We start from the raw sequence: 55792 nt of genomic DNA, 5'->3' as shown, positions 1-55792 counted from the left end.
AAGCACATGATGAACGCGAAAAAAGCCGCATCGGACGCGCCGCGCGGTGGACCGGCCGTGTCGATGTCATCGCCTTCGATGACCCGGCCTGAACCGTACCGCCCATTTCCTCACCTTTTGGATTCCGGGAAGCAGTGCACGCCCGCTTCCTCACCCGCCGCCGCCCTATGTCTCACGCGACTCCGCCCGTTTCTTCACGCGACTCCGCCCAAAAGCTCACCTAACTCGCCCCTTCCCTCACAATTCGAGCCGGAACATATTGATCTACCGTGCAAATCCGGGCGCTGAATCTGAATCCTTGAATCTAGAATTAAGAGAATGGTCCGGCTAACGCGTGGTGAGGCCAAACATAAGGCTCGCTGGTCGCTCGCAATTGATGGAGTGACCGCGAATGCGGTCACAAGCATTGGCCCCCTCACCCTACGCTCGCGCAAGCGCTCGCTTCGCCGCTCCTCATAACAATGGAATCCGCTAATGCGGATAACCCATGTAAGGATGAGAGCCGAGATTGCATCGCTCACTCACAACCCATGGCGCAACGGAGAGGCTGAAAAGGGGCTTGGCGGGTTGGCGCATGTGGAACCAACCATCAGGCCGCCCGAGATTGGCCTCGTGGATGGACCGCAGACCCCAATAGGGCCGCGTCTGATACGGCTGAAGCCGGCCGTCCGCTACCCTCCCCCCCTCTCACCGGAAACGCATGGACGTCACGATATAGGCGGCGACTCTTTAATGCGCATCGCGACGCCGCCCAATTTCTCACCTTTGCAACGTAAGCTTGACGCTGCCGCGCCGGATCGCCACGCTTTTACCCGTGAACGACGACCCCGTTCTCATCGCCTACGCCGTCAAACGCTCTGCCCGCAGCAAGAAAGCGGCCTGGACGCGGATTGGCCGCGCCTATCCGCACGAGACTGGCGTGGGCCTGACTGTCATTCTCGATGCCGTTCCGGCCGACGGACGCATCATTCTCCTTGAGCGCGACGAGGCCGATGATGATCGCCTCCGGCGCGAGGCAATCCGCCGCCAAAAGTGAGGCGCCGCCCATTTTCTCACCTGAGCGACCTTGGATAAGCGGTTGATCTGCTAGGGTGAGTCTGTTGTGCTCATGCCTCACCAAAAACCAGCCTGCCCGGTTTTAGTCGCTTCGTTGCGTCGGGCCTGGACGCGCGCGGCCCTCGTCTCTGCCGGGCCAGCTTTGACCGCGGGATCTTGGCGCATCCGTATAAGGGCCCGCGACGTGCAGCTCCGAAAACCAGAACAGATCACCACACATTAATGCAAATACGCATCTGCCTATTTGCATGTTGGCTCAATTGCGCATTTCTACAAATCTGCAAGTCCACAAACCGGTAATTCATGCTTTGCGCAAAGCATCACATGCGCAACACCGGAAATCAGCACTTGTCGAATTGAACGAATACGCCATCATTCAAATATCGTTTTGGCTTTTTGCCCAAATCCACATTTGCACAAATTCATATTTGAGGTTTTGCATGATCCTGACATTCGCGTCCTCCAAAGGCGGCGTTGGAAAATCCACCACCTGCGCCGCTGTCGCCGCAGCGTTAGCACTCGAAGGCGCCCGCGTACTGATTATCGATCTCGACCAGAACCGCACGCTCGCCCGCTGGTCGAGAAGGGGGGTCATAGAAGGCCTCACCGTCGCGGCGGTCGAAACCCAGAAATTCGGAGGATTCTTCCGCGACAGCGAGGCCTCCGGCGCATACGATCACATTTGCATCGATCTGCCGGGCACGCGGGAAGTCACTTTGTTCAAGGCGCTCGCCCGGTCAGACCTTGTCATAATACCCGCACAAGCTTCCGAACCTGATTTGCGCGAAGCCTTGGTCGTGGTCGGAGACATCCGCGATGTGAGCGATACGACCGGCCGGCAGATTCCGTACCGGTTGCTTCTCACCAAAATTTTTCCACTGCGCAGCCGCGTTACCGACTTCGCTTACGCCGAGCTGGCCCGCAACGGCTTGCCGCTTTTCCGTACGGCTTTGGTCGAACGCTCGGCCTACCGCGAAATGTTTTTGAATGGCCAGCCGCCAACGGTCACGGAACCAGAGAAGGGGGCTGGCGCCGAGATCACCGCGCTCATCGCCGAAATGCGGGCAATCGTGAACGGGCCCGCCGAATTGTTGAAGGCAGGTTGAGCATGAAGCCAGAACGCAAAGCCTTCCAGCCCTTGAACGCCGACGATCTCGACACCAAAATCGAAACCCTGGCACGGGAGAAGGGGGTTGGCGCTATGGTCAAGCCTGCCAAGGGTGAGCAGGGGCCGAGCGTCCCAAACCCACTCCCCTCAGATGACCCGCCGCAGGCCGCTCAATCCCCGATCCGTAGTGCCCGGAAGGCCCTCAGTCTGGACGTGCCCGGCTATGTGTGGACCGAGCTCAAGATTCGGGCCGCGCACCGCCAGACGAGCGTCAGGCACATTGTTTTGACGGCCTTAAAGGCCGAGGGTTTCCACGTTGCCGAATCGGACATGATCGAAGATGGACGCCGGGCGCGGGGCAAAAACGCCCTACCCTCACAAAAAAACTAGCCAGCCATGGACATTATATGGTACATGTACAATATATAGGGCGTCATGGCGAATGACGGGCCACGCAAGATCCCGGTCGTGTTCTATCGCACGCGGGGCGGAAGCGAAATTGTCCGCAACTGGCTGCGTGATTTGGACGAGGGGGATCGCAACGCGCTAGGGCTCGACTTGATGCGCGTTCAATACCGCTGGCCCGTCGGCATGCCGTTGTGCCGCTCGCTTGGAGACGGGTTGTGGGAGGTTCGCACCGCCCTGCCGAGCAACCGGATTGCCCGCGTCTTGTTCAGCGTGCATCAAGACCGGATCGTGGTGTTACACGGGTTTATCAAGAAGACCCAGAAAACACCCAATGAGGAACTGGCGCTGGCGCGGAGACGTAAACGTGAATTTGAAAGTTGAAGGAGGCTGTCATGGCCAAAAAAACAAAGAGACCGCGTACCACAGGCAAGCTGAGCACTCTTGACGACTTTCTCGTCGCGGACGGCAAGCGAGAAGAGTTCGAAGCCGTGGCCATAAAAGAAGTGCTCGCCTGGCAGATTGCCGAGGCGATGAAGAAGAGCAATCTGTCCCAAGCGGGGTTGGCCGTGCGCATGAATACAAGCCGTAGTCAGGTCAGTCGCTTGCTTGATCCGAAGGACGGCAATGTGACCCTAAGGACTCTTCAGCGAGCCGCACGCATAGTCGGGCGGTCGCTGCGTCTGGAACTGGTCTAGGGTCTGTTTGGTAGTTCGGGAGAATAGATTTTTATGGCGCGACTGACAGAGCAGGAACAGCAGGACATCATCCGTTTTGTCGAAGCCGACAAACCGTTGCCGGAAAAATATCGTTTCCTGCTTTTCGAGGATAAGCGCGAGGTCGAGCTGGTCTGGAATGGTAAAACAAACGAGGTCTGCAACGTCGTACTGCCCTTTCAGACCATCGAACAGGTGGACGAGCCGCGCGCCGAAAAGCCGGAAGATACGGCCGCGCAGCAGGACTTGTTTTCGACCGATAGTCGCGGGCGACAACTCAAAGGCTGGACTAACAAACTTATATGGGGCGACAACAAACTCATTCTGTCATCTTTAAAAAACGGACCGTTGCGCCAGGAAATTGAACGTCAGGGCGGGATCAAGCTCATCTATATCGATCCACCGTTTGACGTTGGTGCCGATTTTTCTATGGACATCGAGATCGGTGGCGACACTTTCACAAAGAAGCCGAACATTCTGGAAGAGATTGCATATCGTGACACCTGGGGCAAAGGCGCCGATTCATTTATTTCGATGATCTATGAACGACTTCTGCTGAGTCGTGACTTACTAACCGATGATGGGAATATTTTTGTTCATTGTGACTGGCGCGTTTCTGGGTATATGCGAAGCGCATTGGACGAAGTTTTCGGAACGGAAAATTTTCGCAACGAAATTATTTGGAAACGTCGAGTAGGAATGAGCAGTGCGGTCCATGAGTCCAATCAATTCGGCGTCTGCACAGACACAATATTGTTCTATGCTAAATCTGATCGTTCTGTTTTTTTTCCTCAGTACAATAAGGATTCTCCCGAGTACCAAGAATACATAAGGACCCGTTTCACCAATATCGACAAGGACGGGAGGCTCTATCAGCCGACAAGCCTGGTAAATCCCGCATATCGTCCAAATTTAATTTATGACTACAAAGGATATAAGTCCCCACCCAACGGCTGGATGATTACCAAAGATAAAATGGAACTGTGGGACAAAGAAGGGAAGCTGCATTTTCCAGAGAATGCCGAGAGCAGAATTCGTCGAAAGAGTTTTGCTGACGAACTAAAAGGAATGCCCGTCCAAAATTTGTGGACCGATATCTATGAGATAAATTCACAGGCCGAAGAGCGGATCGACTACCCTACCCAAAAGCCAGAAGCTCTGATCGAGCGAGTAATCAGGTCATGCTCAGCCGAGGGAGATCTCGTCGCGGATTTCTTTGTCGGTTCGGGCACGACATCTGCCATAGCCGAAAAGCTTGGTCGCAAATGGATTGTCAGCGACCTTGGAAAATTTGCGGTCCACACGACGCGCAAGCGCATGATTGGCGTGCAACGCGGGTTAAAGGCCGAGGGCAAGAACTACCGCGCCTTTGAAATCCTCAATCTCGGTAGATACGAACGTCAGCACTATGTTGGCGTGAATCCGAATTTGCGCGAGGGACAACGTCAAAAGCAGCTTGAAGAAAAGGAAGCGGCATTCCTGGACCTCATCTTGCGAGCCTACCGCGCCGAGCGGACGGACGGCTTTGCCAGCTTTCACGGCAAGAAGGCCGGGCGTCTAGTGGCGATCGGCCCCGTGAACATGCCGGTGTCTAGATTATTCGTCGAAGAAATCATTCTCGAATGCCGCAAGAAGCACATCACTAAGGTGGACATTCTCGGCTTCGAATTTGAAATGGGACTGTTTCCAAACGTGCTGGACGAGGCCCGGGCCAAGGGCATCGACATCGCCCCCAAGTATATTCCGGCCGATGTTTTCGACAAACGAGCCGTCGAGAAGAACCAAGTCGTATTCCATGACGTGTCCTTCATCGAAATAAAGCCACACGTCAAACGAGACAGCGTAGCAGTCGAGTTGACCGATTTTTCCGTTTTCTACTCTCAGGATTCCATTGCCAACGCGGAAGCTACCTTGAAGGACAAGGGCAGCAAGATCGTCGTCGAGAAGGGCCAGATCGTCAAAGTCACTAAGGATAAGAACGGCATTGTCACCCGAGAACCGCTGACGCAGAGCTGGACCGACTGGATTGATTATTGGTCCGTGGACTTCGATTTTGAAAACAAGCGGGAGATCATCCGCACTCAGAATCCCGATACCGGAGAATGGGAAGAATCATGGACCGGCGACTATATTTTCGAGAACGAATGGCAATCCTTCCGTACCAAGAAGAACCGTAAGCTTGAGCTGACCAGTGTCTTCCACGAATGCCCCCCAGGGCGGCGCAAGGTCGCCGTCAAGGTCGTAGATATCTTCGGCAACGACACCATGACGATCGCGGAAGTGACTGTAGGCGGGAAAAAATAATGGCACTTCATCCAGACTTTCCCAGCGATCCACACGCCATTCTCAATCCGGCAATCCGATGGTTCCCTGCTGATGAGGCTATGCGCGAAACCAGCATGGACAAACTCATGCCGCCACTTGTGGCGGCATTGCGCCAAAAGGTGCAGGATTTTCGCAACGGCGGCTATGTTGGTGCGTCTGGCACGAGCCGGAGCTTGCTGAATTGGTGGTTCAACACTCCCCACCTGATCACGCAAGCGGGCGGCAGCATGGCTGAATTTCAGTATTACTTCGCTCAGAGGGAAGCGCTCGAAACCATTGTCTATCTTTATGACGTTGTCGGCGTGAAGGACAAATTTGACCTCATGCGCTTCGACAGCAGCGGCGCAGTGTCCGCCGGCATGTTCGACGAAACTTGGCGGCGTTTCGTAGTCAAGATGGCGACCGGCGCAGGCAAGACCAAGGTTCTAAGTCTGGCGCTGGCCTGGAGCTTCTACCACAAACTCTATGAGCCGGATTCCCAGCTCGCCCGCAACTTTCTCGTCATTGCGCCTAACATCATCGTGCTGGACCGTATTTACAAAGATTTTCGGGGACTTCGCCTCTTTTTCAATGACCCGGTAATTCCAGAAAATGGCTTTGACGGTCGAAACTGGAGGGACGATTTTCAACTGACGCTTCATCTACAGGACGAAGTGAAAATCACGCAGCCGACCGGCAACATTTTTCTCACCAACATCCATCGGATCTATGCGGGTGAAAATATCCCGTCATCGCCAGACGACGATAACACGATGGATTATTTTTTGGGTGCTCGGCCCACCGGCGCGACCACGGACTCCAAGGTTGACCTTGGCATGATAGTCCGCGACATCGATGAGTTGATGGTTCTAAACGACGAGGCCCATCATATTCATGACGCACGGCTAGCGTGGTTCAAATCGATTGAGGACATTCACAACCGGCTCTTGCAGAAAGGCACCGGTCTTTCGCTGCAAATCGACGTGACGGCGACGCCAAAGCATAATAACGGAGCGATTTTCGTTCAGACCGTCGCTGACTACCCTCTGGTCGAGGCAATTTCGCAAAATGTCGTCAAGCACCCAGTGCTGCCCGACGCCCCCAGTCGGGCTAAGCTTTCTGAGCGTCAGAGCGCGAAATACACCGAGAAATACATCGACTATATCGACCTCGGCGTAATCGAGTGGCGCAAGGCCTCCATCGAGCACAACAAGCTTGGCAAAAAGGCCATTCTGTTCGTCATGACGGATGACACTCGCAACTGTGATGATGTGGCGGAGTATCTTGAGGGCCACTACCCCGACCTCAAGGGCGCAGTGCTGGTCATCCATACCAAAGCCAACGGTGAAATCTCCGAAGCAGCGTCGGGCAAGGCGAAAGAAGAACTCGAACTCCTCCGTAAACAGGCAAACGAGATCGACGACCCGACCAGCCCTTTTAAGGCGATCGTTTCGGTCATGATGCTCAAAGAAGGATGGGATGTACGCAACGTAACGACAATTGTCGGCCTTCGGGCGTATTCAGCTAAAAGTAACATCCTTCCAGAGCAGACTTTGGGCCGTGGGCTTCGAAAGATGTATCCGGGCGACATCGAGGAATATGTCAGCGTCGTCGGCACTGATGCTTTCATGGAATTTGTTGAGTCTATTCAGGCCGAGGGCGTCGAGCTAGAGCGCAAGGCAATGGGCGAAGGCACCAGGCCGAAGACACCGCTCGTGATCGAGGTTGATAACGAAAACGACAAGAAGGACATCGACGCTCTCGATATCGAAATCCCTGTGATGACACCGCGGATCTACCGCGAGTATAAGAGTCTAGCGGACCTGGACATTTTCACTTTCGGTCATCGACGCGTTACCTACAGGCAATTCAGCGAACAGGAACAGCGCGAGATCGTCTTCAAGGACATTACGACCGGCGAAGTGACCCACACCACGATTCTTGATACGGCCGGGATCGCCGATTATCGGAGCGTGCTGGGATACTTCACCCAAACCATCATGAAGGATTTGCGGCTTGTCAGCGGCTACGACGTTCTCTATGGCAAGGTTAAAGCCTTTGTGCAGTCCGAATTGTTTGAAAGGGAGGTTGAACTCGACAGTCCGAACACCCTGCGGAATCTCTCAGAACTTGCCGCGACCAAAACGCTGATTGAGAATTTCAAGAAGGCCATCAACGCCTTGACCGTCAGAGACAGGGGCGACGCCGAGATCCGCGATACAATCAAGCTCAGGCAAACGCGCCCCTTCGTGGCCAAGGACCAAGGCTATCTTGTTCCGAAGAAAAGCATTTTCAACCGGATTATTGGCGACAGTCACCTCGAATTGGTATTCGCGGGATTCCTCGACAACTGCTATGACGTTGTGTCCTATGCAAAGAACTATTTCGCGGTGAATTTTAAGCTCGATTACGTCAATGCAGAGGGCAACATATCGAACTACTATCCAGATTTTTTGATCAAGCTGGCTGACAAGCGTATCGTAATTGCCGAAACCAAGGGGCTCGAAGACTTAGACGTGCCGTTGAAGATAGAGCGCCTACGGCAATGGTGCGAGGACATCAACCGGGTTCAGTCCGATGTTATTTACGACTTCGTCTATGTTGATGAGCAGAGCTTTGGGAAGTACAGCCCAAAATCGTTCAAGCAGCTCATGGACGGATTTAGAGAATACAAACTATAAACCGGAACGAGCGTTTTTTTGAACAGACCCCCGGTGAAGAATGAATGCTAGCCAACGCTCATGCCGGGACTGTATGAGCCGCCCCGCTTTCCGTCGAAGTCGAATTCGTACACGGTGCAGGGGCCGAGTGCGGGCTGGTTTTGGCCAAGGAAAAAAGAAAACCCATTTGGTGCTGCGATAAAGAGATGCAGTGCGCCCTGGCGGGGTGCTTCGGTGCCGGCCATACGGATCTTTGCGACGATGGCCTCGGCAAGCATGGTGGCATGACGCCCACCATGGACGCTGCTTTGCGAGGCGCCGCCCGCGGGGCTGGCATACAGAAGCCTACCGATGGCGGCATTGGATTTCAGATACGTCTTTACCTGCGGGCCAATATCGTGGGTCAGCCCAATTGCAATCGCTATCTCTTCGCCATTGCCGACAACCTCCTCCTCGAAAGTGATCTGCGGCCACGCGGAATCGGCGGGCATATCGTCGGCGCTCCAAAAGCGCCGGCCACCGGTGCGTTGCTCGATCGCAATGCGCTTGCCGGATTTGACGTTAAGGATTGCTCCTACGCCAAAGGCCAGAGAGGCGTGCGCATCGAGGATGAGCCGGATCTCATCTGTTTCGCGCGCGGCATCAATTACGAATGACCGCAGTTCCGGCAGCAGCCGATTATTCCAGTCGGCTTCATCCTTGATGTATCGGCCATCGAAATGCGGCACCAGATTAAGGGCCAGATCGCAGCGCGCCTCGATACTGTCGATGGGGTGCATGAAGGAGCGGACGCCAACGGTGACCGGATTGCGTTCGCGGTCCTTGTCGAAGAGACGTTCGGTCTCGCAGAGTTCGCGAAAGGATACGCGATCAAACTCCTTGCGCCCTTGCGCGTGCAGCTTAGCAATCAGGTCATCATAGAAGAAGCCGGCCTCATCGCTCGTGACCTTGATCAGACCGACCGCAGCGAAACGGTCATTGAGCCGTTCGCGCAACTCTTCGCCGGATTCGAGGCGCAGGGTGATGCCGAGCGTCCGCATTACCAATGCAAGCGCCTGCTCGTCCAGCCCTAAATGCTTGCGCCACGCCCTGCGCAGCTTGCCCATCGCACTGGCGTCAGTGGTCCCATCAAATAGTTTATCGAGATCAAGCGCATGCGTTTGTGCCTGCACCAGCTTGATCAGGGGGTCCTTGATATTGACGCGCCAGTTGGTGACCAGCTTAAAGCGCGCGCCTTCCCCTTCGGGCGCGTGACGCTGTTGCGCCTCGTGGGCGCGCTGCAAGAATGACACGGCCGACGCATTGATGAAGGCCGGATCGACGAGATCGGCGTAGCCGAACTCGCCGCCGCGAACGTGCCATTTGCTCTGGAGGTGATCGCGCAGAATCGGCCGGCCGCGGTGATCCTGCGGTGCCCGGGCAGCGTCATACTCAATCAGCACGTCATCGAAGGCCTTCGGCCCAGTTTCGTAGCCGACACGTTTCACCGCCCCGTTGGGGACGAGAAGGGAGGCCGCGTGCAACCAGAAAAGCCGCGCCTGAAAATCGTCACCCTGCTTGCGTGCAGCGACAGCGTTGGTCATTCGTTCATCCTAAGAAGTTGGAAAGTACCGGCCCATGATCTTCTTCCACAACGCCAGAGCTTCACCAGTTTTGCCTTCTTTCTCCAGTCTCATGGCCAGAGCAGCTTGCGTTTCCGCGGCGCGCAAGGCCGTCACCGCCTTGCTGATCAGCTCGGGAGTCATCTGGTCCGACACTGGCGGCCCGTATCCCGCCGGATCCGGCCACGCCCTCGTTATCCCATCGAGCGCGGCTGCGAAGAACCGCCGCACCTCGCTCGGATAGGTCGTGAACGGCGCATCGACAAGACCATGCGCCATCACCTCGATCAGAAACGCCGGCTTGATCGGCTTGTCGGCGGAACGATTCCATCGCTTCACCATCTTCACGAGGGGCACCCATTTCCCATCGAGTGCCTTGTTCTTGTCGGTCGATTGCTGCTTGTGCACCTCAGGATCGGTCTTGATCCACTTGCCGAGATGCCGGTCGGGAATCTCGTAGCAATCGTCCAGCTCGACAGCCGGGACGGTGTCGATTGAAAGCACCTTGCCCTCTTCGTCCTTGGTGTTCTTGTCGAACTCCACGGTGGCGCAGCGGCGGCCGGGATCGACCGCATCGTTGCCGTACTTATCGGCAAGGCAGTTCTGGAAGGCGTCGAGAATCTCGCTTGGCGCCTTGTCGCGCCATTTCTTTTTTTCGTTGTCGCTCAACACGAAGAATATATCGACATCCTTGAGCGGTTTGGTTTTCGTGTGCCGGGCATACGAACCGGTAAGGAAATCGCGCTTGATGTCGAATTTCGCTTTGATGCAATCCCGCACCTCGTTGTGCCGGCGGATCGTATCGGTGCGCTCGGTCTCGCTCAGCTCGAGGCGCTGGCGGTATTTATCGAAGGCTTCCTGGACTGTCATCATCGGTAATACTTCATCGAAGCCATGATGTCGGGAGTCGCAATCACGGTGCCGGCTTCACGGGCGACCATGCCATTCAGCGAAAGAAAGCTTACGCTGCTGATGCCCGGCAAGGTCTTTGCGGTGGCGCTCGGCAGTAACAAGACGCGGTATGTGCAATTGCCCGGTGGCGGTGCGGCCTTTGCGAATGAATCCTGGAAGAAATCGCGATCGACCCACATTTGATCGATATCCGTGCCGTCGTAACGGATAGGGAAATCCCACCGCGCCGAGGCGTGCGTGTCGCCGGGCCGGTAAAACTCGATGATCACGGCGTCGAGGTCGCCGTCCTCCATCCAGGCACGGGCGGCCACATCAACCCAGCTCGACCAGGCGTCAACCAGTTTCTGGGGATCCAGGCCGTGATGACGGATAAGCACCTTGAGCAGGTTGCGCATTTTGTCGGCCACAAAGGTGGCGGTGTGCGCGCGGGCATAAGCATGTACTGATACGGTCATGGACGGTCCAATGCTCCCCAGTCGATCTTCAACGCAGCGCTCTGGGCGCCCGCTTCCTCATCACTGTCATCAGGCTGGTTGGCCACGTCATGCACGGTGATCCGCGGCGCGCGCTCCTTGAGCGTCTTGTTCATCCATGAAACGTCCTCGGGGTCACACGGCGCTGTCATCGCCCAATCGCCCGCAGTCGGCACCCAGTTAAGCTTATCGATGTCTTTGCCCGCCGACATGGCCTCCTCGTTGTACAGGCAGTAGATAACGAGGCGCGGCCCGCTACCCTTCACAACGATCGGGACCGTGGCGGCATGCTCGTCCGCGATAAGCGACTCCATGACACTCGCCGCCGCTTTCAGCGTGCCGGCATCGACCGAACCGGCGCCGACAATCAGATCAGTGACCGCTTGCCACGTCTCGGCGGAGGTGCGGACGGGGATCGAGGCAATCTCGCGACGAACCTTCATGCCGCTTTCTCCGTGGCCGCGGCCTGACCAACGGCGTGTTTGAGGGTCTTGACGATCTGCTCCGGGCGAAGCGTGTTAAGATCCTTGGCGGTCTCTATCGACGAGGCCGCCGCCGTGATGATGGCCTTGCGCAACCGGCGGCCGTCCAATCCATCCGAAGCATGGACGTACGCCGCCATCTGGGTTTTCAGCGCATCGACCTTGGGCCATTCCATGGCCAACTGCTTCAGCACGTCAGCGATGATTTCCTTTCGCGCTTCCGCATTTGGCAAACCGATGTCCTCGATGAGGTCGGCACGCGAGAGCAGCGCGCGGTCAACAGCCTTGATGTAGTTGGTGGTCGCGAAGAGCAACGTGTTGCGGTGCTTCCGGCACAAAAGATCGATGCCGGCGAGCGCGGCGTCAGTAGCCCGGTGAACGTCAATGGGATTGGCTTCGAGGCTCATTCGCTGGCGGTCGGCCGCAAGGGTCTCGACCTCGTCAAGGAGAACAATCGTGGGCCCGCCAGCCGCGAATTCCGGTATGGTTTGCTGGAATAGCTTGGTTACTTCCTTCTGGCTCTTGCCGAGAGAGGAACTGCCCAGAGCATGCGGATCAATCTGGATGAATTTGACCTTCGAGCCGCCGAGCGCGCGCGAAACTTCGTTGGCCAGGCCACGGGCAAGCGTGGTTTTGCCGGTGCCGGGCGGCCCCGCCATAACGATAAGGCCATGCACGGGCATGACCTCGAAGCTGAATTTCTGCCGGAGCTGAAGGGAGAGAAGGGACTGAGCGACCAGCCGGTTCTTGACCTCAGGCGAGATTTTGATCGCATCCCAGGCCGCCGCGAAGTCCTTATGCGGCAACTGGTATTGATCGCTTATGGCCTCCATGAACTCCACTCCCTTGTTCGGTAAAAACCACCCGGCGAGCATGCCCAACGCGGTATCGATTCTAGTTCCATGTGGTGTCGCCCGGGTTCCCTTACAAGGGATCGCGCTCCTCCGCCTGTTTCGATCCCAAATCTAGTGTTATTTCAAATAACACCACAAAAAGTATCGCTACTCCGAACGAACCTATTGATGACCTTTTACGTTGTCAAGGATGAAAAATACCACTACTCTGAACTTTCTGGGAACAGGAGGTCCGGTTGACCACCGCGCTAGGCGACAAAATCCGCGATTTGAGAAAACAGAGAGGCTACACGCTTGAAAAGCTGGCCGAACTCAGCGGATCGAGCAAAAGCTACATCTGGGAACTTGAGAACAAGAACCCACCCCGGCCTTCAGCCGACAAGGTCGCCAAGATCGCTGCCGTGCTTGGCGTCACCGGCGACTATCTCATGAACGCTGGCCTTCAGGTCGAAGATGCTGTCGATGAAGCGTTCTACCGGCGATATCGGCAGATGGATCCCGAAACCAAAAAGAAATTCCGTCACATGGTCGATTTGTGGGGCGATGATAAGTGAAGGCATCGCCAACACCGGAACGCTGGGCCATCGATCTCAGTGTGATGATGAACAAGGTGCTTGGACCCGAGCACTTCCCCATAAGCGTTCCGGTTCTGGCCCGCGAATATTCATCGCAACGCTATCCTGACGATCCGATTTCGGTCGTCGTCGGCGATACCCTTCCCGGCTTCGACGGGGCACTGATCAAAGCGCCGAAGGGCAAGAAGGGCTGGGGTATTTTTTACAACGACGCGATCAAATCTGAAGGGCGTATCAATTTTACGCTGGCGCACGAATTCGGCCATTACCTTGTCCATCGCACACTATACCCGAACGGCTTTCGCTGCGGCGAGCAGGACGTCGTTCGTTGGGACAGCGAGTACGGCCAGATTGAGCACCAGGCTAACGTGTTCGCCGCCAACATCCTTATGCCGCTTGATGACTACCGCCGTCAGATTAAGGCTGACGCACGGGTCGATCTCGACACGATAGCGCAATGCGCAGACCGTTACCGCGTGTCCCTTATAGCCGCAGTGCTTCGTTGGCTTTCTTACACGACGCGGCGCGCGGTTCTCGTTGTATCACGCGATGGCTATATCCTGTGGGCACGATCAAGCAGCGAAGCGCTTAAGACCGGCGCCTTCTTTCGTACATCCCGCGGCCCAATCGAGATTCCCGCACTATCCCTCGCAGCCCGACAGGACGGCCTCGTTGACGGACGTACGGGCGTGCTCTTGCCGCCAGGTGTATGGTTTCCTGAAGAGGTCCGCGAAATGACGATCTTTTCAGAGCAATACGACTTCGCTGTTTCGCTTCTTATGCTTGAAAACCGTGAAGGTTATGTCTGGCATCAGGAAGAAGAGCCGGATACTTATGATCGCTTTTCCGCGGGCCGTTAGCGGTGGTATTGTTGCAATCACTTTCAACAGGTCTTTCTCATGCGAGGGGCAGCATCAGCGTCTTGAGACTCACTAACGCCGAGCATGGGCCAGACGCATGACCCTCATCGCAAGCACAGTTCCCGACGGATGGGCGCAACTGGAGGAATCGGTTGCGGTAATTCTCAGCGAATGCGGCATGGCCGTTCAGCACCAGGTTCGACTGCCGCTTCCCCGCGGTCACTACGACGTTGATGTTCTGGCAGAAGAGACTGTTGAAGGCATTACGTACCGCATCATCTGCGAGTGCAAAAACTGGCGCACGAATGTCCCTCAGGAGAAAGTGCATGCCTTCCGCACGATCATGCAGGAGACAGGCGCGAACCGAGGCTACATCATCTCACGCACCGGCTTTCAGGTCGGTGCCATCGCGGCCGCGCAAGCGACCAATATCGAGCTTGTGACGTACGCTCAGTTCCAGGAACTTTACTTCACGAAGTGGTTCGGCAAGCGGCTTTGGGCCATCGAGCACTCGGTCGGCAACTTCAATGTCTATTATGAACCGCTCGGCAGGCCGGGCTATCATCTCTTGCAGAATGATGAGCATCGCGCCGCTTACGACGCGATTTGGAACAAATACTGTTTCGCGGGGGTGATGCTCATGCATTTTTCGCCGTACACCAGACTGGCCGGACACCAACAACTTACGCCGCTGCCGTTCGACGCGCGCGATCTTGAACGCGAAGGCTATGAGGTACCGGACGACATAAAAGCCGCCACAGGCTATCGCGAATTCCTCCATTTGCTGGAGAACTACGCGCAGGCGGGCTTGCTCGAATTGCGCGCAGTGAATCCGATTACACGCGAACAGCCTGCGGATGCGATCGTTGAAGAGCTGGACGCTCCCATGCCACCGCAGACCGGTCGATGAGGATGCATGGTTCAGCTTAAGCACGCTGATCGCCGCATCATCGAAGAAGATAATGGGCTCGGGCTACGTTCTGAATTTCTCGGACAGAACCTTTGCCGAGTTCTTTGAAGATCAGGGTATCAAGATTTATCAGGAGAAATACGACTTCAAGGGCACCTCCAAAGCCAATCACATGCGGGCATTCATGGAGGTCGAAAGCCCGGCCACGGTCTGTCGCGTGCTTAGAGAGCTATGGACCCATCGCGAGAGTCGAGCGGAATACAACAAGACCGAGGCGGATGCCCAACTCCGGGCCAGGTTCTTTGCGGCGATCGATCGCATAGAGAATACGTCGGCTGCGCCACGCTTGGATGCCATCGAGCGGTTCCAGGAAGACGAGACCCTTGAAGAACTTGTAGCCTCCATTGAACGCGACATTGGCGCCAATCGCCCAGCTGCTGCGCTTGATCGGCTGCATACCTACTGCATGAAGAAATTTGGCCATCTTCTCGACAGCCGGAACATTGTCTGGGAACGATCAGAGCCTCTTCACAGCCGCGTCGGCAAATACGTCAAAGCGCTTAATCAAGAGCGGGACCTGCGCGAGGTGACTGCGCAAATTGTAAAGAACGGCATTGGCGTTTTTGACAAATTCAATCATGTCCGCAACAATCAGTCGCTCGCGCATGATAACGAGCTGCTAGATCAGGCAGAGGCCCGCTTTATCTATGACTCGATTACTGCGTTTCTGCGATTTGTCAAAAGCGTGGAAGCAGGCCGCTTCGGCGGCGTGACCCCCTACCCTGATTTGTCGTAATCTATATTATCACTCCGCACTTTTCCATTTTGGTTCAGTGACTTGGCAGAACCAAACCTGCATTTGCGCATTTGCATGATCGTTCGGATCCAAGTGAGGGCTTCCGGCGTGGTCGGCGCTGAAGAGTACGCATTTAGGCAAGATCGACAACTTTACTTCCAGGCCGCAGTGTCTGGATCAGGTCTGTGTTTTTAGTCGCTATTATCGAACTCTTTTGGGCCAACGCCTGGTTGATGCTATGGACCTGATCCGGGGTCGTAACGACGCGAGCAGGCAAGTCCATCCGTCCGACCAAAACAACACAATAGCGGGGGTTGAAGGGCAACCAAATCTCGACTGAGCTGTGACGCAGATCAGACGACTGGTCCGATGTCTTAATGACGTTGCTGCTGCCGATGACAAACTCTGAGCCGTCAGGGGCTTCAACAAACACCAGCGTTTTATCGCGAAAAATCCCGAGAACCTCTCCCGATGACTTTCTGAGAGCTCTACCGGGAATTTGCTTGCGAATTTCAGCGGTGTTTATGCTGCCAATCAGGGTATCCTTCTCTGCCTCTGACAAAGGCCGGAATTTTTGCTCAAACTCTTCGATCGCAGCTTCGACGCGCGACCGAAACGACTCGTGCGTCAGCACTCGCACATGCATATCCGGCACACGTCGCCATTGCTCGTAAATGAACAGCTCAAGCAACTCCCGGTTCGTACCAGCAAGGATGGGATCAATGGCCTTATTGAGAACGCCCTCAATTCGATCAAGCAATTGATCAGCAGCATGCTCCAGTCTGGCGTATCTGTGCTCAAGTGAGAAATCTCTCACTCCATCATCGTTCTGAGGCGAATAAAGATAGCGTTGGTGGAGTATATTCTCTGGCGTCGTTGGGCGGATCAGATTATCCGGACTCCTTCGATCATGAAAAAAGAACTTTCCATCAGGTCGTGCGAACCTCTTCAACAGCATAACGGGCACAAAATGCTGTTTCTTCGGTTCATTCATCTCTCAATTCCTGTCCCTCTTCCCGACATCACTATTGAGCTGGCTGATCTCTAACCCGCTTCAGACCGGATCAGTGGGTGTTTACCGAACCTGTTTGACCGAACGCATTACGCTTCCGGCCGTGTTTAAGCCAAGCCCCAAATCCAGGCAAAGCTTGAAAAACTCCTCTGGCGCGTCCGCCTTGTCGAGATGATGTTGCCGCGTGAGGTCTCGCGCGTACTTGCCAATCGGGACAACATCGCTCGACGTCACCCACTGAGGATTGCCAACCTTTTCTTCGAATGCCGATATGACTTCATCGGAAAGATCAGCTCCGAAAAGAAAATAGCGAAGATGCGGGATGAAATGGGGGTGCGTATAGATGTCGGCACCGATACAGCCATTGCGCTCAAACAATCCTTTGCGCGAGGCTTTGACCCTCCCCTGATTGTACCGCGGATCCTTCCACCAGCTCAGACGCGCTGCTGGCATGGCATCTCGCTCGCTAAGAGACTTCAGAAGCGCAAGGATCGGCTTCTTGTTGGCGAGATACGCGGCGTGACCCTCGTCGTGATGGTCATGCGAGACGCGCAGGTCGATGCTGGCGACAAACGCCGCCTCTTCGTCCGTTAGCTTGATATGATATTTCTCCATCGCATCCGTGCCCTGATTCGTTCCGGCCATACGCTCGCTTGCAATCGGGCAGCAGTTTCAAAGCTATGCCACGTTTTTCAAGGGATCATCATGATGGTCGAGCACAGCGGTCGAGACGTTGCCGCCGAATGCAGTGCGAGCCACGCCAACTAGATGCTGATGGTGGGTAAAGAACAGCACCTGCGTCTTTTCCGAGAGCTGGCGCAGCACTTTGAATCCGGCGGCAGCGCGCTCGTCGTCATAATTGATAAACAGATCATCAGCGATGAACGGAACTGGCCCGGCATGGACGAGATATTCTTCGACGGCGGCGACGCGAAGGGCCATGAACAACTGATCGGCGGCCCCCTCACTCAAGCCGGAAACCCCAACCACGCTCCCGTCGCGCCGGACACCTGCGAGATGAGGAACGTCCTTCTCATCGTATTCGAGCGCGAGCCTTTCAAAGGATCCGCCGGTCAGGATCGAGAACAACTCCCCCGCCCGCTTGAGCAGAGGCGCCTGCTTTTCGCGGCGGAAACGCTCGATCGCCCATTGCAGGATGAGCGATGCTGAACGAACGCGGGCATATTGACTGGCGGCGTCTCTCATATCCGCGAGCGCTGCCTGACGGTCGGACGCAGCCTTTGCGGCGGCAGCGTCGCCGCCAAGTGCTTCGAAAACGCGCGCCGCGTCGTTACGCTGCTGGATGGCCTCAAGCTGGCGCTGTCTTTGATCCTTCAAGGATTGCGATAGCGTCTGTTCGCGTGCCGCCGCTTGATCCAAGTCGCTGTTGCGGCACTCCTCGGCCAGAGCCTCAATGCCAAGACCATCGCCGTCTCCTTCGAGCGTAATGTGCAAGCTTGCCTGTTCATCCTTAAGCCCGCGCAGCAAATCGGATTGCCTTATGGCTGCGCGCAATGCATCCAGCGTCACGCCTGCCGCCTGTTGCAGCTTCAGGATAATTTCCTGCGCGGCTTCTCTCGACTTGTCGCAATCCTCTAATTTCTTTTGAAGGCCCTGGATAGCCGCTTTCTTTTCGCCAAGCGTTGCCTGGCTTTGCTTCGCGTCATTCAGCCTCGCCTGCAATTTGATAACAACGTCGTCAGCATCCGCGCCTGCCAAATCCGTTGCTACGGATGCAGCGAGTCTCGCTACCTCGCTTTCAAATGCTGTAATATCCCGCTCGATCTTGCCGATGCGCTCATGCTGCAGGTCCGCAATCTTTGCGGCGACGTCGCGCATCTGTTCCAGAGCTTCGATCTGGCCTTGTATGGTCTCGACCGCCGCCTCGCCCGATAAGTTCAGCGCTGCCAAGGCCTCCTTCCATTCGTTTTCCCACTCGCGCTGCTCTTTCTCGGCGCTTTCGAGGGCCTTGCTCTTTCGCTCTGCGTCAGCCTTGATCTTGCGTTCCTCAAGCTCCAGCTCGGCACGCTTTTGCGCAATCGCTTCCTGCGTCCGGATGCGCAACTCCGCCGTCGCCAGAATGCCGTTGAGCGGCAGACTTTCTGCGGCGGCGGTAACCGCAGGATCCTGCAGTATGCCAACAAGCTGCTTCCTGGCGTCCGCAATCTCCTGCTGCAGCGATGCCGACGACCGGAGGGCAGCGTCGCGCTTGGCGATCTGGCCAAGCAACACTGTCCTTGCATCGAGCCATTCGAGCATTTCATCCGGGGTCGATGGCGTGTCCGTAACACCGGTCCACATGCCCACCCATGCGGCGGCCAGTCCCGACTGCTCCAGGGTTAGCGCTTCCAGCTCTTCTTTTTGCGCGTGTAGTCCGTCTTCCTGTTCAGCAATCTGCCGGGCCAGCACCATCGCTTCGGCCGTCGATTGCGCATTCTCAAAACGCTGATCGGCAGCTCCGTCGGCATGGCCGATGCTCGCCTCAAATGCGCTCAGTAGGGAACCGCCCTTCGTGAATTCCTGTTCGTCGGCATCTGGCACGGCGACGTTCTCAATGTGCTTCCGCTTTATGATGGACCATCCGGCATCACGATGCTCCCGCAATCTCGTCATCTCGCCTGCGGACACAATCCCTTCATCCGAGACAAGCCGGAGGTAAGCTTTGCGATTGTTCTCGACCATGCGGGCGGATTCACGGATTACCGCCTCATGGTTATGGATGCGACGTTCCAATTCGCGGGCCGCATCACGGTGCGCCTTGACTGCTGCGTTGGTCGGCGTCCGCATGGCACGCAAACGCACCTCGTCTGCAACCGCGGGATTCATCGACGCCATTTGCTGCTGACAGAGATCATCGGCGTCCCGCCGCTCTCTTTCGGCCGCCTGCAGACGCGCATCCAGGTCACCGAGGGCGCGGATGGATTTGACGACGCCCGCCAGCGCCGAAACATCCTGCGCGGCACCCACCGCTTCGATGCGGATGCGAATATCCTCTACCTTCTCAAGCGCGTCCTCGACCGCTTTTCGAGCGTTTCCGACCGCCGTGAAACGGCTACCGCGCGCGGTCAACAACCCACGGACAACCGAGACCTTGGCACGCACGGGAATCCTGGCGATCAAGTGCTCGACAGTTGGACCCGTCCATTCCAATTCGGCCGCCAGGCGTTTCAGCGCCTCTTCTGAAGTCGCGAGATCCGCGCGCCGCTTTGGTAAGTCCGCCCTGCCCGACGCAACCTGGATGCGGCGTTCATAGAGCCGCTCTATTTCCGATCCGTGCTGCAGAAGGTTGTCATCGATGACCAGGCCAGCGCACTCCACGCCGATGGCCGCGATCTGTTCGCCGAACGCGCTGATGCGCACGTCTGCGGCAGCGTTATCGGAGGCCGCTTTCTCGAATTCGCTTGCGGCGCCGGCAGGAAGAACAGCAACACCACCCAGTCCGGCGATTTCGCGCTCGATTTCCGCCAGACGCCGCACGGCACGATAAACGCGCCGAATGCGCGCGATTTTGGCGAGTTCGGTGACCTGACCTTCGATGTCCTTTTCAATGCCGGCGCAGCGCTCGCGCGCCTCATCGAAAGCCGATTTCAGTTCCTGCCACTTGCTTGCCGTCACGATGTGCTGCCGCAAGGCAGTATCCGCATCCTTGAGGCGGTCTTCGGCCTGGTAATATTTTCGATGCCCCGCTTTGCGGCTGGCCCAAAGCCCTTCCGCCTCTTCCTGCATCGCCGCAAGAAGGCCCCGGAGGCCCGACACGCCTGCCCCGGCAGCGAACAAGGTAGCGCCGACATCGTCCTTGGCCTGGATAATGTCACGCCCGCCGACGCGCAGGCGCTCATGATCGAGACAGAACATCCTGCAAAAGAAGGCGCGATCAATCCCTCCGAGCAGTGGCCCAAGCGTCCCGTCGCCTGTGCTCAAGGGCAGATCGTCCCATCCCAGGATGGTATCTTTATTGCCCTTGCGCCGCCGGATGGCGAGCGTATTCGCATCGTGTTCCAACGTCGCACCAATCCGAAGCGCAGCGTTTTCATGAAGAAAGTTGCGAGGAGACTGACCGGGAATTCCGAACAGCAAATCTTCAATCGCCGACATTGTCGTCGATTTCCCAGCCTCGTTCTCACCGTACACGATGTGAAAATCCGGCCCGCCTGACGGAAAAGCGAGCGTCCGGTCGGTGAAATGCCCGTAGCGAATAAGATCAAGAGAACGCAAACGCATTGTTCAACGCTCCCCCGCACTCAGGCGTGCGTTCAGATACGCGCCGGCCTGACCGATCACCGCGGCAAAATCCTTGTTGATCGCGGCCAGCAGAAGCGCATCGTCCACATCGAGCGCAGCGTCATGCGGAAGCTTGCGAATGAGTTCGCCCAGTTCATTCGCGACTTGAACCTGCAATTCGGGATCGCCGGTTGCCTGCGACAGCAAAACGTTCAAATCATTGAGCGCCTCCTGATCCATTGCTCCCGACATTGTCGATGCCGGCTGCGTCGCATTGACCACGCTCGCGATCCACGCAATCTCTGCGCCGAGTGCCAGGGAAGCAGCCCGTGCCTCGGCAAGCAGCTGCGACTCTGACGCCAGCAACTCGCCATGGAGAGCGGTCGCACCCGTCAGCTGGATGCGGCATGCCAGCAGCCGCCCCTCTGAATCCATCGTGGCGGCATCAATCTTGTTTTTGATTTCATCTATGACGTCGCCAAACTGCGCGCACGCGCCAACCGGCACGTCGATCTGGGCCCAGCGGACGACGTCGGTATGAAGCGGTTCAATACTTTGCAGAACGCCGTCTTGAACCGTGTTCAGGTAGGCCGACTTTGGACCTGTTTCACGAATATGGCGGCCCTGCAGGTTACCGCAGAAAACGACATGAGGATGCGCGTGCAGAACGCTGGCCTGATGCACATGCGCCAACGCCCAATAATCGTAGCCCTTGTTTACAAGCTCATCGAGACTGCACGGCGCGTAATTCTGGTGAGGTCCATTCACGCCTCCGAGGGCGGTATGCAACACGCCGATGTTGAAGCAGCCTTTGACCGGCGGGGGATAAGCCGCCGCAAGGTTGTCTGTTGTCGCCGGCACTCTGAAGCTTTGGCCATGCAGTGCCACGCGGCATTCTTCCAGCTCAAATGTTTGCGGTTTTCGGTAGCCGAACACCTGGACGTTGTCCGGCAAGGTGAGCCGCCGCGTGATCTGGCTTTCGGCATCGTGATTGCCGTGGAGCAAGAATACGGGGATGTTCGCTGCGCGAAGACGCCCCATCTGCCCGACGAAAAAGAGACCTGTCTGAAAATCGCGCCAGTCGCCGTCATAAAGATCACCGGCAACGACCATGAAGGCGACCTGCTCTTCAATCGCCCGGGAAACAAGATCTTCGAAGGCGGTTCTGGTCGCCGTCCGGATGCGTTCGGCCGCAACCCCTTCCTGGCCGCTCAGCCCTTTTAGAGGGCTGTCGAGGTGGATATCCCCGGTATGGATAAACTGAAAGGAACTCATCCTCGCCCCATTAGAATCGCTACCGTGAACAAAACATGAAAATCAGATTCTCGCAATGGGTGTGGATAACTGCGTCCTTTTCCCCAGAGTTGAGCCCACCACCGGAAAGTCGTGAATTTCCAGCGTTTTGGCTTGGATGTCATGCCCGTGGACGCGCCGGTGGCCCGGCCGGGCTCTACTCGCTAGCGCTCACCGAGCCAGCCGATTGCCGCGAAGAAGCGGAACGTCTGTCTCGGCCATCCGGTAACGATCCCTCGCGCAAAATGAGGAGCGTGACGCTCCTCATTGCCGGTTGGACAAGCCGTGCTCGGTCTAATCAGGCGGCTTTCCAGAAAGGCGCAATGAATATGTCGATGGGTGTCGCACTGCACTTTGGACAGTGCCACATATTTTCGGACATCTGCGATGCCGTAAACGCGCCGTCGCAGTGCAAGCAATACCATCTACTTGCGACACCTTTCGACAAAGGGTGCTGTGCATTGCCCTCTGCGTCCGGCTTTGTCGATCGCCGCGGCCAATCCGCTGCAATACGGGCACGCAGTCTTTCAACCGCCTCCCGGCATATCGCGAGCGCCTTCGACCTGAACGCAGTGTTCAGGATCGGATTGTTCTCGCTGCGATCGTAGATTTCGATGATCGGCTCTTTCGAGGGCGCGTGCTCTACACAGATCGCCCATCGTCCTTCAACCCACATAACTACCTCGAAATCGATTTCGAGCGTATAGGGAACGCCGTCGATGTGCCCGTGTTCTTCCACTCCCTGGCCGATGCCGAGAATTGAAATTGCCATTACGTCGGGGTCGATAGTTTTTTCGGCGCTGGCGAGAGCTTCGACAGCGTCACCCTCTGGCCGCCAGCCAGTTTCCCATGCGGCGACTAAAGCATTCCAGTGAGGTTGTCTCAGTTTGCGGGCAATCAGATCGAGTGCTTCGTGATGCGCAATTCGGCGCGCCCGAGCAATACGCTTAGCAGTTGTTTTCAGGGATTGCAGTTCGTTGCGAAGTGTCATGGTCCATTCCTTTGATCACGGACCTGACTGTGTGCCCACTGCCAATCAAATCCGCCCAACGGGAAGGATCATGAGAGTTGATAGAAAAAGCACTGCATGGCTTCGCGTGGGTGGGCACACCGGCCTGTGCTCAAGGCCAACACAAAACTAAAAAGCTTCTCTCAACCAGTCAAGCAGAGCCTTTAACGTCATCCCGTGACGATCCCTCGCGCAGGGGATATTGAGCCGCTCGCCGGAGGCACTCGCATTAGGGTCCCGCCGTTCCGGCGTCGCTATCACTGCCCCGAACGCGGGTGCCTTGTTAACCGGTCTCGCGGCGGCAGTCGCCTCGGGGCCCACGGGGCAAGCCCCGCGTCGCTATCACTGCCCTGTCGTCGGCTGCCTCTTTCGTTTTGAATTGGGGGCGTGCCGCCCCTGCCGTCAAGGCCAAGCCCCTTGGGGGCGAAAGCGTCGGCCCGTGTCGTCGCTTCGCTCCAGCCCGCGCCAGCCTCCGCCTTCGGCCTGTGACAGCTAACCCCCGCTCATTGCCGCGTGGCTAGCCGGTTTGCATTGCGCAAACCGAAAACCATGAGAGGCGAATATGACTGACATCAAACTTGCAGACCTGCACCAGTTCACCGGAACAGAGCAGTGGTACCGGAACCCGCTGAATCAAAACGTGCTTTTTACCGAGGGCGCGAAATACGTGGCGGACCAGGCCGGTGCCTATTGGCTACTGGATGAGATCGCACTCGCCCAGCTGGATGTAGCTGCCGTCAAGACAGAAGGATTTCAGGTCTGGAAACTCGACGTCGAAACCAACCGCGCAATGTTGAGCTGCGGTAATGGCAACGGTACGCAAGTGTACGCCAAGAAGATCGCCTTCACCGATTTTCCCGCTCCTGGCATTACGCTATGGTTTACCGATAAAGTGATCCTGCTGCCGAGCGAATACTGATTTCTGCTAAGCCGACCGGACTCGCAGGGGGCATCAACGATGCCCCCTTTGTCGTCCAGAACACTAGTTGTGCACCGAGAGGAAATTGAAAACCATGTCGCTGCAACTTGACCCACAAACGGGCGTTATCACCTACAAAGGCGAGAAGATCGGCGAGCATACGTTTAAGGACGGTCAATCGACGGTGCGCGTCAACATAGAATACTCGACGGCAGGCGAATGGATCCTGCCGCTGAGCGGTCTCGCCACAGGCCTTTCGCAACTGCCCGAGAACCAGCCTGCAAAGCCAGCGCTGACGATCGAGACCCGCGAAGTTGCGATCGACAAGGAGTTCGACGTACCGCGTCTCCTTGTCGAGAAGCTCGTCAAGCGTAACGGGCATATCTGGGATTTTCACAAAACGGATGTCGATCCGTGGCCCTCACGCTTGCACGGCCATGACTACGAGAAAGGCCTTAAGCTCGACGCGATCACGGGTGATATCTATGACGTGGCAACGCGCGCGAGGTGTAAGACACTCAAGAAGAGAGAGCTGAAATACCTTCAAACACAGCTACGTGAGTGCAAGGATTTCAAGGACATTGTCACCGAGCTTGTCGATAATCCGCGCATAGAAGCCGAAAGGGTGAAAGAAGGCTAATGCGAAGGGTTCAATGCGTTGATCTCAATCCTTCGTAAGTGGCGATGATTTAATGGATGGAAGCTTTCAGAATTTTGAACTCTTCGCGAAGCTCGCGGATTTCATCAGCCTGCGTGTCGTTTTCGGCTTTTAGCTGCTGAATGGCCCCTGTGAGTACTGCACTCATTTTCTCGTACTGTAAATTGTAGATGCCGTCCTTTTGGATCACGACCAACTCCGGAACGACTTTTTCGACCTCCTGGGCAATGAATCCGATGTTCCTTTGTGAACCACGAGCTTTCTTGTCTATCCAGTCGAACGTTACCGGTCGCAATTTCAATGCCTGCTCAAGCGAGGTCACTTTTGAAATGCTTTCGATGTTGGTTTTCAGGCGGCGGTCCGATGCTGCGGGACAGGTAACGTTGAACGCGTATTCGAGTGCGCCGGTACCGCTATTCACACACACGCTATAGACAGAAGAGGTCGTCGGCATGCTGGCCACGCGAATTGTCGAAGCACGCAGGGCGCCATTAACATCGAACAGAACTCCCGGGCTCGTCGTTCCAACGCCGACGTTGCCGCCATTGGGATTCAACGCCAGCTTGTAATTTGTCCCTAGCGCCGCACGATTTGTCGCTTGTAGCCACCCGTATGATCCCGCCGAGCTTACGTTTACCCCCATATCGAGAACTTCACCGTATATGGTTGCCGACGATGAAATCCGCAAACCGCCATTTTGCGAGGAGCCAGACGAAGCCGGTATGCCTTGGTTCTCGGCTGTTTGTCCCAAAGCAATGTCCAACTTTTGTGCCGGAGACGTTGTACCGATTCCAACATTTCCGCCGCTGTATGAAATCGCCCCTCCCGAACCGTTGGCCCATTGGGACGGGGTGCCTCCTAACACCTGCCATGTCGTGCCCGAGCAAACTTGCAGATTATGAGCGGTAAAGTCGTAAATCGACTGCCCCTCGACGCCAGCTGGGGTCGAGCAAGCTGCGAAAGTGGAGCTTGCGGAAAGAAACTGAAGGCCGACCCAGAGTAAGGCAACAATGCCCGAATAGCGGAGGTTCATTTTCCACCGCTCTTGCTGTTGGGATCCGTTGGATAGAGATAGCTAGGCGCTTTTACCGGTCCCTTGAACTCAATACGGCCTGCAATCAGATCGTCGAGCCGCTTATCGATCGCGCTTACGGCTTGCGTCAGGCAAACCAATGCAATCCGGTCATCTTTGGAATTTTCGCTCGCGAGCGATTTGTTCGCCAGTGCGAGAGCTTGCTCGGATGACGACGAACAGTCCGAGAGTTCGATCGCGGGTTGAGCAGAAGATGAAGCCGTAATGCCGAAAATAAAAAAGAAACAAAGGCAGAAAATATATCTCTTCATGCTCCTCCAGCCAGGAATGTTGTCATTTAGTGTACGGCGGAATCTGTTGAAGGGTCAACTCTCGCACACCGAAACGCAGCCCTAAGACATAATTCAACTGGCTTCTTAAGCATTCAAACCAAACGGCGCGTCCCAAACGGACGGGGCTCTACTCGCGAACGCTCACCGAGCTAGCCGATTGCCGCGAAGGCGCGGAACGTCTGTCTCGGCCATGTGGTGACGATCCCTCGCGCGAAGCAATAATGAGCCGCTCGCCGGGGGCACTCGCGTTAGGGTCCCGCCGTCATTTCATACCGGCGTCGCTATCACTGCCCCGAACGCGGGTGCCCTTTTAACCAGTCTCACGGCTGCACTCGGTCCCGCGTCCCGCCTCGGCGGCGCTATGCTGACGCTCCTGCGGGTGCCTTCTCTTGTTTGCATTGGGGGCGTGCCGCCCCAGCGGTCAAGGCGACCCTAACGGGCGCATGCGCGGCCTTGACTGCTTTCCCCCGCTCATTGCCGCTAGGCTAGTCGGTTGCGGATGCAACCATTCCATCGATTAAAGCAAAGCGGTTCCTTAAGTTCATCGGCCCGCGAAGCTCGTTCTCATAGATCGCGACAGCCTCCTCTTGAAGAGCGATCTCGCGCTCATTGGTCGCAATCGTTCTGCACAATTCTTCGACGGCCTCTTGTGCGGCTTGGCGCGCACGCACCCGTGTCCTTATTTCGGCTGCAGCAAAGAAACCAGAGATTCCAGTGTTGCGCATTTCATCAAGAATGCGAGGACGGGCAACGCGTGACGCGATCCGTGCTTGTCTAAACTGCATGACCGCCTGGTTTACTTTCTCATTGATCGCTAGAAAACCCGGACGTGCTGGCTCAATGCCCGGCATAAGCGCGGTGGCGGCAATCGCCACCGCGCTCGTCATTACTTCGCGTCTGGTCGGTGATTCTGCCATCGGTGCTCAGAGCTTTGGGGGCGCGCCGCGCGTGTTTTGCTGGAGTTGGGAAACGTAATCAGACAGAAATGCGAAGTCGGCGGTCAGGTTTGCTTTCGTGCGATCGTTATCGCCCAGCTTGAAAAAGAGGATGCTCGCGTGGTTGGCCGAAATGCCCGTCTGCGAACTTATTTCCAGCAACGCGTCGCAATCGCCGGATTCATTGACTTGTCGCAAGTTGGTCGCGTTATCGACGCCGTAACCCACAACGCAAGACGTTAAAGACGGCTTAGGCGGCGCGTACGGCTTTCCGTCATTGAATTGAAACCGGTACTGAAAGCCACCTGCATGGATGACTTGCGGCTCGAACTTCATCTTGGCTTTCAACTGCGCCAACGTATCGGAAATCAACGGCTGATCGCCGTCCGCTCCGTAATAGATGCTCCGCGTCACGCCGATCACCTGATGCCCTGACGACGGCGCACTGAGTATCACGGCCACGTTCTCGGAGTATTTCTTGCCCGAACCGCTCGCCATCTCGCGACTGATGTTGATCGTCTGGACGAAGGACGCCGATATCGTAGAATTGGCGCCAGGAGCTTTCAGATTATATATACGCTTTTCTTCCTTCATCGGCGGCGGGCCGCTACGCTCGCCGTTCATTCGGGCGACCGCGCGTTCCGCGGGTGTCATGGTTTTCGCTTTGGGTTGAATGCCTTCCGCTGCCAGCTTTTGAAGCTTCTCCTTCGCTTCCTGGTAGGTGTCGCCGATCTCGATGCCGAGAATGTCCGCGCGATCACGGGGGATGTTTTGGCCCTTCGGCATATTGATGGTCTGCTTCCATTCGATTTCCTGTTGCTGCGCGTAAGATACGCCAGTCGCAGCCAGGAGCAGCGTGACGGCCAGTGAAGACCTGAACATTCTAAAATTCCTTTGTGTGATGAAACGGAATGGGGGCCGCGCGAACGCGGCCCCTGCCGACTACCAGCCGCCGACTACCAGCCGGTGTGCTGGCTGACGTGCCCAGGCGATTGCCAGTTGCCGGGAAAACAGCGCGAGACGCAGACCTGCGCCAGTGCGCCGCTGGCATCTCGTTGCCAGTGCCACTGGGTTTCATAGGCGGCGGCCATCTCGTCGCGGACGATGTCAACCTTGACCGGCTTGGTCACGAGCCTGCGGCCCGCTTCGTCCACCTGTTCGACGAGGATTTCGTCGCTCGCCATGTCGAAGTGCTTGTGCAGGAGATTGACCCCGAAGCGGTCGAGGCGATCAAACTGTTCAAGCACGCCGCGCACGGCATCGAGGCAGGCGCGGTCGCGTTCGTTCAGAGGCTGAACGTCGTGAATATCCCGCAAATGATTCCACTGCGCGATATCGGATCGGGAGAAAGGTGCGTTCATAGGACGTGACTCCACTATTGAGGGGGGTCCGCGCCCGACGTCCCAGAATCAAAAAAGCCCTGAGCTATCTCCCAAGGCTTTGATGCAGCGCTCCGAGGTCACTCAACAGAATTGCCTATTCTGTCGCATTGGCCATAACGCGCGAGATGATCCGTTGATCCGGATTCCACGACGTGGTATCAAAAAATCCAGTTCGCTCCGGAAGCCCCGGATTTCAAGCGTCCCAGACCATTCAACAGAATAGGCAAGACTGTCGCCCCGGTACCGGCACAGCCCGGTAGGAGCGGCCCATGCCCAAACCACGCAAAATTTCGGGCGGTTGTCTCTATACGCCCATCGGGTGCCGCAAATATCTCTCGCCGAGCGAGCGCGCCCGCTTCATTGCCGCCGCCTGGGCGTGCCCCCGCAGCGATCTTGCTACGTTTTGTCTGGTCCTCGCCTACAGCGGATGCCGCATCTCGGAATGCCTTGCGCTGACCGCACAATCCTTTGACGTCACCGAGTGTTTCGTTGCGGTCCGTAGTCTGAAGAAGCGCAGTCGCGCTGTCGTCATCCGTGAAATCCCCCTCCCCGAAGATGTCATGGCGGAAATCGTGCGCGTGCATAGCCTCGCTACCGGGGAGCACGCACGCAAGCTGTGGACGTGGTGCCGGTGCCGGGCCTGGCAACTGGTCAAGACAATCATGGCCGAAGCGCATATCGAGGCCGGTATCCACGCCACGCCGAAGGGATTGCGTCACGGTTTTGGACTCCACGCGATCCGCAGCGGCGTGCCGCTGAATTTTGTTCAGCGCTGGCTCGGGCACGCGCGCATGGAGACCACAAGTATCTACCTGCAGGCTATCGGACCTGAAGAGCGTGAAATCGCCCGACGTATGTGGACGCTTGCGGTCGCTGCGCCGCACTGACGCTGCCCCCTGCACGCGTTTCCGTGACGTCTGCTGATCAGCTGCCGGAACGGAAGTCCACCTGATCGGGAGCTGCACCATTGCCCTTTCCGGCCTTGCTACCGAAAAGCGGTCTATGCCACCACCTTCCCCCCACTCCGCATCAACGAAGCTTGGACGTATCCTTGTCGTTTGCTGGCGGCCTCTTCTGTCTCCGGCTTTGTTCGGCACGAAGCCTGCCGGCCTTGTTTGTGGGGTCTAAGCGGGACCGAACGCTAGAGGATCAACGCGGCTCGCTTCCGCGCCTTCGGCTTGTGCAGCTCCGCCCCTTGCGGCGCGCTGACGCGCGGCGTGTGACCTTGCGTTCATGGTCCCGCTTTTCACGTCCCCACAAGGCCAGCATGTGGCTCGGCCGAAACAACTTATGGAGACTTAAAAATGACCGACAAGACAAACGAGAAAAAGCGCCCGACACACGCCATCTACCAGGTGCGCGGCGAGAAGGAAAAAAGCTTCTGGACCCGCATCGGCTCCGCTTGGCCGAACAAGAACGGCAACGGCTTCCAGCTAATGTTTGATGCTTTCCCCCTTAACGGCCGCATCCAGCTGCGTGAGATCACCGAGAAGACCGGTGACGAGGCGAGCGCAGCGTGAGTTCGGCGGCAGGCACCGCGGCGCGAGGGCATGCCCTCGCGCCGTTCACGAGCCCGATTGCAGCTGACGCATTCGAAGCCGCAAATCGGATCCGCGATCTGCCGGCCTGACGATCTCTTCGATCTCGACGGCGATACCTTGCTGCGCTACCGCAACGGCTGCGTCGAGACACTCAACTCCGACACCCTGCGGAATAACATCGACTGATGTCACGGCGGAAGCTGGTTCATGAGCTTCCGCTTCTCTTGCGGCCCACATTACCGCGCTCCCCGGGCCCGCGCACGCCACGCGATTTCGTCGCGGATCTCCTGCAAGGCCGCGGTGAGTTGCACCGAGACCAGATGGGCGTCGTCTGGATGAAGTGCCTTTGATATGCGCACGATGTGCCCTTCCTTGCTGAACATGGCGACGCGATGAACACCGCGGGGCCCTCCGTGAGGGCCCTCGTCACGGATTTTCTCGATGGTGCCGACTTTTCCGTGATGGCCATTGATAGCGCGCAGCCGCCCGAATTCGGGCACGCCGTGTGGCATCCGCATTGCGCCATCGAGATTGAAGATGAAGGACCGCGGACGAAACACGACCTTGGACAACTTATAGCCAGCGTACCCAAGCAGCGCGCTTCCGCTCAGCAGTAAGAGGCCGCCGAGGACATGCGTCTTCATGACGTAAGACGATATGGTCGCGATACCGACAGCCGCTAAAATGAAGCCAGCCGACAGATGCATGATGAGGTCGTTTGGCTCCCCCCACTCATAGCCCGCCGCCACGAGCTTGCCATCAATGTCGTACTCCCTGATCACCTGATAGCTCATGCGGTCTCCCTCCCTTCCGGCTCTAGCCGGTTCATGTAAACGGGCGGGCTGCCGGGCACGATGACGAGTTGGCGACACGCCTCCGCCGCGAAGTGCTGCCGGAGTTCGAAGTTCTCAAGCAGGCGCACGTTTCGCACGTGCTCCCTGCGGCCAAGGTCACCCTGGCTCATCTGCCCGCCTGATACGCGGATATCCTGCGTCTCGATGATCTGGGTATTGCCCAGCATGCGGGAGAGATACTCAGTCGTCGTTAGGTCCACGTTGCCGAATGCCTGAATGATGCCGGCATTGCCAAGGAAGGTTTCCCAGGATTTCGGGTAGTTGGTCTGAAGCTGCGTCAGGTCCTGCAGGACGGACCACAGCTTTACTCCGAAGCCAGCCATCAGCCCGGCCGCCGTCTCAAGGCTGCGCATGTGTCCGAGCGTCGGAAACTCCTCCAGCACGAACCACACCGGTAGCTTGCCGCGCGGTACGGGCGCACGTTCCAAGACAGAGAGTGCCTGCTGTACGATCAGGCGCAGCCACCTGAAATGCGTGCCCATCCGCATGCCGGGCAGCACCAAGAAGATCGACAACTTTCCTGTGTTGAGGTCCGCGAGCCGGAAGTCGCTGCGCTCGGTGATGTGCAGCACATCATCGAGCGGCGCTGTTTGCTCCTGCACCGTCGAGAGGATGCTCTGCATCTCCCGTGGACTCCCGGTAAGCTTTCCCAGAAAGGTCGAGCCGATATTGCTGATGATGCCGTCGAACTCGGGAGTATTTGCCATGGCGGTGAGGCGGCGCTCCATCTCGGGCGGCGTCGAACACAGGAACCGCCTCAGGCCGCGCAAGGTTGGAAGACGTCGCTCGGCGAGCGTCAGCAGCACGTCGCCGCGGGTGAGATTCTTCCCGGCGTCGGTCCAATGCGGATCACGTGCGTTATTGATGATAAGCGCATCGGAACTTTGAGATACGTCGGGGGCAATGTGCCGGATCCTGCCAAGCCCGAGCTCCGAGAAAGGATTGTAGGAGGCCGACTCCTGTCCGAGCTCTTCGAATGGGTCGAGGATATAGACGTGCTGTCCCATCGTTCGACGATACTCCGCACACGCCGCAGCCAGCTCGCCCTTCGGATCAAGCACGACCACAGAGCCTGGATAGCGGCGCAAGTTCGGGATAAGTACGCTTGATGATTTCCCCGCCTGCGTACCCGCGATTGTCATGACGTGCCGGCCGTCCTTGCGGCCGAGCCAACGATCGCCCCAACGCCCAAGCAGAACGCGGCCCGGCGACCAGGTCCAGCTGTCATCAAGATCAGCCGGATCACACCACACTTGCGACGGAGACGATTCGCTCGCGCCGCGGATATTGGACCCACGCGGTGGAAAATGATGATGCATTGATTGCTCCCGTATGCAGCGCATGGACCGCGCACACGCGCGGCTCTTCATGACTCGAATTGCGAACGAGAGAAGCGCAACACAAGAGATCAAAATAAAAATCAAAAAGTTAGGCGACACAGCGAGACAAGATAATGCGCGAAGAGACTTGGCGAGTGCAGAAGTTACGAAAAGTGAAATGATTGCGCGCAGCAAAGTTGGGAATAACTGAAGGGAGGGAGATTCAGTGATGAAGCAAATACCCTTAGAAAGTTTTGGGGTAGCGAGATGTGGATTTGATTTCGAAATCCAAAAAACTTGGTTTCGAAATCAAATCCCTCTCGCCCAGGGGAGCCGCTCCGCTCTTCCCCGGGACCCCTTCCTGTCAGGGCTCACGCCCCGAACCCATCCTCTCGGAGGCCACCTCGTGCCAAGACCCCGTACTCACCAGCTTGCTGCCCGCACCCGAGCGATCACAGTGCGCGTGATGCCGTCCGAATTTGCGCGGCTGCAGGCCGAAGCCGCGCAGGCGGGCGCAAGCGTGTCGGGGTTAGCCGAGCGTTACATCACGCGCGGCACGGTACGGGTGGAAGCCTCAAGGATGCCGGCGCCTCTGGATCCGGCGCTGATCGCGGAGCTGAAACGCATCGGCAACAATCTGAACCAGATCGCCCACGCGCTGAATTCGAACCTGCCACCAGACACGCTGTCCACGGCAGATAACCTGCGCGATCTGATCCACATATTGATGCGCGATGAGCTGCTGTTGCAGCGGCTCCGCGATGCGAAGGAGAAATGTGATGATTCCGCGCCTGCAAGCCCGCGGCAAGAGTTTCAAAGGGTCGTGTCGGTACGTCCTTCACGATCCCAAGGCTGAAACTCGAGACCGCGTCGCCTGGATGATGACGCAGAATCTCACGAGCGAACCAGAGCATGCCTGGTTCGAAATGCATGAGACGTGCCAGAACCAGGCCAAGCTAAAGGCGAATGCCGGGCTTTCGGCGCGCGGACGGAAGAACACCACCCCGGTGCTGCATTACACGCTTTCCTGGCATGCGGACGATGCGCCGACGCCAGAGCAGATGAAAGCGGCAGCGATCGCGAGCCTCAAACAGCTTGGCCTTGAGGGGCACGAAGCCCTGATCGTGGGGCACCACGACAAGAAACACCCGCACCTGCATATCGTTGCCAACACCGTGCATCCCTACACGGGTCGAACGGCCGCGCTGAAATTTACCAAGGAGCGGCTGTCCGAATGGGCTCTCGAATATGAACAGGAAATTGGGCGGGTGCATTGCAACGAGCGCCTGCGCAACGCGGAAGAGCGTAAGCGTGTGCGCTGCTTGCGCAAGGAAGAGCGGTTGGCGCAGGAATTCGCTCCCGCTGCCGGAAAGCCATACGTGCCGATCAAGGATCTGTCCCCCAAGCGCCGCGAATGGCTGGAGAAGAAAGCAGAAAAGGACCGGCGGTGGGAGCTGCGCAAAGAAGTCGCCAAGTCGAACAAACTGGCGCGTGACGTCACATGGGAGCGCCAGCAACGGGAGCGGGATGCACTTGATGACGTGAGCCAAGCCAAGCACGATGCCATCCGCGCGCGCATGCGCGAGGAGGCGCGGCCCAAATGGCGTCAGCTCTACCGCGATCAGGCCAAGGAAATGCGCTTCGTGACCGAACGCGCTAGCCATCCGTTCGAGCGGGCCGTGTTCGTGTTCCGCAACCGCGAGCGGCTCGGTGGCGGCAAGCCCCTCACCTTCCGGCAGATGTTCCGCCATATCGTTTCCACGAACAGCCTCGCGAAAACTCTCGGCCGCATTCATGAGCGCGAACGGCAATCACTGGCCCGCGATGGGAAGACGAAGACTCGCGCCCTGACCGACAATATCTGGCAGAAGCACAAGACCGAATTCAGCGCGCTGAAGGAATGGCAAACGGCCGAGCGCGAGCAGCAGAGGGCTCAACACGATGCGGCGATCGACAAAATCATGGAGGGGAAAGCGAAGACGGCAGCTGACCTGAAGCCGTCGGCGCTGCCGGAGCCTGTGAAGGACCGACCGGTCGGCGACCTTGAACCTCATTTTAACGACGCCGCCTGGCGGTCGCTGATCATTGCCGAACCGGAATGGTCACGGGCTGAACAAGTCAAGCGGGACATGGAGGCCTGGCGCCGCACCCATTCAGGACAGGATTTTGGCCGAGAACTTTAGGTTCGCGGCGTTCGGCCGAAAATAACAAGCATGGCAGAGAATGGCGCACTGCTTCCCGCACCTCCGAATTCAGGGTAACCACACAGCAAATGAAATTCGTGCTTGCCGCATATGTATTCGTGAAACAAACGCGCATCGATCCGCGCCGGCAGGAGAGCAACCGTGGTGTTGCCGTTTTTCGTTTCGTCGAAGGCCCGCTTGATCCAACTGCCGACATCGCAGCCATAAGGCGGGTTCATCCAGTTATTTGCCGACCACGGATTCGCGAGCCCATCCTTGGTGTAGAAGCGCTCACACTTTGCGTTTTGGGGCGTTGCGCAGACGTCGAGCAAGAACGGCCCGTAACGCTCGTCGATAACGTCAAAGTAATCCTGCGTCGTAGCCCATTGGTCAGAGGTGCTGGTAGAGAATGCGGCGTTGACGGACATGGGAGATATCTCCTGATGAACGAGACATCTCAATTACAGCCCATGGTTTCTCGTGCAAACGGGACGCCGTGTTCAGGAATGTGTCACCTTGCACCACGCCGACCCGGGAAGAGACAACTTCGCCGTGAGAGAATATGTTCGGCGAATTGACGCAGCGACGCGGTGTGACGCATTGCGACACGCTGCATTTCATGCCCGACGAGGTGTTCTCCGAATTCGCGAAGGTGCCAATATCGTGATCAATCTGGCTTCCCAGGTTCGTAATGCCTCCTGCATCTCCTTGTCGTATTTCGCCTTGTTGTAGCGCAGGGCAATCGGCGAGAGCGACCCTGTGATGTGGTTCAGCAGCCGCTCGATGACATGCGGCGCCACGCCCAGTGTCGCGAGATTGGTCGCAAAGGTCCTGCGCAGATCGTGAAGGGTCCAGTCCGCGACGCCTGAGGATTTGTCCAGGCCGACTTTCGCGGCGGAGAAGCCCGCGAATGGCGTTTGCCGTCTGCGCGCCGGAAACAGATACCCTTCCGACGGCGTCATAGCCTGCAGGATTTTCTTGGCCATCGGACCGATCGGGAACGTGTGCCGCCGCCCGTTTTTGACGATTTCGGGCGGCAGCGATATCTCGCCCTTGTCCAGATCGACATACTCCCATTTCAGACCGGCGATTTCGCCGCGGCGCTGACCGGTCAGGATCAGCAAGCGGACGATCTGCCCGAATTGTCCCTTGGCCTCGCGGTAGATCCGCTTCAGCTCATCGTCCGTCAGGACACGGTCGCGCGCCACGTCGCGCGACGGTGCCGGCATCGTGCACGGATTCTTGCAATAGCCCCGCGCCTCCGCCCACCGGAAGAAGGTCCGCGCCACCTTGAACGCGTGTTGCGCTTCAGAGGGCGTCGGCAGCAACTCATCCAGAATGGCGGTGATCTGTCCAGTGGTGATGCCTGAGAGCTTTTTGCGATCAAGCGAGGCGAAATGTTTGGTCAGCAGCCGCTCGGTTTCCTTGCGCGTGCGCTCGCGTTGGTGCTGCGCGCAGTGGGTGCGCAGAAACAGCTCCCGGCCATCGGCGAAGGTTGAGAGCGATTGGGCGTCCAGAGGGCTTCCAAGAAGCACCAGTGCCTTCTTGCGCGCCTCGGCTAGCGGCAATGCGGGGTAATGACCAACCCGCGTGCGGATGCGCTCACGGCCGCGGACAACGATCCAGGTCTTCCTGTTCTTGCCGACTCTGATGCCGAAGGCCGGTATCTTCTCGTCGAAATACGATCCTGGCTTGAGATTTCGAATCGTCAGCTCGGTAAAAGCAAGCTTCGCCATTCTTGGCTCCGTTTTGGCTCCGGAAACCGATGAGACGCCATGCTACGCAGCGCGTCGTCATGTTCCGTCCAAGGAAGCCATGCTAGCAAAAATGGCAATTTTTTCAATTGGTAAGGAGACGATTTGAGACAAGAAGTTTGGAGCGGGTGAAGGGAATCGAACCCTCGTATTCAGCTTGGAAGGCTGCTGCTCTACCATTGAGCTACACCCGCATCACTGGCTCCCTAACACGACCGGGCGGCAGTCTCAACTGCTCCGGACCGGTCTTTCCCGTCTCGCGGACAGGCCAGTTCCCGCCCCCGGGGCGCCCCTTAACGGCGGCGGGATTTCGTCCTATATTCAGAGTCCCGAAACCAAACGAAAGGAGGTGATCCAGTGTCTTATCTCAAGCGCTGTCACCTCGCTGGGATCGCCCGCTAGGCTTTGACGAAAGGCCTGGCATCGGGGCGCTCTCAGCCCTGGACCAGCGAGCAAGAAATCGGGCGCGACGGGGCCTCCCCGCCGCGCCTTTTTCGTGGGTGGCGCCTGCGTGGATGAGCTCCGCTCAGGCCGGCGGCTCGCCTGCAAGCACCTCGCGGATCTTCTGCGACAGCTCCGATTTCCGGTACGGCTTCCTGAGCAGCGCCAGGCCGGGATCGAGATGTCCTTCGTGGACGATGGTGTCGTCGGTGTAGCCGGAGGTGTAGAGCACGCTCGCCCCCGGCCGGCGAAGCCGGACGGCTTCGGCCAATTCCCGTCCGTTCATGCCGCCGGGCATGATGATGTCCGTGAACAGGAGATCGAATTTGACGCCCTGGTCGACCAGCGCAAGCGCGGCTGCGCCGTCGCTGGCGGCGAGCGTGCGATAGCCGAGGGTACCGAGCTGGGCGATGACATAGCCCTGCACCAGCGGATCGTCCTCGACCACGAGGATCGTCTCGTGCCCGCGTGCCGACGCGGGCGGCTGAACCGGCGCCGTCCTGGCCGGCGCCTCGCCCTTCGACCGCGGCAGGAACAGCCGCATCACCGTGCCGCGCCCCTCCTCGCTCTCGATGACGACGGTGCCGCCGGTCTGGCGGGCAAAGCCGTAGACCATACTCAACCCAAGCCCGGTGCCACGGCCGACGCCCTTGGTGGTGAAGAACGGCTCGAACACGCGCTCGCGGATGTCAACCGGGATACCGTGACCGGTGTCGGCCACCGCGATCATCACGAAGGCGCCGCGCATGACATCGCCGTCGCCGGCACCGCTGGTGCCGTCGAGCTCGCGATTCGCGGTCTCCAGCGTGAGCCGGCCGCCGCCCGGCATCGCGTCACGCGCGTTGACGGCGAGATTGACGATCGCGGACGAGAGCTGCGACGGATCTGCCATGGCGGACCAGGCGTCGTCCGCGAGACGGGTCACGATCTCGATATGCTCGCCGAGGATCGGCTTGAGCAGCTTCGCCGTTTCGACCACGAGTGCGTTGACGTCGATATCGCGGGGCTCCAGCGGCTGGCGGCGCGCGAAGGTCAGCAGCTGCGAGGTGATCTCGGCGCCGCGCGCCGCCGCATCGTCGATCAGCTGTGCGATCGCGGCGAACTCGGGCTTGTCCGCAAGCCCTTCCTGGATGATCTCGATGGTGCCGGTGATGACCGTGAGCACGTTGTTGAAGTCGTGAGCGACGCCGCCGGTGAGCTGACCGATCGCGTCCATCTTCTGGGATTGGCGCAGCCGCTCCTCGGCCTCGTGCTGCACCGTGAGGTCAGTGGCCGACCCGCGATAGCCCATGAAGCGTCCGTCCGCGGCGAAGATCGGCTGGCCGTTGACGTTGAAATGATGCATGCGGCCGGCCACGTCGCGCCCGCGATACTCGAACTTCCGGAACGGCTCGTGGCGGTCCAGCGTCGCCACGTGCGCGCGCCATTTCTCAGGCTCGGCGTCGCGGTCGGAGGCGGCATCGACGCGGTGCTTGCCGACCAGCGCCTTGTTGTCCATGCCGAAGGCGCCGGCCCGGTCGGATACGTAGGTGAACCGATGATCCGGTCCGGTCTCCCAGAACCAGTCGGACGCGGTCTCGGCATAGTCGCGGAAACGCTCTTCACTGGCACGCGCGTCCTCTTCGGCGCGCCGGCGGATATTCAGGTCGCGCTCGAGATTTGCGTTGGCCTCGCGCAGCTCGCCATAGGCGCGCCCGAGATTCGCGCACATCGCGTTGAAGGCGTCGATCACCTTGTCCAGCTCGTCGGGATCGCGGGGCGGCCGGCGCTCGAGGTGCAAAGGCGGCGGCGGCCGCGACAGGCTGTATTGGCCGACGAACTCGGCGATGGCGACCAGATGCCGCGTCACCAGCAGATGGAACATGTAGATGATGAACAGCGAGACGACAAAGGTCTTCGCGGCCTGGCTTGCCAGGATGACCAGGGCCCGGTTCAGCAATTGCTGATAGACCTCGGCCAGCGTCGCCTCGACATGGAGCACGCCGATCGGGCGTGCCGTCCCCTGGACGCTGTAGTTCAGCGGATAGTCGCGTGTCACGGCTGAGCGGGTGCTCGGCTCGCCGACCGCGACACGGATCGGATTGGGACGATCGGCGATCTCGCGCACCTCGGCGGCGCGGATGTCGGGCAGCCGCAGGATGCCGTCGAGTTGGAGCTTGAGCTGGTTCTGGTCGAGATTCCACAGGCTCTCGCCGAGGCTGCCGGTCGTGCTGCGGCCGATCTCGTCGAGCCGCGTCTCGATGACGCCGACCTCGCGGTCGTAGTCGAGGTAGAGTTGAAGGGCGGTCAGCATCAGCGTGACGATCGAGGAGAACAGCAGCACGGCGGCCAGCAGGCGCGGCCCGACGCCGCTGCGCGACCAGTTGAAGATCCGCGACAGCAGCGCTCCGATCATCCCTGGCGCAAATGCAGCGCCGATGCCGCTCAAATCCTGCTTCGCGGCCGCCGGGGGACCGGCGCGACTGCTGCGCTTGGAGTCCTCGTCGCCTGCGTTGGCCATGCACCACGTCCCCGGAATGGCGGCACCCTGCTCCGCACGGCGGGTCGCGGCCGCGAGCAATTCGACAGTTGAAATTCTCTCATCACGCGACCTGCGTGGCGATCCTGCCGGCCCATGGGCGGTTTGGCGGGGTCTTGTCTTGCGCCCAGCAGCAGGATTCCCGCGCAAACTATCACTTCGCGTACTGGAATGACATTGGTTAAAGTCCGCAGTCGCCTGCAAGACGGGCGAGCGGTGCGGCCGCCACGCCGGTGGATCGCGGCCGTCCGAATCCAATGGTAGCCATGCAGGGCAAAGGAGACGCGTCATGTGGCGGATCATCGTCGCCTGCCTGTCATTGCTCGCCGCCGCTCCGTCGCACGCGCAGGAGCTGATCCGGCTGGCGCGGATCGCCGACATCCCCGATCAATATGTCGGCGGCGAGATGCTGCGGGCCGTCTACGCCAAGCTGAATATCAAGCTGGAGTTCGAGGACGTCCCCGGCAAGCGCGCGCTGGCGCTGTCGAGCGCCGGCGAGGTCGATGGCGAGATCCAGCGGATCGGAACGCTCTCCAGCGACTACCCGACGCTGATTCAGGTCACGCCGGCGATCAACTACATCGAGCCGGCGGTCTTCGCGACGAAACTCCGTTTCGACGTCGCCGGCTGGAATTCGATCAGGGAGTACAGCATCGGCATCGTCCGCGGCGTCGGCTCCTCAGAGGCCGGGACGCGCGGCATGGCCCGCGTCACCGCGACCACCAGCCTCGAGAACATGATCAGGATGCTCGACGCCGACCGTTTCGAGGTGATGGTCACCGACCTCTTCAGCGGGCTCGTCGCGGTGAGGAAACTCAATCTGCAGACCAGGATTGTCCCGCTCTCGCCACCGCTGGAGCGCATCCACATCTACCATTATTTGCACGAACGCCATCGCGATCTGGTCCCGAAGGTCGGCAAGGTGATCGCACAGATGGAAGCGAGCGGCGAGCTGGCAACGCTGCGCGAGGCGTTGGTCAAACAGGTCCTGAGTACGCCGTGACGGCGCCGGGTCAGCTCGCGCGAAGCCGCTCACGCAGGGCAACGGCGGCAATCAGCACGCCGACGCACCAGGCCATGATCGCCCGATGAGGTTCGTCGCCGAGCAGCACGGTGACGATGCTCGTCAGCAGGCACGGCGCGATTGCCTTCCGCGTCCGGCTCATCAGCGCAAGCAGGAACGGCATCGCCGCGATCGATATTTGCAGGACGTCCATGTTGAAAGACAGTGTCGCCGAAGGCGTCAGAAGCCACACACATTGAGCGCGCGGGGGCGTTTTCCGCGGCGGCTTTCGACGATCCGCTCGCCGCCGTTCTCGGCCGAGCTGCCGTAATAGCGGTGGTGGCCGGACTGGTCGTGCAGATCCGCGGCTTCCGATTTTCCCGCCCGACGCGCGTCGCAGATGATCTTTATGGTCGACATGGCCGCCTCCGAAGTGTTCTTGGTGGCCATCAGTCGCCTCGGCTTTGGGCAGCGTTCACCTCCGAGGGCGGCAATCGGGTTTCAGGACGGTTTCGTCGCAACTTCCGCGACGCAATATGTTAGTCTCCGGGATTGTCGGTATCGGCGGCGCTCATACATCCTTCCGACTGCGAGCTTGAAAAACAAACGAGGTGATGATGCTTTACGCCATCCTGGCCTACCACGTGGAAGACGAGATTTTGTCCTGGACGGCAGAGCAGGACGCCGCGGTCGTGGCCAAAGTCATCGAGGTTCAGGCACCCTTGAGGGCAAGCGGACACCTTGGGCCGGCCGCTCGTCTGGATGAGACCCGAAAGGCGCACACCTTGCGCGGCCCCGGCGCGGGCATGGTGCTGGACGGCCCGTTTGCCGAGACCAAGGAGCAACTTCTCGGCTTCCACCTCGTCGACTACGATACCGATGAGGAAGCGATCGCGGCGGCGCGGAAGCTGCGCGAGATCAACCCGTCGGCGGTCTACGAAATCCGTCCGGTCAAGCTTTACGTGCCGGCCGACGGGTTCGGCGCGACAAAGGGATGAGCCGCTCACGCCTCTGGTTCGGCCCGCCCGACGTAGAAGCGCTGGATCAGCAGCCCGCCAAAAGCGATGAACCACACGTAGGGCGCGACGTGCGGCGCGAAGGCCGCAACGATCGTGCCCGGAATGAACACCAGCAGCGGAAACATCGAGGCCATGATCTCGTGGCGCCAGCCGCCCAAAATCGTCCACCACAGCCAGGCATTGAGGCCGGCGATCGCGGTCAGATGCAGACCGTAGAGCACGGCCACCGCGCTGCTCATGCTGTAATTGGTGTAGAGGCCGTTGGTCACCGGCAGCAGCACGATCGACAACAGGAAGAACAGGTTGAGGATCACCATGCCGCGGCTGCCCACGGGCTGGCGCGCGAGCCGGCGGTGGTGGCTGATCCAGAACACGCCGGCGATGATGAAGCTGAGCGCGAGACCGGCGAGCTTGCCGGAATAGACATGGGCGAGATCGCTCCAGCTCGGGGCACTGGTGAACACCGCGGCCTTGGGCAGGTCGTAGGCGAGTAGCGTCATGGCGACACCAAAGATGGTGTTGCTGAGCGACTCCAGCCGCCGCATCTCGAACTGGTCGGGCTTGAGCTCGGTCATGCCGGTTGCGCGCTTCTCGGGCTGGAACTTTGGACCGTCTTGTCCCTAGGTCTTAACATTGGTTCCGTCCAGCCGCATTGCGATTCGCGCCGGGATCGCCGACTCTCACCCTTTCACCGGGGCGATTCGTGGCGACATATCTGGACACGCTCAATGCGGAGCAGCGCCGCGCCGTGGAGCATGGCGTCGCTGACGGCGCGACCGTGGGCGCCCCCCTGCTCGTCATCGCCGGGGCGGGCTCCGGCAAGACCAATACGCTCGCCCATCGCGTCGCGCACCTGATCGTCGCAGGCGCCGATCCACGCCGCATCCTGCTGATGACGTTCTCCCGCCGCGCCGCGGCCGAGATGGCCGGCCGGGTCGAGCGCATCGCCCGAAAGGTGCTGGGCGAGAACAATGCCGCGATCATGCGCGACGCCCTCGCCTGGGCCGGCACGTTCCACGGCATCGGCGCGCGCCTCCTGCGCGAATATGCCGAGCGGATCGGCGTCGATCCAGCCTTCACCATCCACGACCGCGAGGATTCCGCCGACCTGATGAATCTGGTCCGGCACGAGCGCGGCCTGTCGAAGACCGAGAGCCGCTTTCCCGCCAAGGGCACGTGCCTGTCGATCTACTCGCGCTGCGTCAATGCCGAGATGGAGATCGAAAAAGTGCTCGGCCAGCACTATCCCTGGTGCGCCGGCTGGGCCGCCGAGCTGAAGGGCCTGTTCGCGGCCTATGTTGAGGCCAAGCAGACCCAGCACGTGCTGGATTACGACGACCTGCTGCTCTACTGGTCGCAGATGATGAGCGATGCGCTGATCGCCGAAGAGATCGGCGGCCGCTTCGATCACGTGCTGGTCGACGAATATCAGGACACCAACCGCCTGCAATCCTCGATCCTGCTGGCGCTGAAGCCGGATGGACGCGGGCTGACCGTGGTCGGCGACGACGCGCAGTCGATCTATTCATTCCGCGCCGCCACCGTTCGCAACATCCTGGATTTTCCGCAAAGCTTCTCCCCCCGCGCCGAGATGATCACGCTCGACCGCAACTATCGCTCGACCCAACCCGTGCTGGCGGCGGCCAACGGCGTCATCGGGCTTGCGCGCGAACGCTTCACCAAGAACCTTTGGACCGACCGCACCTCGTCGCAGAAGCCGCAGCTCGTCACCGTCCACGACGAGGCCGACCAGGCCCGCTACATCGTCGAGGAGGTGCTGGCCAACCGCGAGCAAGGCGCGCTGCTCAAGCACCAGGCGGTGCTGTTCCGGACGTCCTCGCATTCCGGTCCGCTGGAGATCGAGCTGACCCGCCGCAACATCCCCTTCGTCAAGTTCGGCGGACTGAAATTTCTCGATGCCGCGCATGTCAAGGACGTGCTGGCGCTGCTGCGCTTTGCCGAAAATCCGCGCGATCGCGTCGCCGGTTTCCGCATCCTGCACCTGTTGCCGGGCATCGGCCCCGCCACCGCGCAGCGCGTGCTCGACCAGATGGCGGAGAGCACCGACCCGCTTGCCGCGCTCGGCCAGCTTGCGGTGCCGCCACGCACCGGCGACGAGTGGACCGACTTCGTCCGCACGGTCGGAAATCTGCGTTACTCGGAATGGCCCGCCGATCTCGAGCGCGTGCGGCTCTGGTATGAGCCGCATCTCGATCGCATCCACGAGGATTCCGAGACGCGCCGCGCCGATCTCATGCAGCTCGAGCAGATCGCGAGCGGCTATGCCTCGCGCGAAAAATTCCTGACCGAGCTCACGCTCGACCCGCCGGATGCGACCAGCGACAAATCAGGTCCTCCGCTCCGCGACGAGGACTATCTGATCCTCTCAACCATCCACTCCGCCAAGGGGCAGGAGTGGAAGTCGGTGTTCGTGCTCAACGTCGTCGACGGCTGCATGCCGTCGGATCTCGGCGCCGGCACCTCGGCCGAGCTTGAGGAGGAGCGCCGCCTGCTCTATGTCGCGATGACGCGCGCCAAGGACGATCTCCACCTCGTCGTGCCGCAGCGCTTCTTCGTGCACGGACAGGCCGCCAAGGGCGACCGCCACGTCTACGCCTCGCGCACCCGCTTCATCCCGGAATCCCTCGTCTATCTGTTCGAGCGCACCGCCTGGCCGAAGGCGGCTTCGGCTGCGGCCCGCGCGGCGGCGCAGGGCCCGAAGATCGATATCGGGGCGCGGATGCGGGGGATGTGGCGGTAGGTAGACCTGAATCCCAGTACATCGATCCCTCGGATTGGCGCGGATCCTGCTTTCGCTGGCTGGTTTGGTGAGCTAGATCATCTGGAAAGAGGTGGCTTTTGCCAGAGGATCGCTTGTCACTGCGGCTTCCGTCGCTCAATGCCCTGAGAGCCTTCGAGGCTGTCGGCCGCACCGGCAGCATCAAGGCGGCAAGCGATGAATTGTCGGTGAGTCCGACCGTCGTCTCCCGACACATCCGCAAGCTCCAGCTCGACCTCAATGTCGCGCTGGTTGCGGCGCACGGACGCGGCCTGCTGCTGACGGCCGCCGGCGAAGCATTCCACGCCCGGGTCACCCGCGCCTTCGACATCCTGCGCCAGGCCAACGAAGATGTTCGTCCGGCCAGCCGCCGAACCCTGACGATCTGGTGCATTCCCGGCATCATCAATCAGCGCCTGCTCGCCCGTTTGCCCGCGCTCATGGCCAGTCTGCCGAACTACGACATCGCCCTGTATCCAACGCTGTCGCGTGCGGACTTCACGCGCGGCGAGGCTGATGCCGAGATCGTTCACATGAACATGATGATCAGCCGCCCGAAGGTCAGGACCGAGCTGATCGCGGCGCCGAAGATTCATGCCGTCGCAAGCCCCGCGTTCAGGGCGCGCCATCCCGTCGTCACTCAGGCTTCCGATTTCCTGAACCTGCCGCTGATCCACGAAGCCTCGACGCTCTATTGGGAGCAATGGTTCGAAAATGCGGGGGTCACCGACCTGCCGATGTTGCGAGGACCGCACCTCTGGCATGCCCATCTGACGATCGAGGCCGCAAGACAGGGACAAGGCGTCGCACTCGCAAACACGCTGCTCGTCGAGGAGGACCTCGCCGCCGGCAGACTGGTCGATCTTAGCCCTCACCCCGTCAGTCTCGGCGGTTACTACTTCGTCGCTGTTGCCAGACGTTGGGGCGACCCCGAACTGGTGGTGCTGCGCCGCTGGTTGAAGGAAGCATTCCAGGGGGGCATCGCCAGGACAATCGATGCGGCGGCTCGTTCTGAATAGGCCGCCTGTCCAGCGACAACGCGGACGCTCATCGTCGGCACACCGAACGCACTGATTGCAACCGTCGGCCACCGGCGGGTCAATCGTTCAAAAAACACACCATACAGATGCAAATTAGATGATTGTTGCGATTTTGGCTCTCGGCCAATCTGCAGGGATACACGGATCTCCGCACGTTCTGCCGCCGTAGCCAGAAGACGAGAATGACCAGCAACAATTTCATAAGTGTGTCAGCTTCCGCAGGAGTTGATCACGATTTGAAGATCGAGAGGCTCGTCAAGTTCTACGGAGACTTCGCGGCGCTGAACGATGTGTCCCTCACGGTCAAGCGCGGAGAATTTCTGACGCTGCTGGGGCCCTCGGGCTCAGGCAAGACCACGCTGCTGATGTCCATCGCCGGCTTCGTCCAGCCCGATCGCGGCGACATCCTGCTGGGCGGACAGAGCATCCTGCGACTCCCTCCCGAGCAGCGGAATTTCGGTATGGTGTTCCAGGGCTACGCCCTGTTTCCGCACATGACCGTGTACGACAACGTCGCGTTCCCGCTGAAGGTGCGCAAACGGCCTGCCGCCGAGATCAAGAGCAAGGTCGATGCCGCCATCGATCTGGTGCAGCTGAGCTCGCAAGCCGGCCGCTATCCGCGCCAGCTCTCCGGCGGCCAGCAGCAACGCGTCGCGCTTGCCCGCGCGATGGTCTTCACGCCTCACCTGCTTCTGCTGGACGAGCCGCTGAGCGCGCTCGACAAGAAGCTGCGCGCAGAGCTGCAAGACGAGCTGAAGCGATTGCACAAGCGGATCGGCCTGACCTTCATCTACGTCACCCATGACCAGGACGAAGCCCTGTCGATGTCAGACCGAATCGTGGTGATGCGAGACGGCAAGATGGTCCAGCAGGGATCGCCGACCGAGCTGTACGAGCGGCCCGCGACAAGCTTCGTCGCCAACTTTCTCGGCAAGAGCAATTTCCTCAAGGGCAGCGTGGACAATCACGTGGCCGGCGGCTTCGTGCTGACCCATCAGGGCGTGCGGATCATCCAGACGAGCGACGACTGCAATCGCCCGGCGATCGGCCAGCCCGTTGTGATCGCCCTGAGGCCGGAGAAGATCACGCTCGCCGGCAAAACCGGTCAACCCGACAATACGCTCAAAGGCGTCGTCTCCGAGTGGAGCTATCTGGGCTCACAATTCCGGCTCGTGGTCGCCACGCCGGAATTCGGCGACGTCGTCGTGATGATGCCGACCTGGCGACATGGCGAGCCGCCCGTCGCCGGCGACGCCGTAACGATCGGTTGGGACCACAGCGCCGGGACGCTGGTCACCGATGCCTGAACTGCAGTGCCGCAACAGTCGAAACAAACGAATGGGGCTTCCGTCATGAACGAACGCAATTCAATTTTCACCCCGACCCGGCGCGCCCTCCTGAAGGGAGGCGCCGGCCTTCTCGCCGCTCCCACAGTGCTCGCCGCCGGCGCTGCCCGCGCAGAGGCGCGCAAGGAGGTCGTCGTGGTCAATTACGGCGGCGCCGCCATGAAGGCTTTCGACGAAGCCTATGTGCAGCCGTTCGCCGCGCAGGGCGGCCGCATGGTGCTGGACGGCAGCGGCCCCCTCAACGGCAAGATCCTGACAATGGTCCAGTCGCGCAACGTCACCTGGGACATCTGCGATTGCGGCGTCACGACGCTGGCCGAGCTCGGGCCGCGCAACGCCCTGGAGAAGATCGACTACAGCATCGTCGACAAGAGCAAGGTCGCCACGGAATTCGCCTACGAGAACGGCGTCGTGAACTACATGTTCTCCTCCGTGCTCGCCTGGGACACGGCCAAGGTCAAGGAGACGCCGACCCTCGCAGACTTCTTCGACCTGAAGAAATATCCCGGCCGCCGCATGGTCCGCAAAGATTCCCAGGCCATGCTCGAGCTGTGCCTGATCGCCGACGGTGTCCCGCTCGACCAGCTCTATCCGCTCGACGTCAAGCGCGCCTTTGCCAAGCTCGGAACCATCAAGAAGGATGTGCTCTACTGGAACAGCGGCGCCGAAAGCCAGAGCCTGATGCGGGACGGCGAATGCGTCATGGGCCTGTTGTGGCACACCCGCGCCAACGTCCTCAAAGCCGAGACCAATAACCGCATCGCCTACACCTTCAAGGACGGTCTTCTGCAGCCCGGCTTGTGGGTCGTGCCGAAGAACAATCCGGCCGGCGCCGAGGCCTTCCGCGCCATCGCCTCCATGCAGCAGCCGGAGGGGCAGGTGAAACTTCTGACTGCGATGGGCAACGGTCCCTCCAACCCGGCGGCCCAGTCCATGGTGCCGGAAGCGCTGCGCGCGACCAATCCGGCCGATCCCGCAAACGCAGCGGTTCAGGCCAGGATCAACGCGGCCTGGTACATCGAAAACCATTCCAAGACCTTCCAGGCCTATCTGGATTTCATCTCCTCCTGACGTCCGTTACCGGCGGCGTGGCGCTCCTCGGCGCCGCGCTGCCAAAACCTCGCCAAGGTCGAGCGCCCGGGTCCGATATCGATGAGCTCTCCTGCAGATCAGCTGACGCCCTCGCCGTCCCGTTCGGGCTTCGGCGTAAACGCGCGCTACTGGCTGCTGATCCTGCCGGCCCTGGCGCTGATGATCGTTTGTTATATCTACCCGATCTCGAAGGTACTCTGGTTGAGCGTCACCGAGCCGCAGCCGGGCCTCGACAACTACGCCATGCTTGCGACCAGCGCGTCGATCCAGCGCATGCTGGCGACGACGGCGCGCATCAGCGTCATCAGCACTCTGATCACGCTCGTGCTCGCCTACATCGTATCCTACGCGCTGGTCCATACGAGCGAGCGGGTCCGCCGCTGGATGTTCCTCGGCGTTCTCGTGCCGCTGTGGATCTCTGTCCTGGTGCGCGCCTTCGCCTGGTTTGTGCTGCTGCGGCGCGAGGGTCTCATCAACAACATCCTGATCTCAAGCGGACTGGTCGACGCTCCACTCAGCCTGATCTGGAACGAGACCGGTGTGCTGATCGGCATGGTCCACTACATGCTGCCCTTCGGCATCCTCCCCATCTACGCCAACATGCGCGACATCGATCAACGATGCGTTGCCGCAGCCCGGGGCCTCGGTGCCAGCCGCGCTGTCGCGTTCCGCCAGGTGTTCTTGCCATTGTCGATGCCCGGAGTCGTCGGCGCCAGTATCCTCGTGTTCATCTTCTCCCTCGGCTTCTTCGTGACCCCGGCCATTCTCGGCGGCGGCAAGACTCTTATGATCGCCGAATATATCAAGGTCCAGATTCTCGAGATCGTCCGCTGGGGCGTCGGCAGCATGCTGGCCGGCACCCTGCTCATCATCATCGGCGGGCTGCTTGTTGCGCTCGCCCGCGTCGTCGATCTGCGCAAGCTGTTCGGGTCCATATGAGCACTAGCAGCGCCGCATTCGAAGGCTCCTCGCCCATGACGCGCTCGATCGCATGGGCGATTATCTGCTTTCTCGTCCTGCCCATCACCATCGTCTTCGCGGTGTCGCTGACCGATCGCCCCTATCTGTCGTTGCCTCGCGACGGCGTCTCGCTGCAATATTATCGCAACCTGCTGACCAGCCAGGCCTGGCTGACGAGCATCCTGCACAGCCTCGTCATCGCGATCTGCTCGACGGTCATCGCGACGGTCGCCGGAACGCTCTGCGCTATCGGATGCTGGCGTCTCGGCAACCGTGCCAGCAATATCGTCCGCCTCGTCATGCTGATGCCGATCATGGTGCCGACCATCGTCTACGCGCTCGGCATCTATCAGGTCTGGGTGGATCTCAGGCTGATCGATACCTACACCGGCGTGATCATCGCCCATGCGGTGACCGGCATGCCCTATGTGATCATCACCGTCTCGACGGCGCTCGCCGGCTTCGATCCCAGGCTCGAACAGGCGGCCCTCAACCTCGGCGCCAGCATTGGCCAGACGCTGCGCATGGTCATCATTCCGAACATTCTGCCGGGCATCATCTCCGGCGTGATCTTCGCCTTCATCCACAGTTGGGATGAGCTGGTGATCGTGCTGTTCATTGCCGGCCGCGGGGTTTTCACGCTTCCGCGGCGGATGTGGGACGGCATCAACGAACAACTCGATCCCACCATGGCCGCAGTCGCCGCCGTGCTCATCCTGATCACGGTCAGTCTTCTCTTCATCGATATCGCAGTCCGGGCGTACCGCTCGCGTTGAGCCCGCATGCGCCACACCATCCACTTCCCGCAGGAGACCCTCATGTCGATCATTTCCGAGCCAGAATTTCGCTACAACATGCTGATCAAAGCGTTTCCGTCGCGCGCCGAACCGGCCTTCGAGACGGAAACGGAGCAGGTCGGCGTTTGGGGGCGCCGCTGGGGCTGCAACAACGACGTCGGCCAGATCCGGATGGTGCTCATGCATCGCCCCGGCGCCGAGTTGAATATCGTTGACGCGAACAAGCGCCTGCCCGAGATCGGCGCCTTCGGCGACCCCGAGCAAGGCTGGTACTGGCGCGGTGACGTGATCCCGGATCTGGCCGCACAGCAGAGCCAGCATGACGCGCTCGCTCAGGCGTTACGCGAGGAAGGCGCGGAGGTCGTCTATGTCGATCAATGCGCGCCGGGCAAGATGAAGACCGTCTACACGCGCGACAGCGTGATTGCCGTTGACGGCGGCGCCATCGTCACCCGCCTCGGCCCCCCGATCAGGCGCGGGGAAGAGCTGCCGGTCAGCCGTACCCTGGCCAAGCTCGGGATGCCGATCCTCAGGACGATCTCCGGCACGGGACTCATGGAAGGTGGCAGCTTCGCCTTCATCACGCCCAAGGTCGCGGTCGTGGGGCTGTCGAGCCGCGTCGACGAGGAAGGCGCGCGCCAACTCGAGGAAGTGTTGCGCACGCAGGGCGTGGAGCTGCTGCGCGTCCAGCTGACCGGCTATCGGCTGCACATCGACGGCATGTTCGTGATGATCGACCGCGATACCGCCTTCGTGAACCCGACGTTGCTGCCGTTCTGGTTCCTTGAAAAATTGAAGGAACTCGGGATTCGCCAGATCGAGGTCTGTCCCGATGACCAGAACTGGGTGATCAATTGTCTCGCCGTACGCCCGGGCCATGTCATCGTGCCCGAAGGCATTTCGCCGCGGACCATGGAGAAATTCGCCAAGGCCGGCATCACCACGCGCGTTGTGGCTTACGACAAGGTCGCGCTCGGCGGCGGCGGCATCCACTGCTCGACCTCGCCGCTGATCCGCGATCCGCTCTGACTGTCATGAGCGCGAGGCGGCAACGACATCTGCCGCCTCGTGACCGCGCAGAGAGCAAGGGTCTACCAAACGGAAACCGAGCATTTCCGAAACCCGCCTTGTGACCCGGCGGCCATCCACTAGATGTCGTCGATCCTCCCCACAGAGACCTGATCGATGACCGCACCGCTCGAATTCGGACTGGATACCTTTGGCGACGTCACCAAGGACGACACAGGCAAGACGCTCGCGCACGCGCAGGTGATCCGCAACGTCGTCGACGAGGCCGTGCTGGCTGACGAGCTCGGCCTCGATTTCATTGGCCTCGGCGAGCACCACCGCGCCGACTTCGCGATCTCCTCGCCCGAGACCGTGCTGGCCGCGATCGCGTCGCGCACCAGGCGCATCCATCTCGGCTCGGCCGTGACGGTGCTGAGCTCCGACGATCCGATCCGCGTGTTCCAGCGCTTTGCCACGCTCGATGCGCTCTCCAACGGCCGCGCCGAGGTCATCCTCGGCCGCGGCTCCTTCACCGAGTCCTTTCCGCTGTTCGGCTTCGACCTGCGCGCTTACGAGGCGCTGTTCGAGGAGAAGCTCGACCTGTTCACGGCACTCTTGTCGCAGCAGCCGGTGACCTGGGAAGGCAAGCTGCGTCCGCCGCTGAAAGAACAGCTGGTCTATCCGCCGGTCGAGAGCGGCCGGCTTAAGACCTGGATCGGCGTCGGCGGCAGCCCGCAATCGGTGGTGCGCGCCGCGCATTACGACCTGCCCCTGATGCTCGCGATCATCGGCGGCGATCCCGCGCGCTTTGCGCCTTACGTCGATCTCTATCACCGCGCTTTCAAGGAGTTCGGCCGCCCCGCGCAGCCGATCGGCGTGCACTCGCCCGGTTACGTCGCCGAGACGGACGAACAGGCGCGCGAAGAGCTGTGGCCCGACTACAAGGCGATGCGCGACCGGATCGGCAAGGAGCGCGGCTGGCCGCCGATGGGCCGCGACGAGTTCGTCAATGAGGCCGAGCACGGCTCGCTCTATGTCGGCTCGCCGGAGACCGTCGCGCGCAAGATCGCCAAGACCGCAAAGGCGCTTGGCACTTCGCGCTTCCAGCTGAAGTATTCGGCGGGGCCTTTGCCGCACGAGAAGCTGATGCGGAGCATCGAGCTTTACGGGGGGAAAGTGGTACCGCTGGTCAGGGAGATGATGGGGTGAGGCGATAGTCCGTTTTCACTTTCGCTCACCAGAATCTCTTCTTCGCGAAGGCGTGGCCCGAACCCGACTTCAAATAACGTTCAAAGGCTCTCGCCTTCTCGATATTTGAGAAGGCCACATAGGTAACCAGCCTCCAAGGCATGTATTTGGAGGTATGCGGAGACTTGCCCGCGTTATGATCCGCTAGCCGTTTTTTGAGGTTCGCCGTCAGGCCAATATAGCGCTGACCGCCGAAAGCGTCGCTCTCCAGAAGATAGACATAGTGCATGGGGCCGCCCTCCTTCGCCAAGGCTTCAGAGGGCATCCTGCTTCGCGCAGTTGAAGGCTGTAAATCCTGCGAAGCGCGTCAGCGCGAAGCAGGATGGTGGGGGAGGCAGGACTCGAACCTGCGAAGCCATGAGGCGGCTGATTTACAGTCAGCTCCCTTTGCCACTCGGGACACTCCCCCGCTCGACGGCAGCACAATCGGGCCGGACCTTGCCGGCGACCGAAGACGGCCATGGAACGTGAAGGCCGCGACAGCCCGGATGGGGGCGCGACCGGGCGCGTTTATGGGCGATGCGGTGGGGCAAAGTCAACCGAGGCGAACAGTTAAAATCGCCCCCGAAGCCACCCAAATTGCCATATTCCGGGACCCGTGACACAAGCGAGCCCATGAAGGATCGAAAATTCACCCCAAGGGGCCCCCGCGGCGGGGCTAAGCCCTTCAACAAGCCCGGAAAATCAGCCGGCCGGCCGGCTTGGCGCGACCGCGATTCGCAGTCCGACGGACCGGTCATCCTCTATGGCTGGCACACGGTGACCATGGCGCTCACCAACCCTCAGCGGCAGATCCGCAAGCTGACGCTGACCGAGAACGCCGCAAAGCGGCTTGCGGACGAGAACATCGCCACCCGCGTCACGCCCGAGATCGTCCGGCCCCAGGAGATCGACCGCCTGCTGTCGCCCGACGCCGTGCACCAGGGCCTGCTGGCCGAGGCCGACGCCCTGCCCTCGCCCGACATCGAGACCCTGGAGCAGGAAGGCATGGTGCTGGTGCTCGACCAGATCACCGATCCGCACAATGTCGGCGCCATCCTGCGCTCCGCAGCGGCGTTCGCGGTGAAGGCGATCGTCACCACGGCGCGCCACAGCCCCGAGGCAACCGGCGTGCTGGCCAAGGCCGCCTCCGGTGCTCTCGAGCTGGTGCCAATGGTGACCGTGCAGAACCTCGCCCGCGCACTCACCGCGCTGAACGAGCGCCGCTTCCAGACCGTTGGGCTGGACAGCGAAGGCAGCGAGGACCTCTCGAACGTCACGCTGCGCGAGCCGCTCGCGCTGGTGCTTGGTGCCGAAGGCAAGGGCCTGCGGCAATTGACCCGCGAGACATGCAGCGTCGTGGCGCGGCTCGACATGCCCGGCGAGATCAAGAGCCTCAACGTCTCCAACGCCGCCGTGCTCTCGCTCTATGTCGGCGCGAGCCGTCTCGGGCTGATGAAGCGCTAGAGCGTTTTCGCGCGAAGTGGATACCGGTTCGCGTCAAGAAAACGCGTCGAACTAAGAATCCAAAAAACAAAACGCCCGTCCGCATCACGCGGGCGGGCGTTTCTCAATTCAACCGATCAAACGATCAGTAATAGCGGCGCAGCACGCGGTGGCCGCCGTAATACGGCGCGCGGTGGGCGTAGCCGTAGCGCGGACCGTAGCCGTAGTGCGTGCGCGGCAGATAGCCGTAGCGCGGGCCATAGCCGTAGCGATACGGACGATAGTACGGGCGCTGATAGGGATAGGCGGCGGCGGCACGATAGCCATAGCCGTTGCCGTAGCCATAACCACGGCCGTAGCCGTAGTTGGCGGGCGCGACGACTGCGTCCTCACGATAGGTCGGGTACGGCGCGAATGCGCCCGGTCCGGTGTAGGTCGGCCCCTGGTTGACGTAGTAATATTGCGTGGCTGGCTCGGCGAGGTGCTCAAAGCCCCATCCGCCATAACCCGGGCCATAGCCCCAGCTACCGCAACCCGTGTTGCAGCCGCTATAGACCGGCGCAACCGGCGCGCACGTGCTGAAGCCGCAAGCCGCGGCGGGCGCGGTGGCGACGAACATCACGGCAGCCGCCGCAACCAGTCCCGAAATCATCTGACGCATTACTCTCTCCTGTTGATTTTCGTATCTTGGATTTTTTCTTGAATTTTTGACGTTTCTTAAGTTGGCGGCCTTCCGGGCGCCTCTGCATGCGGCCGCGGCCGAGGACGCCGCGGACGGTCGTTGATCTCAGGCGCAAAGATCACCGGCGGCGGATTGACGGGCGCGTCCATCTGCGGCGGCAGCGGCGCCGATTGCACACCCCAGCTCTGGTGATAGCTCTCGGCGGGCCTGGGCAATTTGCGGTTGGCGGGCGGCTCGACCTCGAGCCGGCCGTAGCCGGGCCGCAGGCCCATGGTCGGATAATAATGGCCGACGTCCTCGGGCTGCCGCTCGGCGATGTAGCGCCCGCCATAGATGGTCGGCTGCACCTGGACGTTCTTGCCGAGGCCCCAGACACCCTCGACCACGCTGTAGGACGCGTCGATGTTGTCGATGATGATGGGCACGCCCGGGCGGCCGGGAACGACGATATCGAAGCCGCCGCCGGCAAACGCCGTCGCGGGCACTCCGATCAGAAAGGCGGCGAGCGCGAGAGTGCGCATGGAAGGATCCCGGTTTATCCGACGCTCAACCTATCCGATCGCCACGCGGAGAGGGTTAAGGCCCGCTCACCAATTTCCGGTAAGCCTAACGTGCAAGGGTCGATAGCGGCTCAAATGCCGCAAGCTGCGCTAGCGAAGCGTTAACGGGACACAAACTCGCCGCACATGCTGGATCGCACGAGGTTGCGTGGCACAAACTGTACATCCTCGGCGAGCTCACGTCGATGTGACCCCACATGCGAGAAGCCGCGGAACGACTGCCGGATGGCGCGCTTAGCACAGGTCTCAACAACATGGAGCAAATGCCATGACGAGCCTGAAGCTTCTTGGCTTGGCCGCGATCGTCGCGTCCACGCTGGCAACACCGGCCTTCGCGCAAACGACAGTCGACAATTCGGGCCGCTGCACGGGGCTCTTCCAGGATCCCAATTGCCAGAATCTCACCCCCGGCAATCCCACCACCGATCGCGCCTCTCGGCGCCGGCACATGGCCCGCGGCCAAGTGAATCCGGATGACGGAACTCGATCGGGCTTCTGGCCGGTCGACAGCGCAGGCGCCGTTGCTGGCGCCGCCGTCGGCACCGCGGCAGCCGTTGCATCCGCGCCGTTCCGCGGCTGGGACAATTCCTACGCCTATGACAATTCCGGTGGATATGCCGGCGGCCGTAGCGAAATGGGCTGATACGGCAATTGGGATACCTATGCGGCCCGCAACGGCATCGTTTGCCGGCCCGGGACCTGGTACAAGGGAGCGGACGGCCTCCAGCACATCTGCCAGTAACACGGCACAAGTCGGGTGAAGAGGATCAGGCGGCCCTACGGGCCGCCTGTTTCATGGCGGCGAAACGCACCTCTGGAAGCATGGAATGCCGAAAAGTTCACTTCGCGGATATGAGGTGACACATGAAACGACTACCCGGCACCGCCGCCAACGGCAGCGCCGCTATCATCGGGTCGTGGAACGGCGACAAGGCTGCGATGGCCAAGTGGTGCGCTGGCGCTCCCAAGACGCTGCGCATGATCGAAGAGGGTATGAAGCCATGAAGTTTGCGCTCACTGCAATGCGCAGGCGCAGACGATGGAGGAAAAGGTCGCTAGTGCTTTAGCGCGGCGCGTTCGCTAACTTCTTAGCGACCCTTTGTCTTCATGATCTCGTCTATCATCATGAGCGTATCTTTATACGCTTGATCCATCACCGGGCGGCAAGTGCCCTCGTATTGATCACGCAACACTTTGATGTTGTCGCACTTGCGCGACATCTCGTTTGTCATCTTGTCGTTGGCGACCGTAGCCAAGGCTCCAATCGCTTCTTTGGAAACGCCAGCCTGCGCACCTATGCGAATGCTGCGACCGTGCAACACGCCTGCTGCAGTCTTGAGTTTGCCGAGCAAAGGGTCGCTTGGGTCTTTTTGCTCACGACAGACGGCATCAATAGTCGCGTAATTCGCGCAGTTGATTGCATCGTCTAGAGGCGCCGCGCGAGCGTCGGCGGCTGCGAGCACCGCGGCGATGGCGAGAAAGCGTTTCATGTCTCGTCCTCACTCCAAAGGGACGTATTTGGTTCCGAGACCGCGCAAGGCTTTGACAGCTTTGGAGCACCATTCGTTTTGTCAGCTTTAGTCTTCCAAGAATCGGTTGACGGTTGCGTCGACGATCAGTATCCCTCCATTGAAGGCCGCCTTGTTTGACGAACGTTATAGCTGCAGGTCCTAGGGGTAATCCTAGGAGAAGTGGTATGACGATTTCGAGGACGGAG

At 59.6% G+C, this 55792-nt stretch carries 58 protein-coding genes, 2 tRNA genes and 1 pseudogene (1 of these 61 cut by a window edge); 32 read left to right on the top strand and 29 right to left on the bottom strand.

Annotation, left to right across the window (positions count from 1 at the left end):
* From IVB46_RS44755 to IVB46_RS42085, 8 genes are all read left to right on the top strand, one after another.
* Positions 1 to 92, top strand: partial view of a replication initiation protein gene (locus IVB46_RS44755; protein ID WP_247345665.1) — the 3' portion only. The gene continues 811 nt to the left of window position 1, outside the view; only the last 92 of its 903 coding nucleotides appear in the window; the start codon falls outside the window, past its left edge; the stop codon is at positions 90 to 92.
* Between the two features lie 686 nt (positions 93 to 778).
* Positions 779 to 1036 carry a hypothetical protein gene (locus tag IVB46_RS42115; protein ID WP_247345662.1) on the top strand — a complete coding sequence of 86 codons (258 nt, stop codon included), beginning with the start codon at positions 779 to 781 and terminating at the stop codon, positions 1034 to 1036.
* 460 nt (positions 1037 to 1496) lie between these two features.
* Positions 1497 to 2162: a ParA family protein gene (locus IVB46_RS42110; RefSeq protein WP_276010593.1), complete on the top strand. Its 666-nt coding sequence runs from the start codon at positions 1497 to 1499 to the stop codon at positions 2160 to 2162.
* A gap of 2 nt (positions 2163 to 2164) precedes the next feature.
* Positions 2165 to 2554, top strand: a complete 390-nt coding sequence (locus IVB46_RS42105; protein ID WP_247345657.1) for a hypothetical protein — start codon at positions 2165 to 2167, stop codon at positions 2552 to 2554.
* 78 nt (positions 2555 to 2632) lie between these two features.
* Complete coding sequence (locus IVB46_RS42100) at positions 2633 to 2953, top strand: type II toxin-antitoxin system RelE/ParE family toxin (RefSeq protein WP_247345654.1); 321 nt, start codon at positions 2633 to 2635, stop codon at positions 2951 to 2953.
* Positions 2954 to 2964: 11 nt separating this feature from the next.
* Entirely contained in the window at positions 2965 to 3267 is a 303-nt protein-coding gene (locus IVB46_RS42095) for an XRE family transcriptional regulator (protein ID WP_247345651.1), read from the top strand.
* Positions 3268 to 3300: 33 nt separating this feature from the next.
* On the top strand, positions 3301 to 5589 hold the full coding sequence (locus IVB46_RS42090) for a site-specific DNA-methyltransferase (protein WP_247345649.1): 2289 nt from the start codon (positions 3301 to 3303) through the stop codon (positions 5587 to 5589).
* On the top strand, positions 5589 to 8270 hold the full coding sequence (locus IVB46_RS42085) for a DEAD/DEAH box helicase family protein (RefSeq protein WP_247345646.1): 2682 nt from the start codon (positions 5589 to 5591) through the stop codon (positions 8268 to 8270). The genes IVB46_RS42090 and IVB46_RS42085 overlap by 1 nt, the downstream gene beginning before the upstream one ends.
* Positions 8271 to 8317: 47 nt before the next feature.
* Here the strand turns inward: IVB46_RS42085 and IVB46_RS42080 are convergent, their stop codons facing one another.
* From IVB46_RS42080 to IVB46_RS42060, 5 genes are read right to left on the bottom strand one after another with little or no spacing between them, the layout of a single operon-like run.
* Positions 8318 to 9832 (bottom strand): SAVED domain-containing protein, encoded by a 1515-nt coding sequence (locus IVB46_RS42080; protein WP_247345642.1) that lies wholly within the window; start codon positions 9830 to 9832, stop codon positions 8318 to 8320.
* A gap of 9 nt (positions 9833 to 9841) precedes the next feature.
* Entirely contained in the window at positions 9842 to 10723 is an 882-nt protein-coding gene (locus IVB46_RS42075) for a CBASS oligonucleotide cyclase (RefSeq protein ID WP_247345638.1), read from the bottom strand.
* Entirely contained in the window at positions 10720 to 11217 is a 498-nt protein-coding gene (locus IVB46_RS42070) for a hypothetical protein (RefSeq protein ID WP_247345635.1), read from the bottom strand. Before IVB46_RS42070 ends, IVB46_RS42075 begins: the two co-directional genes overlap by 4 nt.
* On the bottom strand, positions 11214 to 11678 hold the full coding sequence (locus IVB46_RS42065) for a hypothetical protein (protein WP_247345632.1): 465 nt from the start codon (positions 11676 to 11678) through the stop codon (positions 11214 to 11216). The genes IVB46_RS42070 and IVB46_RS42065 overlap by 4 nt, the downstream gene beginning before the upstream one ends.
* Entirely contained in the window at positions 11675 to 12592 is a 918-nt protein-coding gene (locus tag IVB46_RS42060) for an AAA family ATPase (RefSeq protein ID WP_247345964.1), read from the bottom strand. The genes IVB46_RS42065 and IVB46_RS42060 overlap by 4 nt, the downstream gene beginning before the upstream one ends.
* Positions 12593 to 12807: 215 nt before the next feature.
* Between IVB46_RS42060 and IVB46_RS42055 the strand changes: the two genes are divergently transcribed.
* The 4 genes from IVB46_RS42055 to IVB46_RS42040 all read left to right on the top strand — a co-directional run bounded on the left by IVB46_RS42055 (position 12808) and on the right by IVB46_RS42040 (position 15712).
* Positions 12808 to 13125, top strand: coding sequence for a helix-turn-helix transcriptional regulator (locus IVB46_RS42055; protein ID WP_247345628.1), 318 nt, complete (start codon positions 12808 to 12810; stop codon positions 13123 to 13125).
* Entirely contained in the window at positions 13122 to 14006 is an 885-nt protein-coding gene (locus IVB46_RS42050; protein ID WP_247345625.1) for an ImmA/IrrE family metallo-endopeptidase, read from the top strand. The genes IVB46_RS42055 and IVB46_RS42050 overlap by 4 nt, the downstream gene beginning before the upstream one ends.
* Positions 14007 to 14103: 97 nt before the next feature.
* On the top strand, positions 14104 to 14916 hold the full coding sequence (locus IVB46_RS42045; RefSeq protein WP_247345622.1) for a restriction endonuclease: 813 nt from the start codon (positions 14104 to 14106) through the stop codon (positions 14914 to 14916).
* Positions 14873 to 15712 carry an abortive infection family protein gene (locus IVB46_RS42040; protein WP_247345619.1) on the top strand — a complete coding sequence of 280 codons (840 nt, stop codon included), beginning with the start codon at positions 14873 to 14875 and terminating at the stop codon, positions 15710 to 15712. The genes IVB46_RS42045 and IVB46_RS42040 overlap by 44 nt, the downstream gene beginning before the upstream one ends.
* A 133-nt stretch (positions 15713 to 15845) precedes the next feature.
* Here IVB46_RS42040 and IVB46_RS42035 read toward each other — a convergent pair whose 3' ends face one another.
* The 5 genes from IVB46_RS42035 to IVB46_RS42015 form a co-directional block, all read right to left on the bottom strand.
* Positions 15846 to 16706: a DUF4238 domain-containing protein gene (locus IVB46_RS42035; RefSeq protein WP_247345614.1), complete on the bottom strand. Its 861-nt coding sequence runs from the start codon at positions 16704 to 16706 to the stop codon at positions 15846 to 15848.
* Positions 16707 to 16787: 81 nt separating this feature from the next.
* A complete protein-coding gene (locus IVB46_RS42030; protein ID WP_247345611.1) occupies positions 16788 to 17369 on the bottom strand; it encodes a hypothetical protein in 582 nt (193 codons plus the stop codon).
* A gap of 33 nt (positions 17370 to 17402) precedes the next feature.
* Entirely contained in the window at positions 17403 to 20945 is a 3543-nt protein-coding gene (locus tag IVB46_RS42025) for a YhaN family protein (protein WP_247345608.1), read from the bottom strand.
* 3 nt (positions 20946 to 20948) lie between these two features.
* Positions 20949 to 22220 (bottom strand): DNA repair exonuclease, encoded by a 1272-nt coding sequence (locus IVB46_RS42020; RefSeq protein WP_247345605.1) that lies wholly within the window; start codon positions 22218 to 22220, stop codon positions 20949 to 20951.
* A gap of 316 nt (positions 22221 to 22536) precedes the next feature.
* Complete coding sequence (locus IVB46_RS42015; RefSeq protein WP_247345602.1) at positions 22537 to 23229, bottom strand: hypothetical protein; 693 nt, start codon at positions 23227 to 23229, stop codon at positions 22537 to 22539.
* A gap of 580 nt (positions 23230 to 23809) precedes the next feature.
* On the opposite strand from IVB46_RS42015, the gene IVB46_RS42010 reads away from it, so the two are divergent.
* Positions 23810 to 24166 (top strand): DUF6876 family protein, encoded by a 357-nt coding sequence (locus IVB46_RS42010; RefSeq protein ID WP_247345600.1) that lies wholly within the window; start codon positions 23810 to 23812, stop codon positions 24164 to 24166.
* A 94-nt stretch (positions 24167 to 24260) separates the two neighbouring features.
* Positions 24261 to 24806 (top strand): hypothetical protein, encoded by a 546-nt coding sequence (locus IVB46_RS42005; RefSeq protein ID WP_247345597.1) that lies wholly within the window; start codon positions 24261 to 24263, stop codon positions 24804 to 24806.
* 49 nt (positions 24807 to 24855) lie between these two features.
* Here the strand turns inward: IVB46_RS42005 and IVB46_RS42000 are convergent, their stop codons facing one another.
* From IVB46_RS42000 to IVB46_RS41980, 5 genes are all read right to left on the bottom strand, one after another.
* Positions 24856 to 25857 carry a tail fiber domain-containing protein gene (locus tag IVB46_RS42000; RefSeq protein WP_247345592.1) on the bottom strand — a complete coding sequence of 334 codons (1002 nt, stop codon included), beginning with the start codon at positions 25855 to 25857 and terminating at the stop codon, positions 24856 to 24858.
* Positions 25854 to 26168: a hypothetical protein gene (locus IVB46_RS41995; RefSeq protein ID WP_247345590.1), complete on the bottom strand. Its 315-nt coding sequence runs from the start codon at positions 26166 to 26168 to the stop codon at positions 25854 to 25856. Before IVB46_RS41995 ends, IVB46_RS42000 begins: the two co-directional genes overlap by 4 nt.
* Before the next feature lie 506 nt (positions 26169 to 26674).
* Positions 26675 to 27106 carry a hypothetical protein gene (locus tag IVB46_RS41990; protein ID WP_247345587.1) on the bottom strand — a complete coding sequence of 144 codons (432 nt, stop codon included), beginning with the start codon at positions 27104 to 27106 and terminating at the stop codon, positions 26675 to 26677.
* A 6-nt stretch (positions 27107 to 27112) separates the two neighbouring features.
* Positions 27113 to 28006 carry a hypothetical protein gene (locus IVB46_RS41985; RefSeq protein ID WP_247345584.1) on the bottom strand — a complete coding sequence of 298 codons (894 nt, stop codon included), beginning with the start codon at positions 28004 to 28006 and terminating at the stop codon, positions 27113 to 27115.
* A 74-nt stretch (positions 28007 to 28080) separates the two neighbouring features.
* Positions 28081 to 28485 (bottom strand): hypothetical protein, encoded by a 405-nt coding sequence (locus IVB46_RS41980; protein WP_247345581.1) that lies wholly within the window; start codon positions 28483 to 28485, stop codon positions 28081 to 28083.
* 290 nt (positions 28486 to 28775) lie between these two features.
* On the opposite strand from IVB46_RS41980, the gene IVB46_RS41975 reads away from it, so the two are divergent.
* The 3 genes from IVB46_RS41975 (at position 28776) to IVB46_RS41965 (ending at position 30233) form a co-directional block, all read left to right on the top strand.
* A complete protein-coding gene (locus IVB46_RS41975) occupies positions 28776 to 29393 on the top strand; it encodes a tyrosine-type recombinase/integrase (protein ID WP_247345578.1) in 618 nt (205 codons plus the stop codon).
* Positions 29394 to 29810: 417 nt separating this feature from the next.
* Positions 29811 to 30026: a hypothetical protein gene (locus IVB46_RS41970; protein ID WP_247345575.1), complete on the top strand. Its 216-nt coding sequence runs from the start codon at positions 29811 to 29813 to the stop codon at positions 30024 to 30026.
* A 57-nt stretch (positions 30027 to 30083) separates the two neighbouring features.
* Entirely contained in the window at positions 30084 to 30233 is a 150-nt protein-coding gene (locus tag IVB46_RS41965; protein ID WP_247345571.1) for a hypothetical protein, read from the top strand.
* 50 nt (positions 30234 to 30283) lie between these two features.
* On the opposite strand, the gene IVB46_RS41960 is transcribed toward IVB46_RS41965, so the two are convergent.
* Both IVB46_RS41960 and IVB46_RS41955 read right to left on the bottom strand, forming a co-directional pair.
* Positions 30284 to 30841, bottom strand: a complete 558-nt coding sequence (locus IVB46_RS41960) for a hypothetical protein (RefSeq protein ID WP_247345568.1) — start codon at positions 30839 to 30841, stop codon at positions 30284 to 30286.
* The gene (locus IVB46_RS41955; protein WP_247345564.1) at positions 30838 to 32220 is read right to left on the bottom strand and encodes a type IV secretory system conjugative DNA transfer family protein; all 1383 of its coding nucleotides are present in this window, start codon (positions 32218 to 32220) and stop codon (positions 30838 to 30840) included. Before IVB46_RS41955 ends, IVB46_RS41960 begins: the two co-directional genes overlap by 4 nt.
* Before the next feature lie 466 nt (positions 32221 to 32686).
* Here IVB46_RS41955 and IVB46_RS41950 point away from each other — a divergent pair, with 466 nt between their 5' ends.
* Both IVB46_RS41950 and IVB46_RS41945 read left to right on the top strand, forming a co-directional pair.
* Positions 32687 to 33076: a MobC family plasmid mobilization relaxosome protein gene (locus IVB46_RS41950; RefSeq protein ID WP_247345961.1), complete on the top strand. Its 390-nt coding sequence runs from the start codon at positions 32687 to 32689 to the stop codon at positions 33074 to 33076.
* Positions 33000 to 34403 (top strand): relaxase/mobilization nuclease domain-containing protein, encoded by a 1404-nt coding sequence (locus tag IVB46_RS41945; RefSeq protein ID WP_247345561.1) that lies wholly within the window; start codon positions 33000 to 33002, stop codon positions 34401 to 34403. Before IVB46_RS41950 ends, IVB46_RS41945 begins: the two co-directional genes overlap by 77 nt.
* On the opposite strand, the gene IVB46_RS41940 is transcribed toward IVB46_RS41945, so the two are convergent.
* The 4 genes from IVB46_RS41940 to IVB46_RS41925 form a co-directional block, all read right to left on the bottom strand.
* On the bottom strand, positions 34400 to 34831 hold the full coding sequence (locus IVB46_RS41940) for a phage N-6-adenine-methyltransferase (protein WP_247345556.1): 432 nt from the start codon (positions 34829 to 34831) through the stop codon (positions 34400 to 34402). The two genes, IVB46_RS41945 and IVB46_RS41940, sit on opposite strands and share 4 nt — an antisense overlap.
* A gap of 189 nt (positions 34832 to 35020) precedes the next feature.
* A complete protein-coding gene (locus IVB46_RS41935) occupies positions 35021 to 36139 on the bottom strand; it encodes a site-specific integrase (RefSeq protein WP_247345550.1) in 1119 nt (372 codons plus the stop codon).
* Positions 36140 to 36277: 138 nt separating this feature from the next.
* A tRNA-Gly gene (locus tag IVB46_RS41930) sits at positions 36278 to 36351 on the bottom strand.
* A 332-nt stretch (positions 36352 to 36683) separates the two neighbouring features.
* Complete coding sequence (locus IVB46_RS41925) at positions 36684 to 39098, bottom strand: ATP-binding protein (protein WP_247307496.1); 2415 nt, start codon at positions 39096 to 39098, stop codon at positions 36684 to 36686.
* A gap of 307 nt (positions 39099 to 39405) precedes the next feature.
* Between IVB46_RS41925 and IVB46_RS41920 the strand changes: the two genes are divergently transcribed.
* Entirely contained in the window at positions 39406 to 40119 is a 714-nt protein-coding gene (locus IVB46_RS41920; protein ID WP_247307499.1) for a transporter substrate-binding domain-containing protein, read from the top strand.
* Between the two features lie 10 nt (positions 40120 to 40129).
* On the opposite strand, the gene IVB46_RS41915 is transcribed toward IVB46_RS41920, so the two are convergent.
* Both IVB46_RS41915 and IVB46_RS41910 read right to left on the bottom strand, forming a co-directional pair.
* Positions 40130 to 40333, bottom strand: a complete 204-nt coding sequence (locus IVB46_RS41915) for a hypothetical protein (protein WP_247307503.1) — start codon at positions 40331 to 40333, stop codon at positions 40130 to 40132.
* A 26-nt stretch (positions 40334 to 40359) separates the two neighbouring features.
* The gene (locus tag IVB46_RS41910) at positions 40360 to 40569 is read right to left on the bottom strand and encodes a hypothetical protein (protein ID WP_014494462.1); all 210 of its coding nucleotides are present in this window, start codon (positions 40567 to 40569) and stop codon (positions 40360 to 40362) included.
* A 167-nt stretch (positions 40570 to 40736) separates the two neighbouring features.
* Between IVB46_RS41910 and IVB46_RS41905 the strand changes: the two genes are divergently transcribed.
* Positions 40737 to 41117, top strand: a complete 381-nt coding sequence (locus IVB46_RS41905) for a YciI family protein (RefSeq protein WP_247307568.1) — start codon at positions 40737 to 40739, stop codon at positions 41115 to 41117.
* A 5-nt stretch (positions 41118 to 41122) separates the two neighbouring features.
* Here IVB46_RS41905 and IVB46_RS41900 read toward each other — a convergent pair whose 3' ends face one another.
* On the bottom strand, positions 41123 to 41713 hold the full coding sequence (locus IVB46_RS41900; RefSeq protein WP_247307505.1) for a TMEM175 family protein: 591 nt from the start codon (positions 41711 to 41713) through the stop codon (positions 41123 to 41125).
* Between the two features lie 128 nt (positions 41714 to 41841).
* Between IVB46_RS41900 and IVB46_RS41895 the strand changes: the two genes are divergently transcribed.
* From IVB46_RS41895 to IVB46_RS41860, 8 genes are all read left to right on the top strand, one after another.
* Positions 41842 to 43899: an ATP-dependent helicase gene (locus IVB46_RS41895; protein ID WP_247307507.1), complete on the top strand. Its 2058-nt coding sequence runs from the start codon at positions 41842 to 41844 to the stop codon at positions 43897 to 43899.
* Positions 43900 to 44012: 113 nt separating this feature from the next.
* Positions 44013 to 44936 carry a LysR substrate-binding domain-containing protein gene (locus IVB46_RS41890; protein ID WP_063982543.1) on the top strand — a complete coding sequence of 308 codons (924 nt, stop codon included), beginning with the start codon at positions 44013 to 44015 and terminating at the stop codon, positions 44934 to 44936.
* A gap of 257 nt (positions 44937 to 45193) precedes the next feature.
* The gene (locus IVB46_RS41885; protein WP_247307511.1) at positions 45194 to 46264 is read left to right on the top strand and encodes an ABC transporter ATP-binding protein; all 1071 of its coding nucleotides are present in this window, start codon (positions 45194 to 45196) and stop codon (positions 46262 to 46264) included.
* A gap of 45 nt (positions 46265 to 46309) precedes the next feature.
* Positions 46310 to 47374: an ABC transporter substrate-binding protein gene (locus IVB46_RS41880; protein ID WP_247307513.1), complete on the top strand. Its 1065-nt coding sequence runs from the start codon at positions 46310 to 46312 to the stop codon at positions 47372 to 47374.
* Positions 47375 to 47455: 81 nt separating this feature from the next.
* A complete protein-coding gene (locus IVB46_RS41875; RefSeq protein ID WP_247307515.1) occupies positions 47456 to 48334 on the top strand; it encodes an ABC transporter permease in 879 nt (292 codons plus the stop codon).
* 35 nt (positions 48335 to 48369) lie between these two features.
* Complete coding sequence (locus IVB46_RS41870; RefSeq protein ID WP_247307518.1) at positions 48370 to 49131, top strand: ABC transporter permease; 762 nt, start codon at positions 48370 to 48372, stop codon at positions 49129 to 49131.
* Between the two features lie 42 nt (positions 49132 to 49173).
* On the top strand, positions 49174 to 50181 hold the full coding sequence (locus IVB46_RS41865) for an arginine deiminase family protein (protein ID WP_247307529.1): 1008 nt from the start codon (positions 49174 to 49176) through the stop codon (positions 50179 to 50181).
* A 156-nt stretch (positions 50182 to 50337) separates the two neighbouring features.
* Positions 50338 to 51369 carry an LLM class flavin-dependent oxidoreductase gene (locus tag IVB46_RS41860; RefSeq protein ID WP_247307532.1) on the top strand — a complete coding sequence of 344 codons (1032 nt, stop codon included), beginning with the start codon at positions 50338 to 50340 and terminating at the stop codon, positions 51367 to 51369.
* 25 nt (positions 51370 to 51394) lie between these two features.
* On the opposite strand, the gene IVB46_RS41855 is transcribed toward IVB46_RS41860, so the two are convergent.
* Both IVB46_RS41855 and IVB46_RS41850 read right to left on the bottom strand, forming a co-directional pair.
* Positions 51395 to 51637 carry a GIY-YIG nuclease family protein gene (locus IVB46_RS41855; protein ID WP_247307535.1) on the bottom strand — a complete coding sequence of 81 codons (243 nt, stop codon included), beginning with the start codon at positions 51635 to 51637 and terminating at the stop codon, positions 51395 to 51397.
* 94 nt (positions 51638 to 51731) lie between these two features.
* Positions 51732 to 51817 (bottom strand) — tRNA-Tyr (locus IVB46_RS41850).
* Between the two features lie 206 nt (positions 51818 to 52023).
* On the opposite strand from IVB46_RS41850, the gene rlmB reads away from it, so the two are divergent.
* Positions 52024 to 52854 (top strand): 23S rRNA (guanosine(2251)-2'-O)-methyltransferase RlmB, encoded by an 831-nt coding sequence (gene rlmB, locus IVB46_RS41845; RefSeq protein WP_247345547.1) that lies wholly within the window; start codon positions 52024 to 52026, stop codon positions 52852 to 52854.
* 124 nt (positions 52855 to 52978) lie between these two features.
* Here the strand turns inward: rlmB and IVB46_RS41840 are convergent, their stop codons facing one another.
* Positions 52979 to 53494, bottom strand: a complete 516-nt coding sequence (locus IVB46_RS41840) for a hypothetical protein (protein WP_063982537.1) — start codon at positions 53492 to 53494, stop codon at positions 52979 to 52981.
* Positions 53495 to 53550: 56 nt separating this feature from the next.
* Positions 53551 to 54036: a hypothetical protein gene (locus IVB46_RS41835; protein WP_247307559.1), complete on the bottom strand. Its 486-nt coding sequence runs from the start codon at positions 54034 to 54036 to the stop codon at positions 53551 to 53553.
* A 307-nt stretch (positions 54037 to 54343) separates the two neighbouring features.
* Between IVB46_RS41835 and IVB46_RS41830 the strand changes: the two are divergent.
* Positions 54344 to 54817: pseudogene (locus IVB46_RS41830) on the top strand (hypothetical protein).
* A 122-nt stretch (positions 54818 to 54939) separates the two neighbouring features.
* Positions 54940 to 55080: a hypothetical protein gene (locus IVB46_RS41825; RefSeq protein WP_247307562.1), complete on the top strand. Its 141-nt coding sequence runs from the start codon at positions 54940 to 54942 to the stop codon at positions 55078 to 55080.
* 83 nt (positions 55081 to 55163) lie between these two features.
* Here IVB46_RS41825 and IVB46_RS41820 read toward each other — a convergent pair whose 3' ends face one another.
* Entirely contained in the window at positions 55164 to 55565 is a 402-nt protein-coding gene (locus IVB46_RS41820) for a hypothetical protein (protein WP_247307565.1), read from the bottom strand.
* Between the last annotated feature and the right edge of the window lie 227 nt (positions 55566 to 55792).

It is taken from the genome of Bradyrhizobium sp. 61, from assembly GCF_023073075.1.
Lineage (GTDB): Bacteria > Pseudomonadota > Alphaproteobacteria > Rhizobiales > Xanthobacteraceae > Bradyrhizobium > Bradyrhizobium barranii.
Note: the sequence above shows the minus strand (reverse complement) of the source record. Positions and strands in the feature narration are given on the sequence as shown.

Bases quoted from the DNA above. Each gene is read 5' to 3' on its own strand.
- IVB46_RS42110 (WP_276010593.1), top strand. From the start codon at position 1,497: ATGATCCTGACATTCGCGTCCTCCAAAGGCGGCGTTGGAAAATCCACC.
- IVB46_RS41985 (WP_247345584.1), bottom strand. From the start codon at position 28,006: ATGTTCAGGTCTTCACTGGCCGTCACGCTGCTCCTGGCTGCGACTGGC.
- IVB46_RS42020 (WP_247345605.1), bottom strand. From the start codon at position 22,220: ATGAGTTCCTTTCAGTTTATCCATACCGGGGATATCCACCTCGACAGC.
- IVB46_RS41855 (WP_247307535.1), bottom strand. From the start codon at position 51,637: ATGCACTATGTCTATCTTCTGGAGAGCGACGCTTTCGGCGGTCAGCGC.
- IVB46_RS41945 (WP_247345561.1), top strand. From the start codon at position 33,000: ATGATTCCGCGCCTGCAAGCCCGCGGCAAGAGTTTCAAAGGGTCGTGT.
- IVB46_RS41925 (WP_247307496.1), bottom strand. From the start codon at position 39,098: ATGGCCAACGCAGGCGACGAGGACTCCAAGCGCAGCAGTCGCGCCGGT.
- IVB46_RS41875 (WP_247307515.1), top strand. From the start codon at position 47,456: ATGAGCTCTCCTGCAGATCAGCTGACGCCCTCGCCGTCCCGTTCGGGC.
- IVB46_RS42000 (WP_247345592.1), bottom strand. From the start codon at position 25,857: ATGAACCTCCGCTATTCGGGCATTGTTGCCTTACTCTGGGTCGGCCTT.
- IVB46_RS41900 (WP_247307505.1), bottom strand. From the start codon at position 41,713: ATGACCGAGCTCAAGCCCGACCAGTTCGAGATGCGGCGGCTGGAGTCG.
- IVB46_RS41935 (WP_247345550.1), bottom strand. From the start codon at position 36,139: ATGGCGAAGCTTGCTTTTACCGAGCTGACGATTCGAAATCTCAAGCCA.
- IVB46_RS41820 (WP_247307565.1), bottom strand. From the start codon at position 55,565: ATGAAACGCTTTCTCGCCATCGCCGCGGTGCTCGCAGCCGCCGACGCT.
- IVB46_RS42105 (WP_247345657.1), top strand. From the start codon at position 2,165: ATGAAGCCAGAACGCAAAGCCTTCCAGCCCTTGAACGCCGACGATCTC.
- IVB46_RS41905 (WP_247307568.1), top strand. From the start codon at position 40,737: ATGCTTTACGCCATCCTGGCCTACCACGTGGAAGACGAGATTTTGTCC.
- IVB46_RS41980 (WP_247345581.1), bottom strand. From the start codon at position 28,485: ATGAACGCACCTTTCTCCCGATCCGATATCGCGCAGTGGAATCATTTG.
- IVB46_RS42075 (WP_247345638.1), bottom strand. From the start codon at position 10,723: ATGATGACAGTCCAGGAAGCCTTCGATAAATACCGCCAGCGCCTCGAG.
- IVB46_RS41835 (WP_247307559.1), bottom strand. From the start codon at position 54,036: ATGCGCACTCTCGCGCTCGCCGCCTTTCTGATCGGAGTGCCCGCGACG.
- IVB46_RS41915 (WP_247307503.1), bottom strand. From the start codon at position 40,333: ATGGACGTCCTGCAAATATCGATCGCGGCGATGCCGTTCCTGCTTGCG.
- IVB46_RS41970 (WP_247345575.1), top strand. From the start codon at position 29,811: ATGACCGACAAGACAAACGAGAAAAAGCGCCCGACACACGCCATCTAC.
- IVB46_RS42025 (WP_247345608.1), bottom strand. From the start codon at position 20,945: ATGCGTTTGCGTTCTCTTGATCTTATTCGCTACGGGCATTTCACCGAC.
- IVB46_RS42070 (WP_247345635.1), bottom strand. From the start codon at position 11,217: ATGACCGTATCAGTACATGCTTATGCCCGCGCGCACACCGCCACCTTT.
- IVB46_RS41940 (WP_247345556.1), bottom strand. From the start codon at position 34,831: ATGTCCGTCAACGCCGCATTCTCTACCAGCACCTCTGACCAATGGGCT.
- IVB46_RS41880 (WP_247307513.1), top strand. From the start codon at position 46,310: ATGAACGAACGCAATTCAATTTTCACCCCGACCCGGCGCGCCCTCCTG.
- IVB46_RS42065 (WP_247345632.1), bottom strand. From the start codon at position 11,678: ATGAAGGTTCGTCGCGAGATTGCCTCGATCCCCGTCCGCACCTCCGCC.
- IVB46_RS41870 (WP_247307518.1), top strand. From the start codon at position 48,370: ATGACGCGCTCGATCGCATGGGCGATTATCTGCTTTCTCGTCCTGCCC.
- IVB46_RS41950 (WP_247345961.1), top strand. From the start codon at position 32,687: ATGCCGTCCGAATTTGCGCGGCTGCAGGCCGAAGCCGCGCAGGCGGGC.
- IVB46_RS41995 (WP_247345590.1), bottom strand. From the start codon at position 26,168: ATGAAGAGATATATTTTCTGCCTTTGTTTCTTTTTTATTTTCGGCATT.
- IVB46_RS42015 (WP_247345602.1), bottom strand. From the start codon at position 23,229: ATGACACTTCGCAACGAACTGCAATCCCTGAAAACAACTGCTAAGCGT.
- IVB46_RS41975 (WP_247345578.1), top strand. From the start codon at position 28,776: ATGCCCAAACCACGCAAAATTTCGGGCGGTTGTCTCTATACGCCCATC.
- rlmB (WP_247345547.1), top strand. From the start codon at position 52,024: ATGAAGGATCGAAAATTCACCCCAAGGGGCCCCCGCGGCGGGGCTAAG.
- IVB46_RS41860 (WP_247307532.1), top strand. From the start codon at position 50,338: ATGACCGCACCGCTCGAATTCGGACTGGATACCTTTGGCGACGTCACC.
- IVB46_RS41920 (WP_247307499.1), top strand. From the start codon at position 39,406: ATGTGGCGGATCATCGTCGCCTGCCTGTCATTGCTCGCCGCCGCTCCG.
- IVB46_RS41990 (WP_247345587.1), bottom strand. From the start codon at position 27,106: ATGGCAGAATCACCGACCAGACGCGAAGTAATGACGAGCGCGGTGGCG.
- IVB46_RS41865 (WP_247307529.1), top strand. From the start codon at position 49,174: ATGTCGATCATTTCCGAGCCAGAATTTCGCTACAACATGCTGATCAAA.
- IVB46_RS42045 (WP_247345622.1), top strand. From the start codon at position 14,104: ATGACCCTCATCGCAAGCACAGTTCCCGACGGATGGGCGCAACTGGAG.
- IVB46_RS41960 (WP_247345568.1), bottom strand. From the start codon at position 30,841: ATGAGCTATCAGGTGATCAGGGAGTACGACATTGATGGCAAGCTCGTG.
- IVB46_RS42035 (WP_247345614.1), bottom strand. From the start codon at position 16,706: ATGAATGAACCGAAGAAACAGCATTTTGTGCCCGTTATGCTGTTGAAG.
- IVB46_RS42085 (WP_247345646.1), top strand. From the start codon at position 5,589: ATGGCACTTCATCCAGACTTTCCCAGCGATCCACACGCCATTCTCAAT.
- IVB46_RS42010 (WP_247345600.1), top strand. From the start codon at position 23,810: ATGACTGACATCAAACTTGCAGACCTGCACCAGTTCACCGGAACAGAG.
- IVB46_RS41825 (WP_247307562.1), top strand. From the start codon at position 54,940: ATGAAACGACTACCCGGCACCGCCGCCAACGGCAGCGCCGCTATCATC.
- IVB46_RS42080 (WP_247345642.1), bottom strand. From the start codon at position 9,832: ATGACCAACGCTGTCGCTGCACGCAAGCAGGGTGACGATTTTCAGGCG.
- IVB46_RS41955 (WP_247345564.1), bottom strand. From the start codon at position 32,220: ATGCATCATCATTTTCCACCGCGTGGGTCCAATATCCGCGGCGCGAGC.
- IVB46_RS41840 (WP_063982537.1), bottom strand. From the start codon at position 53,494: ATGCGTCAGATGATTTCGGGACTGGTTGCGGCGGCTGCCGTGATGTTC.
- IVB46_RS42030 (WP_247345611.1), bottom strand. From the start codon at position 17,369: ATGGCCGGAACGAATCAGGGCACGGATGCGATGGAGAAATATCATATC.
- IVB46_RS42095 (WP_247345651.1), top strand. From the start codon at position 2,965: ATGGCCAAAAAAACAAAGAGACCGCGTACCACAGGCAAGCTGAGCACT.
- IVB46_RS42090 (WP_247345649.1), top strand. From the start codon at position 3,301: ATGGCGCGACTGACAGAGCAGGAACAGCAGGACATCATCCGTTTTGTC.
- IVB46_RS41910 (WP_014494462.1), bottom strand. From the start codon at position 40,569: ATGGCCACCAAGAACACTTCGGAGGCGGCCATGTCGACCATAAAGATC.
- IVB46_RS42060 (WP_247345964.1), bottom strand. From the start codon at position 12,592: ATGCTCGCCGGGTGGTTTTTACCGAACAAGGGAGTGGAGTTCATGGAG.
- IVB46_RS42005 (WP_247345597.1), top strand. From the start codon at position 24,261: ATGTCGCTGCAACTTGACCCACAAACGGGCGTTATCACCTACAAAGGC.